Source organism: Mycobacterium alsense (assembly GCF_002086635.1).
GTDB classification, from domain to species: Bacteria; Actinomycetota; Actinomycetes; order Mycobacteriales; family Mycobacteriaceae; genus Mycobacterium; species Mycobacterium alsense.
Window position 1 is genome coordinate 1 of record NZ_MVHD01000043.1, and the last position, 51,471, is coordinate 51,471.

Here is a 51,471-nt window from a genome sequence, read left to right on the forward strand (position 1 = left end):
TGTGGGAGTCACACGGCGCCGAGGGAGATCTCCACTATCCTCGGCGTCGGGAGCGTCAGGTGTGGATAAGAGACGGGGCAGGGGCGGCGCGGCGGCGACGGGTGCCGGCACCGGGACGGCGGGGGGTGGGGACAGGGCGGCCAGGCCGGCCAGGCCCCCGAGGCCGCCGAGCGCACCCAAAGGGGCGACGGCGGGGAGCGCAAGGGCCAGCGCGGCCGGCTGCGTGACCCCGAATGAGGCGATTTCCGCGATGTGAAGCGGCCAGTCGAACAGCTCAAGGCTGATCAGGTACTGAACGGCCAGCACCGGATTCTGCGTCAGATACACGCCGAACTGTTCAAAGTCTTCGAGGACTTCCAGGGATCGGACTACATAAAAGATCGCTTGGCTCGGGTCCGCGTAGTCGTCGTATTCGAGTCCGTTGACGGTGCCCTCGGCAGGATTCCACGTCACCCCGAAGTTCTGCAGGATCTGCGCGATGAGTTGATTCAGCGGGTTGTCGACCAGCGGGTCGTGGGCGAGTTGGATGTTTCCGATACCCAAGTCGTTTTGCAGAAAATCCACGAACCACTGTGGAAGATTGAACGGGTTGTCGGACTGCGATATCGCTTGGAGGTCCTGCGAGATCTGCTGGGGAAGCCCCAGCAGATTTTGCACCCACTGCTCGATCTGCTGCAGCACCCCCTGCAACGGGTTGGCGGCCGCCGACTGGGCCGGGGCTTGCGCGTCGGATTTGAGGATTTGTGGCGCGGGGGTGGTCGGCGGCGTCGACGCCACCGCCGTGGTGGACACAGCTTGGTAGACACCCATCGTGGTGGCGGCCTGAATCCACATCCGCACGTAGTCGGCCTCGTTGAGCGCGATCGGAATGGTGTTGATCCCAAAGAAATTGGTCGCCACCAAGGCTCCGTGGATGACGTGGTTGGCGGCCAGTTCGGGGAGCGTCGGCATGGCGGTCAGCGCCGCGGTGTAAGCGGTGGCCGCGGTCTCATGCTGGGCGGCCGCCGCCGCACTGTTCGCCTCGGCCTGCAGCAACCACGCCAGGTACGGGGCATGCGCGGCAACATACGACTCGGCGCTCGGCCCCTCCCAGGCGCCGCCCTGCACGGATGCCAGTACCGTGGTGAGTTCGTCTGCGGCCGAAGCGTATTCGGCACTCAGCGCATCCCACGCGCCCGCCGCCGCCAGCAGCGATCCCGGTCCGGGGCCGCTGCTCAGCAGCGCGGAGTGGACCTCCGGTGGGGAGGCCATCCAAATCGGCGCGGTCATCGCGGCACTCCTCGGGCTGGAAGGGTTACCAGACCGGGAGTCTAATGAAAATGATTGTCGTTATCAACCCGGCGCGCACCGGGCCGCCGCGCCGAGCTACACGAGGGGACGTCCCGTCCTGATCCGCCGGTCGACGTCCCACAGCAGGACGTTGAACGGGAACTGCCGAACAACCCGCGGCAGAACCCGGTTGACCGTGCGCAACACGGCCATCAGCCGGTCGAAGCGCCGTTGTCGGGCGGCGTCCCACGGCAGCCGCATCTCGTCGCGGAACCGCTGCGGCAAAAAGCCGGTGGTGATCAGCAACGAGAAGTTGTCCGACGCGCGCTGCAGCCGGCGCGGCAGCGTCACGCCCCGAATGCGGCCCGCGGCAATGGGATACAGGTAGTCCCGGACGGCATCGTCGATGTGCACCTTGGCCAGCGACTCCTGCCAGTACCGGTCGAAGGCCGCGCGGTCGGGCGGCCACATCTCCTCCGGGACCTGCAACGTGGTGGCCAGTGCCATGCCCTCGCGGTAGTGCCGGTCGGCGTCCTCGCCGTCCAGCTCGCCGATGAAGGTCCGGTAGATGTCCACCCCGCCCTTGTAGAGGCAGGCCCCCACCCAGAGCTGCAAGTCGACGTCGAACGCGTTGTAGGACACCGGGCTGTCGGGCGTGGAGTACACCTGCGCGTGCGCCCGGTTCACCGCCCGGCGAAAGGCCTCCTTCTGGGCGTCGCTCCCGGCGGTCGCCACCGCGAGGTAGGTGAAGGTGGTGCGGGCCCTTTTGATCGGATGCAGGTCCACCCGCCCGCTTTCGACGCGGCTCTCCAGCACCCCGTAGCCGACGCCCGGCCGCGCCAATTGCATGATCACGTTCGCGGGGCCGGCGAGGAGCGCCACGCCCATCAGGCCCTCGTCGATGCCCAGGGCGCGCCTGGCGCGGACGTTCCGCCGCCGCGGCGGGTCCGCGACCGGGCGCTCGACCTGGCGAATCGGCTCGTGAATGGCCATATCGAGTCCCTCCCGCGGCACCGGCCCGCAAAATGTGCGAACGCTTGTTTCCTGATGTTGTCTGTCACCGGCGCCGATGTCAAGATGGTGGCTATGGCCGAGGGTTCCACCGCGCGCCCCTACCGCGGCGTCGATGCCGCCGAGCGGCTCGCCGGCCGCCGGCGCCGGCTGCTGACCGCGGGCCTGGACCTGCTCGGCGCGGAACAACAGGACATCTCCGAGCTGACCGTTCGTGGCATCTGCGGCCAGGCCGGACTGGCGGCGCGCTACTTCTACGAAAGCTTCACCGATAAGGACCAGTTCGTCGGGCGGGTGTTCGACTGGGTGGTCGCCGAGCTGGCGGCCACCACCCAGGCCGCGGTGGCGGCGGTCCCGTCGCACGAGAAGACCCGCGCCGGGATGGCCAACATCGTGCGGACCATCGCCGGTGACCCCCGGATCGGGCGGCTGCTGTTCAGCACCCAGCTGGCCAACCCGGTCATCGTGCGCAAGCGCGCCGAATCCAGCGCCCTGTTCGCCATGCTGTCCGGCCAGCACGCCGTCGAGGCGCTGCGGGCACCGGCGAACGAGCGCGTCAAGGCGGCGGCGCACTTCGCGGTCGGGGGGGTCGGACAGACCATCAGCGCCTGGCTGGCTGGCGACGTCCAACTCGGGCCGGACCAGCTCGTCGATCACCTGGCGGCGCTGCTCGAGGAACTCACCAACCCCGACCTGTATCGCGTCACGGAAACAGCGGCAGGTGCCACAGCCGCATCCCAGGATTGATCAACCACAACCGCATCAGCGTGAGTCGCAGCAGCCGCTGCGCGCTGAAGATCATGAAGACCGCCACCGGCACCTCGATCAGCAACGCGGTGGTGACCGACAGCCAGACGTCCTTGGGCCCGGCGGTCATCAGGTCGAACCACGCGTCGCAGATCAGCAACACCCCGGTGGTGAATGCGGCCGGGACCAGCAGCTGACGGCGCAAATAGCCGAGCAGCGCGGTGGCCATCATGAACCCGACCAGCAGGACGTCGAAACCGATCCAGGTCAGGGTCCAATTGTGGGCGACGTAGTTCTGCGGCAGCGTCATCGACAGATACCCGAGCCAGGGGACCATCGCGATCGATCCCCCCGTCATCAGGCTCAACCGGATGCGCCGGACCCGGGCCAGAAACTGCGGATCGATCACGTCGCTCAGCGGTTGCTCCAGCCGGCTGATCAGGTCGCGGCGCTGCTCGGGCGTCAGCGCCGCGATCTGGGCGTCGGACAGAATGCCGTGGGTCATCTCCGCTTCAGCGTACGGCCCCCACCGGGGGCCGCCGGTCGGCCGCGGTCTTGGGCACGGCCTGGGTGTCGCTGTGGCCGAATTCCCTGACCCAGCAAGCGAATTCCAGCGTGATGCCGTCGGGGTCCTGAAAGTAGAACGAGCGCACGTAAACGCCGGGATGAACAGTCGCGGAGACCTGGCGCTCGCTCTCGTCGTGGTTGAGCACCGGGCCGACCCGCACGCCCTTGTCCTTGAGCCGCTGCCGGTAGTCGTCGAACTTCTCCGCCGGCACGTGGAACGCGAGGTGGTTCATGGTGCTCACCGCGCTGGTGATGTCCCCGATGCCGGGGATCGCGCCCGGCGACGACAGGCCGGGCACGCGGTCGGGGGCGTCGGCGAACCAGAAGAACGCGACGCAATCGCCGTTGCCGGCGTCGAAGAAGAAGTGCTGCCCCGCGCCGTCGGGCAAATCGAGCGATTTGATCAACGGCATCCCGAGGACTCCCGAGTAGAAGTCCACCGTCCGCGCCATGTCCGAGCACACCAGCGCGACATGGTTGATCCCGCCGAGCTCGAATTCCGTGTTGGCGTTGTGCGGCTTGATCATCATGTGGCTCCCGTCCGCGGAGTCATGGCCAAGATGCGAATCTGAATCTAACATCAGGTTCAGTTTTGCTCTAGGGAGGTGCGCCCGGGTGTCGACCGCAGCGAAACCTCATGAGCGAGCCGGCGCCCTCCGGGCGTTTCCGACCCAGCGGGGCAGGCGGACGCAAGCGGCGATCGACGTGGCGGCACGGACCGTCATCGCGCGCAAGGGCATTCTGGCGACAACGATCGCCGACATCACCGCGGAGGCGGGCCGTTCCTCAGCCTCGTTCTACAACTACTACGACTCCAAAGAGGCGATGGTCCGCGAATGGGCCCTGCGGTTCCGGGAGGAGATCACCCAGCGGGCGCGCGCGGTGACCGAACACGGCCTGTCCAATCGCGAGCGCGCGTACGAGGCCGCCGCCGCGCAGTGGCACACCTACCGCAACCGGCTCGCCGAGGTCGTCAGCATTTATCAGCTGGCGATGGTCAGTGATGACTTCGCGCAGTACTGGGCCGAGATCTGTTCCACGCCAATCGCATTCATCAGCGATTCGGTTCGGCGCGCCCAGGCCGACGGCCACTGCCCCGACGACGATCCACGACTCATCGCCGAGGCGATTCTGGCCATGTTCTACCAGTTCTGTTACGTGCAGCTCGCCCGTCCCGGCGAGCCCGATGACGCCGCGTGCATCCGCACGCTGGCCAACATCTACTACCGGGCCATTTACGCCGAGGGAGGTGAGCCGAATTGACGCGTCGCAACGCCGCCGCCGGGGTGCTCCGCGAGTTCGTCGGGCTACCGTCGCCCACCGCCGGGCGCGCCGGCGCGGGCGGGCATCCCTGCCAGGGGCTTTACCACCGTGCGGTGGGACGCAAGCCGAAGGTGGCGGTGATCGCCGCGCACTACCAGATCGACTTCTCCGAGCACTACCTCGCGGACTACCTGGCCACCCGCGGCGTCGGCTTTCTGGGCTGGAACACCAGATTCCGCGGCTTTGAAAGCAGCTTCCTCCTCGACCACGCGCTGGTCGACATTGGTGTCGGGGTGCGTTGGCTGCGGGAGGCGCAGGGCATCGATGCCGTTGTGCTGCTGGGTAATTCGGGTGGCGGATCGCTGATGGCCGCCTATCAGTCACAGGCGGTCGACCCCAACGTGACTCCGCTCGAGGGCATGCGCCCCGCGGCCGGACTGACCGAGTTGATCCCGGCCGACGGCTACGTCTCCACCGCGGCCCACCCGGGGCGCCCCGACGTCCTGACGGCCTGGATGGACGCCGCCGTCGTCGACGAGAACGACCCGGTCGCCACCGCCGCCGACCTCGACCTGTTCAACGAGGATAACGGCCCTCCGTACTCGGCGGAGTTCATCGCCCGCTACCGGGAGGCACAGACCGCGCGCAACCACGCCATCACCGACTGGGCCGAGACGGAATTGAAACGTGTTCGCGCCGCGGGTTTTTCGGACCGACCCTTCACGGTGATGCGCACCTGGGCCGATCCCCGCATGGTCGATCCCAGCATCGAGCCGACCAAGCGCCAGCCGAACCTGTGCTACGCGGGCCTCCCGGTCAAGGCGAACCGGTCGGCACACGGCATCGCCGCGGCATGCACCCTGCGCAACTGGTTGGGCATGTGGAGTCTGCGGGTGGCGCAGACCCGGGCGGAGCCGCACCTGGGCCGCATCGACTGCCCGGCGCTGGTGGTGAACGCCGAGGCCGACACCGGCGTGTTCCCGTCCGACGCCGAGCGCATCTACGGCGCGCTCGCCAGCACGGACAAGGCGCGGGTTTCGATCGACACCGACCACTATTTCACCACCCCGGGTGCACGCAGCGAGCTGGCCGATACCATCGCCAGGTGGATCACCAAGCGGTGGCGCTGAGGGTTCTGGCCCATTTCGTTCCCGGCGACAAGGTGCTCGACTTCGTTGCGCCAGAATCGGATTGGCTCGACATCCGATGGTGCGCCGAGGACGACGACGCGGGCTTCTATCGCGAGCTGCCGCGGGCGGACGTAATCTGGCATGTGCTTCGGCCGCTCTCGGGCGCCGACCTGCGGCGCGGGGACCGGCTGCGGCTGGTGCACAAGCTGGGGGCCGGGGTGAACACGATCGATGTGCGGACCGCCACCGACCGCGGTATCGCCGTCGCCAACATGCCGGGTGCCAACGCCCCGTCGGTGGCCGAGGGCACTGTGCTGCTGATGCTGGCCGCGCTGCGCCGGCTACCGGGCCTGGACCGCGCGATCCGCCAAGGGCGGGGCTGGCCGTCGGACCCTGGGCTGGGCGAGACAGTGCGCGACATCGGTGGCTGCACCGTCGGCCTGGTGGGCTACGGCAACATCGCCAAGCGGGTGAGCGAGATCGTCGCGGCGATGGGGGCCACGGTGCTGCACACCAGCACCCGCGACGACGGCCGGCCCGGCTGGCGGCCGCTGGCCGAATTGCTGGCCGCCAGCGACATCGTGTCGCTGCACCTGCCCCTGACGGCGCACACGCGTCATCTACTCGGCCGCGACGCGCTGGCCCGGCTGAAACCGAATGCGGTGCTGGTCAACACGTCCCGCGGCGCCGTCGTCGACGAGGCGGCCCTGGTCGACGCGCTGAGCGCGGGTGGGCTCGCCGCGGCCGGGCTGGATGTCTTCGAGGTCGAGCCGGTGGCGCCGGACAATCCGCTGCTCGGCCTGGACAACGTGGTGCTGACGCCGCACGTCACCTGGTACACCGCGGACACCATGCGCCGGTATCTGACCGAGGCGGTGGCCAACTGCCGCCGGCTGCGCGACGGCCAGCCGCTGGCCCATGTAGTCAACCAACCGACTGGTTGTTAGCTTGGAGGCTGCTGGGCCGAAACGCGAGCCATGGGAAGGCGACCAATGCCGATCGCAATAACTCCTGAGCATCAAGACCTGGCCGACTCGGTGCGGTCCCTGGTGGCGCGCGTTGCGCCGTCCGAGGTGCTGCACCAGGCCATGGAGACACCGATCGAAAACCCCCCGCCGTACTGGCGGGCCGCGGCCGAACAGGGCCTGCAGGGCGTGCATTTGGCGGAATCGGTCGGCGGACAGGGCTTCGGCATCCTCGAATTGGCCATCGTGCTGGCCGAGTTCGGCTACGGGGCGATGCCCGGCCCGTTCGTGCCCTCGGCCATCGCGAGCGCGCTGATCTCGGCGCACGACCCGAACGCGAAGGCCCTCTCCGAGCTGGCGTCCGGCGCGGCGATCGGCGCCTACGCGCTCGATTGCAGCGGGCTGACCGCCACCCGTCAGGGTGACGCGCTGGTGATCCGCGGCGAGGTCCGCGCGGTCCCGGCCGCCGCGCAGGCGTCGCTGCTGGTGCTTCCGGTCGCGATCGACAGCGGCGAGGAATGGGTGGTGCTGCGCGCCGAACAGCTCGAGATCGTGCCGGTGAAAAGCCTTGACCCGCTGCGGCCCATCGCGCATGTGCGGGCCAACGCCGTCGAGGTCGGCGACGACGCTGTGTTGGGAAACCTGAACATGGCGACCGCGCACGCGCTGATGACCACGCTGCTGTCGGCCGAGGCCATCGGTGTGGCGCGCTGGGCGACCGACACGGCGTCGCAATACGCGAAGATCCGCGAGCAGTTCGGTAGGCCGATCGGGCAGTTCCAGGCCATCAAGCACAAGTGCGCGGAGATGATCGCCGACACCGAGCGGGCCACCGCGGCCGTCTGGGATGCGGCCCGCGCGATCGACGAGGCCGGCCAAAACGATTGGGACATCGTCGCTCCCGGGGTCGAGTTCGCCGCCGCGGTGGCGGCGACGCTGGCGCCGGCGGCCGCCCAGCGCTGCGCGCAGGACTGCATTCAGGTGCACGGCGGCATCGGGTTCACCTGGGAGCACGACACGAACGTCTACTACCGCCGGGCGGTGATGCTGGCCGCCTCCTTCGGCCGCGCATCGGAGTACCCGCAGAAGGTGGTGGACACCGCGACCACCACCGGGATGCGCGCGGTCAACATCGACCTCGATCCGGACACCGAGAAGCTGCGGGGGGAGATCCGTGCGGAGGTGGAGGCGCTCAAGGCGATGGAGCGCGACGCCCGCAGGGTCGCGATCGCCGAGGGCGGCTGGGTCCTGCCGTACCTGCCCAAGCCGTGGGGCCGGGCCTCCAGTCCGGTGGAGCAGATCCTCATCGCCCAGGAGTTCAGCACCGGGCGGGTCAAGCGGCCGCAGGTCGGGATCGCGGCATGGATCATCCCGTCGATCGTCGCGTTCGGCACCGAGGAGCAAAAGCAGCGGTTCCTGCCGCCCACCTTCCGCGGCGAGATGATCTGGTGCCAGCTGTTCTCCGAGCCGGGCGCCGGGTCCGACCTGGCCGGGCTGAGCACCAAGGCGACCAAGACGGAGGGCGGCTGGCGCATCACCGGGCAGAAGATCTGGACCACCGCCGCGCAGTTCTCGCAGTGGGGCGCGCTGCTGGCGCGTACCGACCCGAGCGCTCCGAAACACAACGGCATCACGTACTTCCTGCTGGACATGAAAAGCGAGGGCGTCACCGTCAAGCCGCTGCGTGAGCTGACGGGCCAGGAGTTTTTCAACACCGTCTACATCGACGACGTGTTCGTGCCCGACGAGTGCGTGCTCGGCGAGGTCAACCGGGGCTGGGAGGTCAGCCGCAACACGCTGACGGCCGAGCGGGTTTCGATCGGCGGCAGCGACGCGAATTTCCTCGCGACGCTTCCCGAGTTCGTCGAGTTCGTCCGCGACGGGCAGTTCGATCAGGTGGCGCAGCACCGGGCCGGGCAGCTGATCGCCGAGGGCCACGCGGCCAAGGTGCTCAACCTGCGCTCGACGCTGTTGACGCTGGCCGGGGGCGACGCCATGCCGTCGGCGGCGATCTCGAAGCTGCTGTCGATGCGAACCGGCCAGGGCTACGCGGAATTCGCGGTGTCGTCCTTCGGCACCGACGCCGCGATCGGCGACACCGCCGAGCTGCCCGGCAAGTGGGGCGAGTACCTGCTGGCCAGCCGGGCCACCACCATCTACGGGGGCACCTCGGAGGTGCAGCTCAACATCATCGCCGAACGGCTGCTTGGCCTGCCCCGCGACCCGTAACCGCCCCAAAAAAAGGACATGCCGACCCGTCGCACGTCCGTCAGGTCGGCATGGCCCGGTCTTTGGCCGCTAGGCGGGCGGCGCGAGCTCACCACCACCAGTTCCACCAGGGCCGGTAGCCCAGTCCGGGGGGACCCCAGCCACCATTGCCCCAGCCGGGGTGGCCCCAGCCGGGGTGGCCGGCCCAGCCGCGGTGGCCCCAACCTGCGCCGTGGCCGCCCCAGCCGCCGCCGGGTCCGCCCCAGTGACCACCGGGGCCGCCACCACCATGGCCGCCGCCGTGGCCGCCACCACCACCGGGCCGCAGCGGGATGCCCGGGGCCCCGTGCGGGCCGGCCATGTCGAAGCTGTTGCCGGGTGATGCCGGTGGCGGAGCGGCATGCGCCGCCGGGCTGCCCGCGAACAGCAGCGCTCCCAGCAGCAAGCCGGCCGCGGCCGCGCCGACCGCGGCCCTGCGGAGCGAATGCAATGAGATCAACATTTTGCGACTCCTTCGACGGATCGGAAGGTTCAGCGCCAACGATCGCTAGTGCGTCACAGGGACCATACCCATTTTTCCGAAAATTACACCAACTCAGCAACGCGCTAAGAATGGCGAAATATTCCGCTCTCTTCGCATATAAGAATCGCGTCGCGAGACGGTCAACTTGCGATCCTACTGGTTTCAGTGTTGGCCGACCGGGCAGATACCCAGCTCAGATAGGTTGTACTGAAATACGTACCCACGCACTTCCGTGAATAAGAAATGGAGCAAATAATCATCGCCCCGCTCCGAATGATTGATCCAGTCATTGCGTTCGGCAAATAGCGATATCGCGCTTAACCGGGCGTCCCCTGCCCCGCGGCTTCCGTTCATCGCCCCCCGCGCCGGGCCGCCCGCGCGCCGCGGGCGCTCGTCGACGCGCATACTGAAGAGCGGATCTACTGACGTGCACCCTCCCAGAGAAAGTCGCGCGATGACGATCAACTCAGGCCCCAACCGGTTCGCCCGGTACACCGCCAAGCCGCCCCTGCCCGGGCAGACTGGGCCGACGCAGCGCCTCAGCGCGCTTGGCGAGGCAGCCGCCCGGCCGTCCCGCGATCGCCGCACGCGCCGGACCGTCGACCTGCCGCTGGCCACCCACCGCGCACTCGACGTCTGGCAGCGCGACGCCGCCGACCGCATCGGCGTCGCCCGGGTAACCGGGCAAGAGGTTCTCAGCGCGCTCATCGATCAGTTGCTGATCGATCCCAAGCTCTCCGCACAGATCACCCGCGCCATTCAAGCGCGCCGGTGACCCCGGACCCCGCCGACCGGCGTAGGTCAGTCGATCTCCATCTCGCGTAGCTCGCGCTTCAGGACCTTGCCGGTGGGGTTGCGCGGCAACTCGTCGAGGAAAATCACTTCCCGCGGCACCTTGTAGCGCGCCAGGTGGTCGCGCACGTAGTGCTTGATGGTGTCCTCGTCGACGCTGGCGTCGTCCTTCTTGACGACGAACGCGCGCAACCGGTGGCCCCACTCCTTGTCCTCGACGCCGATGGCGGTGGCCTCCACGACATCCGGATGGCCGTTGATGAGGTCCTCGACCTCGGCCGGGAAGACGTTCTCGCCGCCGGAAACGATCATCTCGTCGTCGCGCCCGCTGATGTAGAGCAGGCCGTTCTCGTCGAAGTAGCCGACGTCGCCCGAGGACAACATCCCGTCGATGATCTGCTTCTTGCCCCCGCCGGTATATCCCTCGAACGGGAACGCGTTGCCGACGAAGATCCGCCCGACCTCACCCTGCGGCAACTCCTTGCCGTTGTCGTCGAAGATCTTGACCTTGACGCCCTTGACGACCGGGCCGACGGTCGAGGAATTGAATTCCAGGTGCTTGGGCTCGGCGATCGTGGCGAAGGCGATTTCCGTCGAGCCGTACATGTTGTAGACCACGGGGCCGAGGTCCTTGAGCGCGCGTTCGGCCAGGTCGGCGCCGAGCGCCGAGCCGGACACGAAGACGATCTTCAGCGAGGACAGGTCCGGCTTCTTGTCCATCTTCTCGATCGCATCGAGGATGCGCGACAGCATCACCGGAACGACGACCATCGCGGTCACCTTGTACTTTTCGATGTCCTCGAGCACCAGCGGCGGCTTGAACTTGCGCCGCAGCACCAGCGTCGAGCCAAGGAACATCGCGATGGTGCCGTGCAGGAATCCCAGCGCGTGGAACATCGGGGCGGGTAGCGAGGTCACCTCGCCGGCCTTGAACGGCACGTGCGACAGGATGCCCCCGATCGGCGCCAGCGTCGGCGGGGTGCTGCGGTTCGCGCCCTTGGGCGTGCCGGTGGTGCCGCTGGTCAGGATGATGATCGACGAGTGCTTGCTCGCTTTGGGGGCGGGCTTGTGGTCGCTGCGCTCGATCAGGTCGGCCAGCGTTTCGTCGGTGCTTCCCGACGGCTCGTCGCTGTCCGGGTTGGTGCCCAGCGCGCGCAGCTTGCCCAGCTCCGGCTCGGCCTTGCTGACGGCCTTGGTGTACTCGTCGTCGTAGATGATCAGCTTGGCGCCCTCGCGCTCGGACACCTCCTTGACCTGCGGGCCGGAGAACTCGCTGTTGAGCAGGATGATGCGGGCGCCCACCCGGGCGGCGCCGTAGTTGGCGATCAAGAACCAGCGGTGGTTGCGGGCCAGGATGGCCACGCCGTCGCCGCCCTTGACACCCATTTCGATCAGCCCGTTGGCCACCGCATGGGCGGCCTTGTCGAGCTCGGCGTAGCTGAACTCGCCGTCCTCGTCGATGCACGCCGCGCGGTCGGGATGGCGCCGGGCGTTGAGCGAGGGCAGCATGCCGAACTCGCCCCACTTGTAGATGTCGGCGGCCATCGCGGCGTAGTTCTGCGGCGGCTCGATCCGGAATGCACCCGCCTCGAAGATCTTGCGCACATAGTGCAGTTCGGCCGAGCCGCGTTCGAGGTACTGCTGAACTTTGGAGATAGCCTGGCCGGGCAGGTCGATTGGGTTAGGCATGACTTCACCCTATGTGACTCAGGTCGCAATGCGGTCCGAAAGTTTTACCCGAATTACCATCCATACCATGGCCGGACCGGTGTCACTGGAAGTATCCGGACACGAGGTCACGATCACCCATCCCGACAAGGTCGTGTTCGCCGCGCACGGCGGCGCGGGCCCGCGCACCAAACTCGACCTGGTCCGTTACTACCTGTCCGTCGCCGAGGGGGCGCTGCGCGGCGCGGCGGGCCGGCCGATGATCCTCAAGCGCTTCGTGAAGGGCATCGGCCAGGAGGCCGTGTTCCAGAAGCGGGCGCCCGCCAACCGGCCCGACTACGTCGACATCGCCGAATTGCACTATGCGCGGGGCACTTCCGCCGCAGAAGCCGTCATCCACGACGCGGCCGGGCTGGCGTGGGTGATCAACCTGGGCTGCGTGGACCTCAACCCGCACCCGGTGCTCGCCGGCGACCTCGACCACCCCGACGAACTGCGCGTCGACCTCGATCCGATGCCCGGGGTCACCTGGCGGCGGATCGTCGACGTCGCCCTGGTGGCCCGCGAGGTGCTGGAGGACTACGGCCTGGTGGCGTGGCCGAAGACGTCGGGGTCGCGGGGGTTTCACGTCTACGCCCGCATCGCCCCCCGCTGGGGCTTCCGCCAGGTGCGCCTGGCCGCCCAGACGGTCGCCCGCGAGGTCGAGCGGAGGGTGCCCGACGCGGCGACCAGCCGCTGGTGGAAGGAGGAACGCGAGGGGGTGTTCGTCGACTTCAACCAGAACGCCAAGGACCGCACCGTCGCGTCGGCCTACTCCGTGCGGGCGACCCCGGACGCCCGGGTGTCGACGCCGCTGCACTGGGACGAGGTCGCCGGCTGCACACCCGAGGCGTTCACCATCGACACGGTGCCCGCGCGCCTGGCCGAGATGGGCGATCCCTGGGCGGCGATGGATGACGCGGTCGGCGACCTCGACCGGTTGCTGATCCTGGCCGAGGAGATGGGGCCGCCCGAGCGCGCGCCGAAGGGCGCGACGAGGGGCGCGAAAACGGCGACGGGCAGGCGGGTCTCGTCCAAGCCGCTCATCGAGATCGCCCGCACCAAGACCAAGGACGAGGCGATGGCCGCGCTGGACACCTGGCGGGAGCGCCACCCCGCCGCGGCCGCCCTGCTGGCACCCGCCGACGTCCTCGTCGACGGGATGCGCGGGCCGAGCTCGATCTGGTACCGGATCCGGATCAACCTGCAGCACGTGCCGGCCGCCGAGCGCCCGCGGCAGGAGGAGCTGATCGCCGACTACAGCCCGTGGGACACGCGCCAGGGCCGCTAGACGGACAGCCCGCCCAACCGGGTTCCCCGGCGCACGTAGCACCACCACGTGACGCCCAGCAGCGCGACGAAGAACGCGATGTAGAACCGCAGCGCGGGCTCGATGCCGCCGAAGTGCGACGTCGACCACGCGTAGGCCAGCGGCACCACGAACCCCCCGAAGGCGCCTATCGACGAGATGACGCCCAGCGCGCCCGCGGCCTGGCGGCGCATGTGCGCCATCGTGTCCGGGTCGCCGCCGGCGAGCTCGCCCTTGACCGTGAAGATCCGCGAGATCATCCGGTACGTCGAGCCGTTGCCGATGCCGGTGGCGACGAACAGGAACATGAAGCTGGCGAAGAACGCCGGCAGGCTCTTGGCGTTGACCGACCAGAGCGCCGCCGCCGCGCCGGCCGCGAGCATGACGAACGCGGCCCCGGTGATGCGGGCCCCGCCGATGCGGTCGGCGAGCCTGCCGCCCAGCGGGCGGATGACCGATCCGATCGCCGCGCCCGAAAAGGCCCACGCCAACGCGATGTCGCCGCGCCCGAACGCGGTCTTGAGCAGACTCGGAAACGCCGCCGAGTAGCCGATGAACGACCCGAACGTGCCGACGTAGAGCAACGACATGATCCAGGTGTCGCGGTGCCGCAGCGACTGCCAGACGGGCCCCACGTCGGCCTTTCCCCTTTCGGAGGCCTCGGTGAGGTTGTCCATGAACAGCAGCGCGCCCACCGCGGCCGCCACGGCCAGCGGCACGTAGCACAGCCCGGCACGGGCCAGGGCCACCCCGCCGCCGGCGATCACGATCGGCGGGATGATCTTCTGCACCACGGCCACGCCGAGGTTGCCGCCCGCGGCGTTGAGGCCCAGCGCCCAGCCCTTGTCCCGCTCCGGGTAGAAAAACGAGATGTTGGCCATCGACGAGGCGAAGTTGCCGCCGCCGAGGCCCGCGGTCGCGGCGATCGCGACCAGCGCCGCGAACGGGATGTGCGGGTGCGCCACCGCCCAGGCCAGCAGCAGGCACGGGATCAACAGCAGGGCCGCCGAGACGATCGTCCAGTTGCGCCCGCCGAAGATCGGGACCGCAAACGTGTACGGCAGCCGCAGGACGGCGCCGACGCCGCTGGGGACGGCCACCAGGCACAGGGCCTGGCCGGCGGTCAGCGCCCAGCCGGACGCCGCGGGCTGGCCGGGATGCCCGGGCGTGCCGCCCGCTGTCATGTGCACGACGACGATGCTCCACAGCATCCACACGCTGAACCCGACGTGCTCGGCGAAGACGGAGAAGATCAGGTTGCGCCGGGCGATCGCCCTGCCCCGCGCCGCCCAGAACGCCGGATCCTCGGGCCGCCAGTCGTCGATCCAGCGCCGTCCGCGGTGCCGCTCGCGCGCCGCGGGCGCGGGGGTGCTCCGCGGGGTCGCCGCGGGGGTCGTCGCGGGGGTCGTCGCGGGGGTCGTCGTCGTCACGGTCCCGACGCTAGGGACGGACTGTTACCGGTCGTGGCGTGCGCAGTAACGCCGGAGCTACGTCGAGATCGCAACGGCCGCGGGTCGTTTGTCAGAACTTTCGCGCGGCGCGGCGGGACGGGGCGAAGAACGCGATAATCTCACGCGATGAGCCGATGGAATCGCCGGGGATTCTTGCAGCTCGCAGGCGCGACCGCGGTGGCGGCGGCGTGCTCGTCGCGCAAACCGGCGCCGGGCGGCGCCGCCGCGGGGTCGGTGACGATCACCCACCTGTTCGGCCAGACGGTCGTCAAGGAGCCGCCCAAGCGTGTCGTCAGCGCCGGCTACACCGAGCAGGACGACCTGCTGGCGGTGGGCGTGGTGCCCATCGCGGTGACCAATTGGTTCGGTGACCAACCGTTCGCGGTGTGGCCGTGGGCGCAGCCCAAGCTCGGCGCGGCCCAGCCGGTGGTCCTGAACCTGGACAACGGGATTCAGGTCGACCAGATCGCCGGGCTCAAGCCCGATCTCATCGTGGCCGTCAACGCCGGCCTGGACGCCGACACCTACCAGAAGCTGTCGGCCGTCGCGCCGACCGTCGCGCAATCGGACGGCGACGCGTTCTTCGAGCCGTGGAAGGACCAGGCCTCCGCCGTCGGCCAGGCCGTATTCCAGTCCGACCGGATGAACTCGCTCATCGACGGCGTCGACAAACAATTCGCGGCCCTCGCGCAGCGGAACCCGCAGTGGCAGGCCAAGAGGGCATTGCTGATGCAGGGCACGTTGTTTCGCGGAACCGTGGTGGCGACCCTGGCGGGCTGGCGGACCGACTTCCTCAACCGGATGGGCCTCGTCATCGCCGACAGCATCAAACCCTTTGGCAGCGATCATCGCGCCGTCATCCCCCGCGATCAGATCAAGGCGGTGCTCGATTCCGCGGACGTCGTGATCTGGACGACCGAGAATCCCGACGACCAGAAGGCGCTGCTGGCCGACCCCGAGGTGGCGGGTTCGCTGGCGACCGCGCAGAACCGCCACGTCTTCACGACCAAGGACCTGGCCGGCGCGATCGCGTTCGCGTCGCCGCTGAGCTACCCCGTGGTCGCCGACCAGCTGCCGCCGCTGATCGGCAAGGTCCTGGGCTAGCCCAGCCTGTTTTGAGCAATCGCTAAGGCGGTTCTGGCAGTGCTCGAAAATCCCGCGACAACCCCTCGACCTGCGCCTATCGCGAGGTTACCGTCGAGTAATGAGCGTGACTGATCTCGGCAGCGACGTGCCGGCCGACCTGGCCGGCAATACGGTTGTGGACTACGGCGACCGGGCGCTGATGCTCCAATGCGGCGGCACCGCAGAGGTATTGGCGTGGGCCGACGTGTTGCGGGCCGCGGCGCTGCCCGGCGTGGTGGACATCGTCCCGGCGGCCCGCACCGTGCTGGTGAAGCTCGCGGGCCCGCGCCACCAGGGGGTGATCCGCCGGCGGCTGCGCAACATGCGGGTCGGGGCCGGCGACACCGCGCCCGCCGGGCGGCGGGCCGACGTGGTGATCGACGTCGTCTACGACGGCCCCGACCTCGCCGAGGTCGCCGAGCTCACCGGGCTGAGCACCGCACAGGTGATCAACGCCCACACCGCCACGCCGTGGCGGGTCGGATTCAGCGGTTTCGCACCGGGTTTCGCGTACCTGGTCGACGGCGACCCGCGGCTTCGGGTGCCGCGCCGCCCGGAACCGCGCACCGCCGTGCCGACCGGGTCGGTCGGACTCGCCGACGAATTCAGCGCGATCTACCCGCGCCGGTCGCCCGGCGGCTGGCGGCTCATCGGCCACACCGACGCCGCGCTGTGGGATCTCGCCCGGCCCAACCCCGCGTTGCTGACGCGGTGCATGTGGGTCCAGTTCCGGGCCGCCTGAACGCGAGGAGCTAGGGGGAAAGCCATGACTACGACTCTGGAGGTCCTGCGCACCGGGCCGTTCGCCGTCGTCCAGGATCTGGGCCGGCCGGGTCTGGCCCACCTGGGCGTCAGCCGCTCCGGGGCCGCCGACCGCCGCGCCCACAAGCTGGCCAACCGGCTCGTCGCCAACCCCGACGACCGCGCCACCGTCGAGGTGACGTTCGGCGGGTTGTGCGCCCGGGTCCGCGGCGGCGACGTCGACATCGCGGTGACCGGCGCCGACACCGACCCCACCGTCGACGGAATCCCGTTCGGCACCAACAGCATTCACCGCGCCCGTGACGGCCAGGTGATCTCCCTGGGCACCCCGCGCGCGGGGCTGCGGAGCTACCTGGCGGTGCGGGGCGGCATCGACGTGGAGCCGGTGCTGGGCTCCCGCAGCTACGACGTGATGGCGGCGATCGGGCCGCCGCCCCTGCGGGTCGGGGACCGGCTGCCGGTCGGCGAGCGCACCGACGCGTACCCCGAACTCGACCAGGCGCCGGTGGCCGCGATCGCCGCGCACCTGGTGGAGCTGCAGGTGGTGCCGGGCCCGCGCGACGACTGGCTGGTCGATCCCGACGCGCTCGTGCACACGATCTGGATGGCCTCCGACCGCAGCGACCGCGTCGGCATGCGGCTGGAGGGCCGCCCGCTGCGGCACCGCTTCCCGGAGCAGCAACTACCCAGCGAGGGAACCGCGCGCGGCGCGATCCAGGTGCCGCCCAACGGCTTACCGGTGATCCTGGGTCCCGATCACCCGGTCACCGGCGGGTACCCGGTGGTCGGCGTCGTCACCGACGAGGACGTCGACAAGATCGCCCAGGTGCGCCCCGGCCAGTACGTGCGGCTGCACTGGGCACGGCCGCGGTCCGCGCCGGGCGCCCGGCCGGTGTCGAGCGCCGTGGGCCCGCCGTTCGCGTAGCGCGAGTCCGGTTCGGGCCCTGGACAGGGCTGGTAGACAGGGAGTGTGCAAACCCCGGTCCCCGTGCAAGCCCAGGTCCACACCGCCCGGCTGATCCACACCGCCGATCTCGACGGCGAGGCCCGCCAGCGGGTCCGCGAGATGGTCACCACCGCGTTCGCCGGGGACTTCAACGACGACGACTGGGAGCACACCCTCGGGGGAATGCACGCCCTGATCTGGGATCACGGCGCGCTCATCGGGCACGCCGCGGTGGTCCAGCGCCGATTGCTCTACCGGGGTAGCGCGCTGCGCTGCGGCTACGTCGAAGGGGTCGCGGTGCGCGAGGACCTCCGCGGCCAGGGCCTGGCGCGCGCGCTGCTGGACGGCGTCGAGCAGGTGATCCGCGGCGCCTACCAGGTGGGTGCCGTCAGGTCCTCGGACATCGCCCGCCGCGCGTTCGTCGCGCGCGGATGGCTGCCCTGGCGCGGCCCGACGTCCGTGCTCGCCCCCACCGGCCCGACCCGCACGCCCGTCGACGACGGCAGCATCTTCGTCCTCCCGGTCGGGATCACCCTGGACCCCTCGGCGGACCTGACGTGCGACTGGCGGGCGGGGGACGTCTGGTAGGACAGCGGGTTGTGTTGCATCACAACCAACTTCGCTTTCCATAGGTATCCCCAGCTCACACTGGGTCTCGTGGCCGCACGAAATCACTTGACACCGGCGGTGATAAAAGCTCGCCGGCTTACCCCTCAGCCATTTACCAGACAACCGGAATTCAACTTACAGGCGATATCGACCGAATCGAGTTGACGGACTTCCCTTCTGAATGTGAGCATCGCAGTCAAAGGGCAGAGCAGCCCTCTTCGCGCGCCACCGGGTGATGTGTGCGTTTGCCAGACGGTCTGACGAAAGGGTTCGCCATGCGCCCTGCCTTGCGGCATCCCAACGCGTTCAAGCGATTCGCCGGCGTGCGCGGCCGCGAACGGGCGAATCCGTCGAAGAAAGGTGCAGATCGCATGGGCCGTCACCCCGCCATCACGGACTGGAATCCGGAAGACGCGGCGGCCTGGGAGGCCGGTAACAAGAAGATCGCCCGCCGCAATTTGCTCTGCACGGTAGCGGCCGACCACGTCGCCTTTTCGATCTGGACCCTGTGGCCCGTGATGGCGCTGTTCATGCCGGCGTCGATCTACGGGTTTTCGGCCGGCGACAAGCTGCTGCTGGGCGCCGTGGCCACCCTGGTCGGCGGCTGCGCGCGCATCCCGTACACGTTGGGAATCTCCGCGTTCGGCGGCCGCAACTGGACGGCGTTTTCGGCTTTCGTGCTGCTGATCCCGACCGTCGGCACCGTGGTGTTGCTGGCCCACCCGGGACTTCCGCTGTGGCCCTACATCGTTTGCGCGGCACTGACCGGGATGGGCGGCGGCAACTACGCGGCATCGCTGGCCAACGTGAATGCCTTCTACCCGCAGCGCCTCAAGGGCATGGCACTGGCGGTCAACGCCGGCGTGGGGAACCTCGGGGTCGCGGTCGTCCAACTGGCCGGGCTGCTCGTGCTGGCCACCGCGGGCCACGAAGCGCCGTACTGGGTGTGCGCGGTCTACCTGCTACTGCTGGCAGTCGCCGGCGTGGCGGCGGCGCTCTTCATGGACAACCTGCACCACGGCACCGAGGTGGGCACCATGCGCTCGATCCTGTTCGAGCGCGACACCCATGTGATCTGCCTGCTCTACATCTGCACGTTCGGCTCCTGGATCGGCTTCGCCTTCGCGTTCGGCCAGGTGATGCAGGTCAACTTCCTGGAAGACGGGGAGAGCGCCAAGCAGGCGGCGCTGCACGCCGCGCAGATCGCCTTCCTGGGACCGCTTTTGGGATCGCTGTCGCGGATTTACGGCGGCAGGCTGGCCGACCGGTTCGGCGGCAGCCGCGTCACCCTGGGCGTCCTCGCCGGCATGATCCTCGGCGCCGGGCTGCTGGTCGCCGTCAGCACGCTCGACGGTCACCGCGCCGCGGCCCATTCGGTGAGCATGACCGGCTACGTCAGCGGCTTCATGCTTTTGTTCGTTCTGTCCGGCATGGGCAACGGGTCGGTGTTCAAGATGATCCCGTCGGTCTACGAGGCGCGCAGTCGGGGCCTGGATCTCGGGGAGGGGCAGCGCCGCAATTGGGCACGCGCGAAATCGGGCGCATTGATCGGCATCTGCTCGGCGGTCGGCGCGCTCGGCGGCGTCGGAATCAACATGGCACTGCGCCAGTCCTACCTCAGCAGCGGCACCGAAACGGCGGCGTATTGGTGCTTTTTGGCCTGCTACCTCGTCGCGGCCGGCATGACCTGGATGGTGTACGTGCGCCCGCCGGCGTCGCCCGCGAGCGCGCCGGAACCGGTTTTTCGGGGCGAGCCCGCGGGGTGTGATGACGGTCGCAACAGGGGCAATGCGTCAGCAATTGCGCGGTAACGCAGTGGAAACGTCCCAGGCATACACAGGTCATATGGCTCAGCCGCGGTCCGCGCCACTGACCGGCTACCGGGTCGCCGTCACATCGGCCCGGCGCGCCGAGGAATTGTGCGCCCTGCTGAGCCGGCAGGGCGCCGAGGTCTGCTGCGCACCCGCGATCAACATGATCGCGCTGCCCGATGACGACGAATTGCACTGCAACACAGAGGCGTTGATCGCCAATCCGCCCGACATCCTGGTAGTGCACACCGGCATCGGCATGCGAGGCTGGCTGGCCGCCGCCGAGGGATGGGGGCTGGCCAACCAGCTCGTCGCGGCGTTGTCGTCGGCGCGGATCGTGTCGCGCGGACCCAAGGCCACGGGGGCGCTGCGCGCGGCCGGGCTGCACGAGGAGTGGTCTCCTGAGTCCGAATCCTCACAGGAGGTGCTGGAGTACCTGCTCGACTCGGGTGTCTCCGGCCAGCGCGTCGCCGTCCAATTGCACGGCGCCGCCGACGCGTGGGACCCGTTCCCGGAATTCCTCGGGGGGCTACGCTTCGCGGGCGCTCATGTGGTGCCCATCCGGGTGTACCGGTGGAAGCCGGCACCGCCGGGGGGCGATTTCGACCAGCTGATCACCGGGATCGCCCGCCGCCAGTTCGACGCCATCACGTTCACGTCGGCGCCCGCGGCCGCGGCGGTGCTGGAGCGCAGTCGCGAGCTCAGCGTCGAGGACCAGGTGCTGGCCGCGCTGCGCACCGACGTGCACGCGATGTGCGTCGGCCCGGTGACGTCCAAACCGCTGATCCGCAAGGGCGTTCCGACGTCGGCGCCCGAACGAATGCGCTTGGGGGCCTTGGCCCGGCACATCGCCGAGGAGCTCCCGCTGCTGGGATCGTCCACCGTCCAGGTTGCGGGGCATGTCCTCGAGATCCGGGGAACCTGCGCGCTGGTGGACGGTGCGATCAAACCGCTGTCGCCGTCGGGCATGTCGGTGCTGCGGGCGCTGGCGCAACGGCCCGGCGGTGTCGTCGCGCGCACCGACCTGCTGCGGGTGCTGCCCGGCAACAGCAACGACCCGCACGCGGTCGATACCGCCGTGTTGCGGCTGCGAACGGCGTTGGGCGACAAGAACATCGTGGCGACGGTGGTCAAGCGAGGTTACCGGCTGGCCATCGATGACGGGCCGAGGGCCGCATGGAGCTGATCCTGGCCGCGCACGGCACCCGCAGGCCCGGCGGGGTCGCGATGATCGGGGACCTCGCGGCCCGGGTGGGCGCGCTCCTCGAGCGCCGGGTGCAGGTCGCGTTCGTCGACGTGTTGGGCCCCACGCCCGGCGAGGTGCTGTCGCGGGCCGCGAAAAGCGGCGGCCCCGCCGTCGTGGTGCCGGCGTTCCTGTCGCGCGGATATCACGTGCGCACCGACCTGCCCGCCCACGTCCGCGCCAGCGGGCACCCGAACGTCACCGTCACACCCGCCCTCGGGCCCAGCGCGGACATCGCGCGGATCGTCGCCGACCAGCTGGCGAAATCCGGCTGGCGTCCGGCCGATTCCGTGGTACTGGCGGCCGCGGGCACCACCGATCCCCGGGCGCGCGCGGACCTGCACGTCGCCGCGACGACGGTGTCCGCGCTGGTCGGCTCGCGGGTGCGGCTCGGATACGCCGCCACCGGCGAGCCGTCCGTGGACGACGCGGTCGCCGCGGCCCGGCGCGCCGGCGCCCGCCGCGTCGTGGTCGCCTCCTACCTGCTGGCCGACGGGCTGTTTCAGCAGCGGCTGCACTCCGGCGGCGCCGACCTCGTCAGCAGGCCGCTGGGCGCCCACCCCGGGCTGACCCGCCTGGTCGCGAACCGATTCCAAAGGGCCGCACCCGGACTCGCGTTGCGGCGGCCGCGCGGATCCCACCGGCGCAGGCACGCCGGCGCCCACGGCGCTTGATCTTTGCTCGCCCACCGGCGATCCTGGCTCCATGCCTCGTCGCGAAGAGCCCTCGCGTGGGCTGCTCGACCCGGTGGCGAAGATGCTGCGGTTTCCATTCGGCACACCGGAGTTCATCGACCGGATCGTCACCGGGGGGGTCAACCAGGTGGGCCGGCGGACGTTGCACCTGCTGATCACCACCTGGGACGCGGCCGGCGGTGGGCCCTTCGCGGCCAGCGCCGTCGCGTCCACCGGGATGGCCAAGACGGCGGAGATCGTCGAGAGCATGTTCATCGGCCCGATTTTCGGCCCGATCCTCAAGATGCTGGGCGCCGACAAGGTGGCCGTGCGCGCTTCGCTGTGCGCTTCCCAGCTGGTGGGCCTGGGCATCATGCGCTACGGGGTCCGGTCCGAGCCGCTGCACTCGATGTCCGTGGACACCCTCGTCGACGCGATCGGCCCGACGATGCAGCGCTACCTCGTGGGCGACATCACCCGCGGCTAGCCGCGGGCGGTCAGGCGGCGATCCGCCCGACCTGGATGTGGCCCTCGGGCGTCACCCGCACCCGGTACACCGGGACCGAAACCCTGGGGTCGTCCAGGCAGGAGCCGTCCTCCAGCGCGAAAGCCTGCTTCAGCAACGGGGATTGGACCGTGACGCGGCCGCCGCGGTCTCCGACGATGCCCCGCGAGAGCACCGCGGCGCCCGAGAACGGGTCGACGTTGCCGACCGCGTGCACCGACCCGTCGTCCAGGCGGAACAGCGCCGCCTGGCTGCCGTCGTCGAGCAGCACACCGACCCCCCGGCCCGGGATCAGTCGGTCGTACTCGCACGCCGTCGTCCAGGCCTGAATGTGTTGAACGCTTTCCAGAAGTGTCATGATTCCTCCCTGAATCTCGGCATGCCAATGGGCACAGGGACTTTGCGCCCGGCGCGCTCGGTGAAGGTCACCGTCGAGTCGACGGCGTCCGGGGCATTGACGAAGGAGACGAACCGGGACAGCTTGTCCGGATCCTCCAGCACGCCCTTCCACTCGCACTTGTAGTTGGCCACGTGCCGCTCCATTGCGGTCTCGAATTCTTCGGCCAGGCCCAGCGAGTCGTCGCACACGACCTCACGCACGTGATCCAGCCCGCCGTCCAGCGATTCGACCCACGGCGCGGTGCGTTGCAGCCGATCGGCCGTGCGGATGTAGTACATCAGGAACCGGTCGACGTAGCGGACCAGCGTCGCCGTGTCCAGGTCGCCGGCCAGCAGCTGGGCGTGCTTGGGGGTCATACCGCCGTTGCCGCCCACGTAGAGGTTCCAGCCCTTTTCGGTGGCGATGACACCCACGTCCTTGCTGCGCGCCTCGGCGCACTCCCGCGCGCAGCCCGAGACGCCGAGCTTGATCTTGTGCGGGGCGCGCAGGCCGCGGTACCGCAGTTCCAGGTCGATGGCCAGCTGCACCGAATCCTGCTGGCCGTAACGGCACCAGTCGCTGCCGACGCAGCTCTTCACGGTGCGCAACGCCTTGCCGTAGGCGTGGCCGGATTCCATGCCCCCGTCGACCAGCCGCTTCCAGATCCGGGGCAGCTGGTCCACCCGGGCGCCGAACAGGTCGATCCGCTGGCCGCCGGTGATCTTGGTGTAAAGCCCGAAGTCCTGGGCGATCTGGCCGATCAGGATCAGGTGTTCCGGCTTGATGTCACCGCCGGGTACCCGCGGGACCACCGAGTAGCTGCCGTTGCGTTGGATGTTGGCCAGGAAGTGATCGTTGGAGTCCTGCAGCGAGGCCTGCTCGCCGTCGAGGATGTGCTCGGAGCCGGTGGACGCCAGGATCGACGCGACCACGGGTTTGCAGATGTCGCAACCCTTTCCGTTGCCAAAGCGCTCCAGCAGGCCCGAGAACGTCCGGATCTCGGTCGCGGAGATGATCTCGAAAAGCTCGGCCCGCGACTGGGCGAAGTGCTCACACAGCGCCTTGGACTGTTGCACGCCCTCGGCTTCCAGCAGCTGCTTGAGCAACGGCACGCACGACCCGCACGAGGTGCCGGCCGCCGTGCACGACTTGAGCGCGGGCACGTCGGCGCAGCCGCCGGCGATCGCGTCCTTCAGGTCGCCCTTGGTGACGTTGTTGCACGAGCAGACCTGCGCCGAGTCCGGCAGCGCCCCGATGCCCAGGGCCGGCGCGCCGTCGCCCCGGGCGGGGGCGATCAGGGCGAGCGGGTCGCCCGGCAGTTGGCTGCCGACCATGGGCCGCAGCACCCCGTACGCCGACGCGTCGCCCACCAGCACCCCGCCGAGCAGGGTCTTGGCGTCGTCCGACAGCACCAGCTTGGCGTAGGTCCGGTTCACCGCGTCGTTGACGGCGATCTCGAGACAGTTCTCGGTCGCGCCCATCGCGTCGCCGAAGCTGGCCACGTCGACCCCCAGCAATTTCAGCTTCGTGGACAGGTCCGCCTCGGGGAACTCGGCGCGGCCGCCCAGCAGCCGGTCGACGACCACCTCGGCCGAGGTGTAGCCGGGCGCGACCAGCCCGTAGCACCGGCCGTCGATCGCCGCGACCTCGCCGATCGCGTAGATGTCGGGATCGCTTGTGCGGCAGGACAGGTCGGTGAGCACGCCACCCCGCGGGGCGAGCTCGAGTCCGGCGGCCCCGGCGAGCTCGTCGCGCGGCCGGATGCCGGCCGCGAAGATTACCACGCCGGCGTCGATGAGCTCGCCGTCGCCGAGCAGCACCCGCACCCCAGCCAGGCCGTCGGGCAGCGCAACGGATTCGATCGATTCGGTGCCCGTGCCGACGTGCACCGTGATGCCGAGGTCGGTGATCATCCGGGCCAGCATGCCGCCCCCGGCCTCGTCGATCTGCTGGGCCATCAACCGCGGCATCATCTCGACGACGTGCGTTTGCAAACCGAACTGCCGCAGCGCATTAGCGGCTTCGAGCCCCAGCAGGCCGCCGCCGATGACCACCCCGGCCGCGGCGTGTCCGCCGTCACGGGCGCTCTCGGCGTCGGCCCGGATGGCGTCGAGGTCGTCGAGCGTGCGGTAGACGTGGCACTGGGGCAGGTCGTGGCCGGGCACCGGCGGCACGAACGGGTAGGACCCGGTGGCCAGCACCAGCGCGTCGTAGCCGTGCCGCCGGCCGTCCGCGGTGACCACCGCCTTTGCGGCCCGGTCGATTTCGGTGGCGCGGGTGTCGAGCAGCAGCCGGACCCGCTCGTCGCCGGCGTAGTCGTTGCCGGGCAGCGCGAGCCGTCGGCGCTCCCAGCCTTCGGTGTAGGAGGTCAGCCCCACGCGGTCGTAGGCCGCGTCGGCCTCCTCCCCCAAAACCGTGACGCGCCATAGCCCTTCGGTGTCGCGGGCGCGCAGCGCCTCGACCAGGCGGTGGCCCACCATGCCGTGCCCGACCACGACGACGTGACGCGCGGCACAGTCGGCGCGGCGGGTTTCGGGCGGGGGCATGCCACGAGGGTAGGGGCGCCAAATTAAGGGGAAATCGCGCCATGTGACGTCCGCATGACGGCACCCTCACACCTCACACCCGACCGTGTGAAGCTGTGGCGAGGCCGTTCGCTGTGGGCGAACAGCCAGGTGGAACTTTAGTGGGGTCGACTCATGTTTGTAGGAGTAGCGAACCGGTAAGCCGCCGGTCACAGCTAACTCACAACGAAGCAACACGGAAGCAGGAGGAAAGGACCCATGAGCAACCTCGCATTGTGGTCACGACCGGCTTGGGACACCGAGCGGTGGGTGCGCGACTTTTTCGGTCCCGCCGCGACGGCGGACTGGTTCAAGCCGCTGCCGAGCGGTTTTCGGCCGGCTGCGGAGATCGTCAAGGACGGCGACGACGCGGTGGTCCGCGTAGAGCTGCCGGGCGTTGACGTGGAGAAGGACGTCAACGTCGAGGTCGAGGACGGCCGCCTGGTCATCCACGGCGAGCACCGCGACGAGCACTCGGAGGAGGAGGACGGCCGGACCCTGCGCGAGATCCGCTACGGGTCGTTCCGGCGGACGTTCCAGCTGCCCGCGCACGTCACCGGCGAGGCGATCTCGGCGTCGTATGACGCCGGCGTGCTGACGGTCCGGGTCACCGGCGCCTACGCCGGGTCCAAGGCGCGGCGCATCGAGATCACCAAGTAACTCCGCGATCAAACCGGCGGGGCCGTCGACTCCGGACGGCCCCGCCGGATTTGCGTGTGAACCCCGGCGTCACACTCGGCGCCCTGGCCCTAACTCCAGCGGGCCAGCAGCTCCCTCGCCCGGCCCGCCAGCGCGGCCTGCAGGAAGGGCCCGAAGCTGATGCGCGCGACCCCCAGCGGGCCGAACGACGCCGGGTCGTCCTGGTCGGGCAGTGCGATCGCGTTGACCGGCAGCGGCAGCTCGGCGGTCAAGCGCCGCAACGTTTCCGGGTCGTGGCGACCCACCGGGTACAGCACGTCGGCGCCCGCGGCGGCGGCCTCGGTCAGCCGCGCGACGGCCCGTTCGACGGGATCCGCGCCCCCTGCTTCGTCCGCGGCGTCGTTGCGCAGGAACACATCGGTGCGGGCGTTGATCACGACGTGCACCCCGGCGGCGTCGGCGGCCGAGCGCAGCGCGCCGACCAGTTCGGCGTGCTCGCCGGAGGACCGCAGCCGCTTGCCCTCCGAGTGCACGGTGTCCTCGATGTTGAGCCCGACGGCGCCGGCGCCCAGCAGGCCTTCGATCAGCCGCGCGGCCGGTTGTCCGTACCCGGACTCGATGTCCACCGACACCGGGACGTCGACGGCGGCGGTGATCTGGGCGACGCGGGCCAGCGCGTCGTCGAACGACATGCCCTCGCCGTCCGGTTTGCCCACCGAGTCGGCCATCGGATGGCTGCCCACGGTCAACGCCGCGAACCCGGCCTCGACCGCGAGCCGGGCCGACCACGCGTCCCACACGGTGGGCAGGACGACCGGGTTGCCCGGCTGGTGCAGCCCGAGCAGCGCGTCGGCACGCTGGGCCGTGTTTTGACTCGTCATGGCGTGTTTGCTCCCTGGGTCGCCCGAAGTGGCCTGTCTGACATTAGGCCGGGCCGTGGATACTATCGGGGGCGTACTGTGATCCGTAACACCGTCCAGCGCGCCGAGCGATCGAGGAGATCCGAGGAATCCATGTCGAGCCCCGCCAGCACCGCCGAACTCTCCGAACTGCACGACCTCATCGGCGGCCTGCGGCGGTGCGTGAGCTCGCTGAAGGCGCGCTACGGGGACAGCCCGGCGATGCGCCGCATCGTCATCGACGCCAACCGCATCCTGTCCGACGTCGAATTGCTGGATACCGATGTCTCCGAACTGGATCTGGCGCGCGCCACCGTGCAGCAGTCCGGCGAGAAGATCGTCATCCCCGACACCGAATACGACAGCGATTTCTGGCGCGATGTCGACGACGAGGGTGTCGGGGGTCACAACCGCTGCTGACGACCGCCTGACAACACAAGCCCCCCAAAAGAGGGGGTGCTTTGTCTGTGTACCCTTCGACCTACAGCCCGTTCGAAGAGGAACACACATAGATGAGCGCACCCACGGCGAACCGTCCTGCGTCCGGCGTCTTTTCACCCACCCGGGCCCGCATCCCGCAGCGAACCCTGCGCACCGACCGGTGGTGGATGTCGCCGCTGCGGATCGACCTCGGCTTCGCCGCGTTCCTTGTCTACGGGTTCGCCCGGGCGCTGCAGCAGGATTACTTCTTCGTCGGCAAGTACCACTACCTGACGCCGTTCTACTCGCCGTGCATGAGCAAGGCATGCGGTGAGGCCGGCGATATCTGGCCGCAGTTCCTGCCCGACGTGTGGTGGCTGCCGTACGCGGCGCTGTCGCTGCCGTTCCTGCTGCTGTTCCGGTTGACCTGCTACTACTACCGCGGCGCCTACTACCGCACCGTGTGGCAGTCGCCCACCGCCTGCGCGGTGGCCGAGCCCCGCGTCCACTACACCGGCGAAACGCGGTTGCCGCTCATCATCCAGAACTCGCACCGGTACTTCTTCTACATCGCGTGCATCATCTCGGTGATCAACAGCTACGACGCGATCGTCGCGTTCCACTCCGACAGCGGACCGGGCGGATTCGGCTTCGGCCTGGGCAACCTGATCCTGGTCGGCAACGTCGTCATGCTGTGGACCTACACGCTGTCCTGCCACTCGTGCCGACACGTGACCGGCGGGCGGCTCAAGCACTTCTCCAAACACCCCGTGCGGTACTGGATCTGGAGCCAGGTCAGCAAGATCAACACCCGGCACAAGCAGTACGCCTGGATCACGCTGGGCACCCTGATGGTGACCGATTTCTACGTCGCACTGGTGGCCAGCGGGACCATTCCAGACTTGAGATTCGTCGGCTGACAAGCCATTTCGAGAATATCCCGGATAAGCTTAGCGAGGATTTCATGGTTGAGGTCGAACGGCACTCCTACGACGTGGTCGTGATCGGTGCCGGCGGCGCGGGGCTGCGCGCGGTGATCGAGGCGCGCGAGCGCGGCCTCAAGGTCGCGGTGGTGTGCAAATCCCTGTTCGGCAAGGCCCACACGGTGATGGCCGAGGGCGGATGCGCGGCGTCCATGGGCAACACCAACCCGAAGGACAACTGGAAGACCCACTTCGGCGACACGATGCGGGGCGGGAAGTTCCTCAACAACTGGCGCATGGCCGAACTGCACGCCAAGGAGGCGCCGGACCGCGTCTGGGAGCTGGAAACCTATGGCGCGCTGTTCGATCGCCTCAAGGACGGCAAGATCAGCCAGCGCAACTTCGGCGGGCACACCTACCCGAGGCTGGCGCACGTCGGCGACCGCACCGGCCTCGAGCTGATCCGCACCATGCAGCAGAAGATCGTGTCGCTGCAGCAGGAGGACTACGCCGAGCTCGGCGACTACGAGGCGCGGATCCGGGTGTTCGCCGAGTGCACGATCACCGAGCTGCTCAAGGACGGCCCCGAACACGGTGGGCGAATCGCCGGGGCGTTCGGCTACTGGCGCGAGAGCGGCCAGTTCGTGCTGTTCGAGGCGCCCGCGGTGGTGCTGGCCACCGGCGGCATCGGCAAGTCGTTCAAGGTGACCTCCAACTCCTGGGAGTACACCGGCGACGGCCACGCGCTGGCGCTGCGCGCGGGCGCGTCGCTGATCAACATGGAGTTCGTCCAGTTCCACCCGACCGGCATGGTGTGGCCGCCGAGCGTCAAGGGGATCCTGGTCACCGAGGGCGTGCGCGGCGACGGCGGGGTGCTGAAGAACTCCGACGGCAAGCGGTTCATGTTCGACTACATCCCGTCGGTGTTCAAGGGCCAGTACGCGGAGACCGAACAAGAGGCCGACCAGTGGCTCAAGGACAACGACTCGGCCCGCCGCACGCCCGACCTGCTGCCGCGCGACGAGGTGGCGCGCGCGATCAACTCGGAGGTCAAGGCCGGGCGGGGCAGCCCGCACGGCGGCGTCTTCCTCGACATCGCCTCGCGGCTGACGCCGGCGGAGATCAATCGGCGCCTGCCGTCGATGTATCACCAGTTCAAGGAGCTGGCGGGGGTCGACATCACCAAGGAGCCGATGGAGGTCGGGCCCACCTGCCACTACGTGATGGGCGGCGTCGAGGTCGACGCCGACACGGGCGCGGCCACGGTGCCCGGGCTCTTCGCCGCCGGGGAGTGCTCGGGCGGCATGCACGGCTCCAACCGGCTGGGCGGCAACTCGCTGTCGGACCTGCTGGTGTTCGGCCGGCGCGCCGGGCTGGGCGCCTCCGACTACGTGCGCGCGCTGGGCAGCCGCCCGGCGATCAGCGAGGGCGCCGTCGACGCGGCGGCGAAGCGGGCGCTGGCCCCCTTCGACCCGCCGGCGAACGGCGGCCCCGGGGAGAACCCCTACACCCTGCAGCTGGAACTGCAGCAGTCGATGAACGACCTCGTCGGCATCATCCGCAACGCCGACGAGATCGGCGAGGCGCTGGCGCGCCTGGGCAAGCTGCGTGAGCGGTTCAAGAACCTCCACGTCGAGGGGCATCGCCGGTACAACCCGGCGTGGAACCTCGCCATCGACCTGCGCAACATGCTTTTGGTCAGCGAGTGCGTCGCCAAGGCCGCGCTGGAGCGCACCGAGAGCCGCGGCGGGCACACCCGCGACGACCATCCGTCGATGGACGCGTCGTGGCGGAAGGTGTTGCTGGTGTGCGAGGCGGCCGGCGGCGACGAGGTGGTCCCCGACATCGCCATCACCAAGAAGGATCAGACGCCGATGCGGCCCGACCTGCTGGAACTGTTCGAGATCTCCGAGCTGGAGAAGTACTACACCGACGAAGAGCTCGGCGGACACCCGGGTCGGGCCACCAGGACGGAGAAGTAAATGACCTACAACGCGAAGATGCGGGTGTGGCGCGGCGACGACGCCGACGGCGCGTTGCAGGACTTCACCGTCGAGGTCAACGAGGGTGAGGTCGTCCTCGACATCATCCATCGCCTGCAGCAGACCCAGACCCCCGACCTGGCGGTGCGATGGAACTGCAAGGCGGGCAAGTGCGGCTCGTGTTCGGCGGAGATCAACGGCTACCCCCGGCTGCTCTGCATGACCCGGATGTCGACGTTCGCCGAGGACGAGGTCGTCACCGTCACGCCGCTGCGGACGTTCCCGGTGATCCGCGACCTGGTCACCGACGTCTCCTACAACTACGAAAAGGCCCGCGAGATCCCGTCTTTCGCGCCGCCCAAGGACCTGCAGCCCGGGGAGTACCGGATGGCGCAGGAAGACGTCCAGCGCTCCCAGGAATTCCGCAAGTGCATCGAGTGCTTCCTGTGCCAGAACGTCTGCCACGTGATCCGCGACCACGAGGAGAACAAGAAGGCGTTCGCCGGTCCGCGCTTTTTGATGCGCATCGCCGAGCTGGAAATGCACCCGCTGGACACCCGCGACCGCCGCAACGACGCCCAGGACGAGCACGGACTGGGCTACTGCAACATCACCAAGTGCTGCACCGAGGTCTGCCCGGAGAACATCAAGATCACCGACAACGCGCTGATCCCGATGAAAGAGCGCGTCGCGGACCGCAAATACGACCCCGTGGTGTGGCTGGGCAACAAGCTGTTCCGCCGTTAACGCCGGACCGCACCGGGTACCCGAGACCCATGCGAGGAACCACCAGCATCAACGAGATCCGCACCGCGATCCACGAGCTGTCGGTGCGTGCCGAGCTCGCGCACAAGGAGGGCCGGCACGAGGACGCCGCCGAGATCGAGCGGCGCGTCGACGGCTACCGGGAGGAGCTGGGCCACCGCGCCTAGCCGCTCAGACGCCGAGTCGGCGGAAAGTGCTGCGGTGAAACACGATGGGCGCCACCTCGGCGTCCACCGTCACTTCGCTCACCCGCAACACCACGATCGTGTGGTCACCGGCCGGGATCAGTTGCTCGATCGCGCTCTCCAGCCACAGGCCGGTCCCCTTGATGAAGACCGCCCCGCTGCCGCGCGACACCGTCTCCAGGCCCGCGAACCGGTCGCCCGTCTTGGCGGCCAGCGCGCGCGCCGCCTCGTCGTGGACCTCGCCGAGCACGCTGATGCCCAGCATGGGGGCGCCCTTGAGCTTGGGCCACGTCGTCGAGGTGTTCTGCACACAGAACGACACCAGCGGCGGTTCGAGCGAAACCGGTACGAAGGTGCTGGCCGCCAAGCCTTCTCGCACCCCTTCGACCTCGGCGGCGATCGCCACGACCCCGGACGGAAAGTGCCCGAACGCGTCGCGCAGGGACGACGGTGTCAGTTTGTTCGATGAGTTCACCGGACCTGATTCGCCCCTCGACGTCGAGACGGTTTTCTCCTGCAGCGACCCTACCCAACGGGTGCCGAGCCGTCGCCACAACCCACCGAGTAGCCATGCGCGGCGGCCACATCCGGATGCGCCCGCAACCGGCTCTTCCAGGCGTTGCGGCCGTACACCGAGAAGATCGGGTCCGACGGGTCATCCACCCGCGGGGCGCGCCCGCGCAGCGCGGCGGGCAGCGACAGCACCGGGATCCGCGCGTCCAGGCGCGGGTTGAAGAAGTACGGCACCGAGATCCGCTCGGCGCCGTTGAGGTTCACCCGGTGCTCGGTGGCCCTCAGGTAGCCGCCGGTCGCCACCTCGAGCAGCTCGCCGATGTTGACGACGAACGCCCCCGGCAGCGGCGGCACGTCGATCCAGCCGCCATCAAAGTGTTTGCCGCCCCGCACCTGCAGGCCGCCGCTGCCCGGTTCGGCCAACAACAGGGTGAGCACCCCGGCGTCGCGATGCGCACCCACGCCCTGCGCGCCCGCCGCGCGGGCGGGATACCGGATGATCTTGATCAGCGTGGCCGGCGCGTCGGCGAAGGCGGCGTCGAACACGTCGGGCGGGCTGCCCAGGGAGGCCGCCCAGTGCCCCAGCAGCGTGCGCGCCACCGCCGACAGCGCCGCGTCCCACTCGGCGACGATCCCGGGCAGCTCGGGCAGGGCCGCCGGCCACTGATTGGGACCCTGCAGCCACAGGTAGTCGGGCCGGCCGGGCCCGCCGATGGGCGGGCGTTCGGGCCCGATGTCGATCTGCTCGCGCCAGTCCACCCGGCCGCGGGTCAGCTCGCCGCCCAGCCTGGTGTAGCCGCGAAAGTGCGGGCTGCGCACCATCGCGACGGCGTCCTTGTCGGCGTCGGGCAGCGCGAACAGCCGGCGCGCCGCGGCGAGCACCCGGCCGGCGAGCTCGTCGGCCACCCCGTGGCCTACGAGATAGCAGAACCCGACCCCGTGCGCGGCCTCGCGCAGGCCCTCGCGCAGCGGCCCGGTCGCGGCCCGCAGGTCCACCACCGGCAATGCTGTGACGCTGCCCACGCCCGTCATAGGTCCATCATCTTCACAGGTGAACGAGGTTTTGGCGCGCCGAGCCGCGACTTCCCAACCGGTTGGTTAATTAGACGATGAAATCTAGCTCACACTCGCTTGCCTAGGTCTCGACAACCGTTATATTTTAGACGGGTTACTGGTGGGTAACTTAGCCCTAGTACCCAACCACGAGTGGCACTCTCAACGAGGAGGAACGTAGTGAGCCACTATAAAAGCAACGTCCGAGACCAGGTATTCAACCTGTTCGAGGTCTTCGGCGTTGACAAGGCTTTAGGTCAAGGCGACTACGCCGACCTGGATGTCGACACCGCCCAGGAAATGCTCACCGAGATCAGCCGGCTGGCCGAGGGGCCGGTCGCGGAGTCGTTTGTCGAGGGTGACCGCAACCCGCCGGTTTTCGACCCGGAGACCCACTCGGTCACGCTTCCCGAGGCGTTCAAGGACTCGGTGCGCGCGGTGCAGGAGGCCGGCTGGGACCGGGCCGGCATCGACGAGGCGCTGGGCGGCATGCCGATGCCCAAGCCGCTGGTATGGGCGCTGCACGAGCACATCCTCGGCGCCAACCCCGCGGTCTGGATGTACGCCGGCGGCGCCGGATTCGCCAACATCATCTACCACCTCGGCACCGAGGAGCAGAAGAAGTGGGCGATGCTGTGCGCCGAGCGCGGCTGGGGCGCCACCATGGTGCTCACCGAACCGGACGCCGGTTCGGACGTGGGCGCCGGCCGCACCAAGGCCGTCCAGCAGGAGGACGGCTCCTGGCACATCGACGGGGTCAAGCGGTTCATCACCTCCGCCGACTCCGGCGACCTGTTCGAGAACATCGTCCACCTGGTGTTGGCCCGCCCCGAGGGCGCGGGCCCCGGCACCAAGGGTCTTTCGCTGTTCATCGTGCCCAAGTTCTTGTTCGACCCCGAGACCGGCGAGCCCGGCGAGCGCAACGGCGTCTTCGTCACCAACGTCGAGCACAAGATGGGCCTGAAGGTCTCGGCCACCTGTGAGCTGTCCTTCGGCCAGCACGGCGTGCCCGCCAAGGGTTGGCTGGTCGGCGAGGTGCACAACGGCATCGCGCAGATGTTCGAGGTCATCGAGATGGCCCGCATGATGGTCGGCACCAAGGCGATCGCCACGCTGTCGACGGGCTACCTCAACGCGCTGGAATACGCCAAGGAGCGGGTGCAGGGCGCCGACATGACGCAGATGACCGACAAGACCGCGCCGCGGGTGACGATCACGCACCACCCCGACGTCCGCCGGTCGCTGATGACGCAGAAGGCCTACGCCGAGGGCCTGCGCGCGCTGTACCTCTACACCGCGACCTATCAGGACGCGGCCGTGGCCGAGGCCCTGCACGGGGTGGACGCCGACCTGGCGGTCAAGGTCAACGACCTGATGCTGCCGGTGGTCAAGGGGGTGGGTTCCGAGCAGGCCTACGCCAAGCTGACCGAGAGCCTCCAGACGCTCGGTGGGTCCGGCTTCCTGCAGGACTACCCGATCGAGCAGTACATCCGAGACTCGAAGATCGACTCGCTCTACGAGGGCACCACGGCCATCCAGGCGCAGGACTTCTTCTTCCGCAAGATCGTCCGCGACAAGGGTGTGGCGCTGGCCCACGTGTCCGGCGAGATCCAGCAGTTCGTCGACAGCGAGTCCGGCAACGGCCGGCTGAAGACCGAGCGTGAGCTGCTGGGCAAGGCGCTGGCCGACGTCCAGGCGATGGCGGCCACCCTGACCGGCTACCTGATGGCCGCCCAGGAGGACGTCACCAGCCTCTACAAGGTGGGCCTGGGCTCGGTGCGGTTCCTGATGAGCGTCGGCGACCTGGTCATCGGCTGGCTGCTGCAGCGTCAGGCCGCGGTGGCCATGCAGGCGCTCGACGACGGCGCCAGCGGCGCCGAGCGGTCCTTTTACGAGGGCAAGATCGCGGTGGCATCGTTCTTCGCGAAGAACTTCCTGCCGCTGCTGACCGCAACCCGCGAGATCGTCGAGACCCTGGACAACGACATCATGGAGCTCGACGAGGCCGCTTTCTGACGCGCCCGCTACGGGATTGAGCAAAAACCCCGCTTCCGGCAGGAAGCGGGGTTTTTGTCTGCGTCGGGCGTCCCAAAAAGACCGCCGCTGGATCCCCTCACTCCAGCGGCGGCCCTTTTCGTACGCCCGGCGCTTCGTGGCCGCCGACGGGCGGTCAACTTCAGGGATGCCCCGTATTGAGTCGGGGTCGGGGGGTCAGACCACAACACGGGGCCATCCGCACGCTCGAATACCCCGTGGGTCGCGGTCGTAACCGCGTGTGACGGAATTCATCTGCGTCCCCGGGCACGCTTTGCGGTCAGGCCTCCAGGATCGCCGCGACGCCCTGCCCGCCGGCGGCGCAGATCGAGATCAGCGCCCGCACGGTGCCGTCCTTGTTTTCCTGCTTCTTTTCGAAAAGCTGCTTGGCCGCCTGGGCGAGGATCCGCCCGCCGGTGGCGGCGAAGGGGTGACCGGCCGCGAGCGACGAACCGTTGACGTTGAGCTTGGACCGGTCGATGGACCCCAGCGCCGCGTCGAGGCCGAGCCGCTCCTTGCAGTACTCCTCGGACTCCCACGCCTGCAGGTGGCACAGCACCACCGACGCGAACGCCTCGTGGATCTCGTAGAAGTCGAAATCTTGCAGGCTCAGCCCGTTTCGGGCCAGCAGCCGCGGCACCGCGTAGGTGGGCGCCATCAGCAGGCCGTCGCGCCCGTTGACGTAGTCGACCGCGGCGGTCTCGGCGTCCACCAGGAAGGCCAGCGGGGGCAACGAGTGCGCTGCCGCCCACTCCTCGCTGGCCAGCAGCGCGACCGAGGCGCCGTCGGTCAGCGGGGTGGAGTTACCGGCCGTCATCGTCGCGTCGCCGGCCTTGACGCCGAACACCGGGCGCAGCGTCGCCAGCTTCTCGGTGCTGGCGTTGGGCCGCAGGTTGTCGTCGCGGTAGAGCCCCAGAAACGGCGTGACGAGGTCGTCGAAGAAGCCGCGGTCGTAGGCCGCGACCATGTTGCGGTGGCTGGCCACGGCCAGCTCGTCCTGGTCGACACGCTTGATCCCCATCTGCTTGGTGGTGATGGCGGCGTGCTCACCCATGGACAACCCGGTGCGCGGCTCGCTGTTGGCCGGGATCTCGATCCCGAGCGTGGCGGGCAGCGTGCCCACCAGCTTGAGTCGCTGCAGGGTGGACTTGGACCGGCGCAGCTTCAGCAGCTGGCGGCGCAGGTTGTCGCCCAGTCCGATCGGCGGGTCCGAGGTGGTGTCCACCCCGCCGGCGGCGGCGACCTCGTAGCGGCCGGAGGCCACACCGTCGGCCGCGGCGATCGCCGCCTGCAGCCCGGTGCCGCAGGCCTGCTGGATGTCGAAAGCCGGCGTGTACGACGACAGCGCCGAACCCAGCACGCACTCGCGCGTCAGGTTGAAGTCGCGGCTGTGCTTGAGCACGGCGCCGCCGACGACCACGCCCAGGCGCTCGCCGGTCAGCCCGAACCTGTCCACCAACCCGTCGAGGGCCGCGGTGAGCATGTCCTGGTTGGACGCGTCGGCGTAGGCGCCGTCGGACCTCGCGAACGGGATGCGATTGCCACCCAGCACGGCGACTCGCCGCCGGGTCTGTGAACTTGCAGGGGCCACTGTTTTTCTCCGCTACATCAGTTTGGAACCGGCCGTTGAAGGCCATACTACTCACTGTTCTTACTCCGAAGTAAGTTTGTGCCCGATACGGTTGCCCTGTACGGCACGTCTCAAACCTAGAACGACATGGAAGGCAGCTCAGTGGCCCCCAAGCGCTCGTCCGACCTGTTCTCACAGGTCGTCAACTCCGGCCCCGGCTCGTTTTTGGCGAAGCAGCTCGGCATCCCGCAACCCGAGCCGCTGCGCCGCTACCGGCCCGGCGATCCCCCGCTGACCGGTTCGCTGTTGATCGGGGGTGAGGGCCGGGTCGCCGAACCGCTGCGCGCGGCGCTGGACACGGACTACGAAGTGGTGGGCGCCAACCTCGGCGGTCGGTGGGCCGACCGGTTCGGCGGCCTGGTCTTCGACGCCACCGGCATCACCACGCCGGCCCGGCTCAAGGCCCTACACGAGTTCTTCACGCCCGTGCTGCGGAACCTGGCCCACAACGCGCGCGTCGTGGTCGTCGGCACCACCCCCGACGCCGCGGCCGACAGCGACGAGCGCATCGCGCAGCGTGCCCTGGAGGGCTTCACCCGCTCGCTGGGCAAGGAGCTGCGCAACGGGTCGACGGTGCAGCTGGTGTACCTCTCGCCGGACGCCAAACCCGCCGCGACCGGCCTGGAATCCACCCTGCGGTTCATCCTGTCGGCGAAGTCGGCGTACGTCGACGGCCAGGTGTTCTACGTCGGGGAGGCCGACTCCACGCCGCCGGCCGACTGGGACCGGCCGCTGGACGGCAAGGTGGCCATCGTGACCGGCGCCGCGCGCGGCATCGGCGCGACGATCGCCGAGGTGTTCGCCCGCGACGGCGCCCGCGTCGTCGCGATCGACGTGGAGTCCGCCGCCGAGGCGCTCGCCGAAACCGCCAGCCGGGTCGGGGGGACCGCGTTGTGGCTGGACGTCACCGCCGACGACGCCATCGACAAGATCACCGAGCACCTCGGCGACCACTACGCCGGGCACGCCGACATACTGGTCAACAACGCCGGCATCACCCGCGACAAGCTGCTGGCCAACATGGACGACGACCGCTGGGACGCCGTGCTGGCGGTCAATTTGCTTGCCCCACAACGGCTTACCGAGGGACTGATCGGCAACGGCAGCATCGGCGAAGGGGGCCGGGTGATCGGCCTGTCGTCGATGGCCGGCATCGCGGGCAACCGCGGGCAGACCAACTACGCCACCACCAAGGCCGGGATGATCGGCCTCACCCAGGCCCTGGCGCCGAAGCTCTACGGGAAGGGCATCACGATCAACGCCGTCGCGCCGGGGTTCATCGAAACCCAGATGACCGCCGCCATCCCGCTGGCCACCCGCGAGGTCGGCCGCCGGATGAACTCGCTGCTGCAGGGCGGGCAGCCGGTCGACGTCGCCGAGACCATCGCCTACTTCGCCAGCCCGGCGTCGAACGCGGTGACCGGCAACGTCATTCGCGTCTGCGGCCAGGCGATGCTGGGAGCCTGACCGTCATGAACCAGCCAAGCGGCCTGAAGAACATGCTGCGCGCGGCGGCCGGGGCGCTGCCGCTCGTGCCCCGCCCGGACCGGCTGCCCAGCCGCACCGTGACCGTCGAGGAACTGCCCATCGACCAAACGAACGTAGCCGAGTACGCGAGGGTCACCGGCCTGCGCTACGACAACCATGTGCCGCTGACGTATCCGTTCACGTTGAGCTTTCCGGCGGTGATGTCCCTGGCGACCGGCTTCGACTTTCCTTTCGCCGCAATGGGATCGGTGCACACCGAGAACCGCATCACCCAGTACCGCCCGATCGCGGTGACCGACACCGTCGGGGTCCGCGTGCACGCCGAGAACCTTCGCGAACACCGCAAGGGGCTGCTGGTGGATCTCGTGACGGACATCAGTGTCGGCGGTGATGCCGAGGACCCGTCCTGGCACCAGGTGACCACCTTCCTGCACCAGCAGCGCACCAGCCTGTCCGACGAGCCCAAGCCGCCGCCGCAGAAGCAGCCGAAGCTGCCGCCGCCCAGCACCGTGCTGCGGATCAGCCCCGGGCAGATCCGCCGCTACGCCGTCGTCGGCGGCGATCACAACCCGATCCACACCAACCCGATCGCGGCCAAGCTGTTCGGCTTCCCGACGGTCATCGCGCACGGGATGTTCAGCGCGGCCGCGGTTTTGGCCAACATCGAGGCCCGGCTGCCCGACCAGGTGCAGTACTCGGTGCGGTTCGGCAAGCCGCTCGTGCTGCCCGCCACCGCCGGGCTCTACATCGACGACGGCCACGATGGTTCCGACGGGGGCTGGGACCTCTCGCTGCGCCACATCACGAAGGGTTACCCGCACCTGACCGGCAGCGTGCGCGCGCTCTAGCCCTCATGGGTGGGGCCGGGTGGTCGCCGGCCCAGCGCCAGCACCTTCAATCCGTATGCGCCGCAGGCGGTTAGCAGGAAGAAAACGAACAGCCAGGGCGGCGGGTGGGCGAGCTCCCAGACGAAGATCGCGGCCCAGACCGGTGAGCCCTGGGTGACCGCGAGGACCCCGGCCGCCCCGGCCAGCGACACCGCGGGGGGGTGCAGGTGCGTGCCGGCCGCCCAGTTGATCGCCAGCACCAGCACCGAACCCGCCGCCGCGCCGGTGGCCAGCGACGGGGTGAGCATCCCGCCCGCCCCGCCCGCACGCAGGAACAGCGCCGTCAACAGCGGCTTGAGCACCAGGATCGCCGCGGCCGCGGTCAGCGTCATGCCGCTGGCCAGGCTGACGGTCAGGATGCTGCGCCCATTGCCGGGCAGCTCCGGCCACCAGTGCGAGCAGACGCCCATCACCACACCCGCGGCGGCCAGGGCCGGGACCAGCACCCAGGTCCGCATGGTGCGGGCCGGGCGCGCGGCCGCCATGAGCCGGTTGAACGCCAATCCGACCGCGACGGCCACCGGCGCCAGCATCAACCCGTGCGCGGTCAGCAGGTACGTCGACTCGGCGCTGGGCCAAGGCAGGTTGGGCTGATCGTGGGTCACCGTCGAGCCGACCGCGACGGCCAGGCTCGAGGTGAGCAGCGCCGCGCCCACCGCCCGCGGCTGCCACGTGTTCAGCAGGATCCGCGCCGCGAACAGCGCGCCGGCCAGCGGGACGGCATAGACCGCACCGAGCCCGGCGCCCGCCGCGCACGCCAGCAGGATCCGGCGGTCGGAGCCGGACAGCCGTGTCAACCACACGGTGGCGAAATCGCCTAGGGCCGCGGCGAATTGGCGTGGCGCGCCCTCCCGGCCCAGGGAGGCCCCCGAGCCGACCAGCAGCACCTGCAACACGGCGTCGACGCTCCAGGCAAGTCGCGGAATGCGATCGCGACGGTCGATGGTCCCCGCGAGCGGCGGCACGTCGGCCCGGCGCCGCAGGATCCACCAACCCAGCCCCGCCAGCGCCCCGCCGACCACCGGCCCCACGACGCGGCGGACCGGGCCGGCGTCGGTGATCCCGGCCAGCAGCGTGCCGAAATCGTAGCGGTACGTGGCGTGTTCGACGAAGCGCAGGACCGCCGTCGTCGCCAACCCGGCGAACCCGGCCAGCAACCCGACAATGACTACGGCACAGAAGAACTCGACGTCGCGGCGGGGCGGCCGGCCGGGGCTAGCCGGCGACCGCGCTGGGTCCACCGGCATCGGGCAGCGACGCGGCGGCCTCCCGCTCCTCCGGCGTGCCCTTGAGGCCGTGCCAGAACAGGTCGATCATCAGCCCGGCGGCCTCGTCGACGTCGATGTCGCCGCTGGTGAGCCGGGTGGCCATCGCCTCGCCCGCGCCCACCAGCGCGACGGCCATCATCTCGTACTCGGCGTCGCTCCGCGGGGTGCGGCTGCCGGTCCGCATCAGCCCCGCGACCAGATCGATGATCTGCTCGCGCCCCTCGCGCACCGTGTGCGCGAACGTCTGCGAGCTGGTGGCCTGGGTGTACATCACGATCCACGAGGCGCGGTTGGCGTCGATGTAGCGCATGAACGACCCGATGGCGTTGCGCAGCAGGTCTTTGGCGCCCTGATCGAAGTCGATGTCGGCGCGCACCACGTCGATGAACCGGGTCATCTCGCGGTTCAGGCAGGCGCCGAACAGGTCCTCCTTGGAGCCGTAGTACAGATACAGCATCGGCTTGGAGATCTGCGCCTCGGCGGCGATGGCGTCCATCGAGGTCTCGTGGTAGCCGTTGACCGAGAACATCTGCACGGCGGCATCCAGCATCTGCTGTTCGCGCACAGCACGCGGCAGCCGCTTGGTACCACCCGCCATCGCTTCGCCTTTCTAGCCCGTCTATCTGACTACAGGGTAACGACGATGCGGCCCCTTAGTGGCCACAGGCGCGATTGCGGCCCTTCATCGTCGCCACCCGCACCACCGACGCGTCGACGGCCGCCATCGCCAGTTCCCCGCCGCCGACCGCCTTCTCCAGGCGGTCCAGGACGGCGGGCACCTCGTCGGTGGTCACCCACAGCGCGACGTCCGTGCCGGCCTGCAGGGTGCGCAGCACCGCCTCCGGCACGCCGTAGCGGTCGGAGATCGCCGCCATGCTGGACACGTCGTCGCTGAACACCGGGCCGTCGAACGGCGGGGCGTGGTAGCCGGTCCCGGTGCGCAGCAGCTGGACCGCGGCGCGGCTGAGGCTGGCCGGCTGGTCGCCGGTCAGGCCGGGGACCTGCAGGTGGCCGACCATCACGGCGACCGGCGCCGCGGTCACCAGCGTCCGGTAGGGCACCAGGTCGACGGCCTGCAGGTCGGCGAGCGGCGGGGTGACCACGCCGCCGGTGTGCGAGTCGCCGGAGCCGTGCCCGTGGCCGGGGAAGTGCTTGAGCACCGGCAGCAGGCCCCCGGCGCGCAGGCCCTGCGCGTACGCCCCGGCGTAGGTGGTGACGGCCTGCGGGTCCGCGCCGAACGACCGGTCCCCGATCACGTCGTCGTCGGGGGCGTCGGTGACGTCCACGACCGGGGCGAAGTCGATGGTGATGCCGAGGTCGCGCATCTTCTTGGCGCGGTCGGCGGCGAGGTCGTGGACCTGCTGGGGTGTTTGCGTCTGCGCCAGCTCCCGAGCCGACGGGGCCGTCCTGATCAGCGACTTCAACCGCGATACCCGGCCGCCCTCCTCGTCGACGCTGACCGCGAGCGGCAGCGGGCCCGCCGTGCGCTCGAGGTCGCCCAGCGCGCCCTTGAAGATCGACAGGTCCGTCCAGCCACCGATGAAGATGCCGCCGACGTGCTGGTTGCTGACCACGGCGCGGGCGTCGTCGGCGTCCTTCACCCCGACCATCAGCAGCTGGGCCAGCTTGTCGCGGACGGACAGCTTGGCCGGGACGCTTGCCGGGTCGGCGCACACCGGTGGCGCGGCCGCCGGCCTGCCGGCCGGGGCCGGTGAGGCGCCGGGGCGGGCGTGGTGGCCGCAGCCGGCGACGAGCGCCGATACGGCGGCGAGCACGGCCAGGGTGCGTGGGAAAGCCATCGGGACATGTTGTCACGGCGGGCGTTTCGTCCCCGGCCCCAGGGGGCATCAGCGGTAGGTTGCCCAGCAAGCCCATTTGCCTGGCAGGGAGGAGCCGGCGATGGCCGGGATCTCGTTGGCCGCTGCGGCCGGCATCGCGGTGGGATTGTCGATCGGCGCCGCCGCGACCGTCGGCGCGACGCTGGCGGTGGAGGGCCAGCGCGCGGGGCCGGCGCAGAGCCCGCCGGCCCCGCGCAACCTGCCGGCGCCGTACCTGGTCAACTACGGCGACCGGTGTTTTCACGGGCACTGCCTGCATTGGTGACGCACGGTGGGGACGACTCGCCGTCCGGGGGTCGACCCGCCCTTCTGCTAGGTTGGCGCTTATGAACCGGATCATTGCGCCCGCCGCCGCGAGCGTGGTGGTCGGTCTGCTGCTGGGCGCGGCCGCGATCTTCGGAGTCACCTTGATGGTGCAGCAGGACACGAAGCCGCCACTCCCCGGGGGCGATCCGCAGTCGTCAGTGCTCAACCGGGTCGAGTACGGCAACCGTAGCTAGCGGCGACCGCAAGCGCGGCGAAGCCGGGCGCGACGGGTCGCCGCCATCGGGTTCGGGCGGCGATCGCAAGCGCGGCGCCGGGCGCTGGGGGCACCGCCCGCTTGCGGGGGACGGGTCGCCGCCATCGGGTTCCGGTGCGTCGGCCTGCTCGCCGGTCGCCGCGCTGTCACGGCGGTGGTTGCTGTTGGTCGGCGCCGTCGCGCTGGCGCTGACGTTCGCCCAGTCCCCCGGCCAGGTCTCCCCGGACACCAAGCTCGACCTCACCGCCAACCCGCTGCGCTTCCTGGCCCGCGCGACGAACCTGTGGAACAGCGAGCTGCCGTTCGGGCAGACGCAGAATCAGGCCTACGGCTACCTGTTCCCGCACGGCACCTTCTTCCTGGCCGGCCACGCGCTGGGGGTGCCGGGCTGGATCACCCAGCGGCTGTGGTGGGCGCTGCTGCTCACCGTCGGGTTCTGGGGGCTGCTGCGGGTCGCCGAGGCGCTGGGGATCGGCAGCCCGGCGTCCCGGGTGATCGGCGCGGCGGCGTTCGCGCCGTCGCCGCCGGTGCTGACCACCCTCGGATCGATCTCGTCGGAGACGTTGCCGATGATGCTGGCGCCGTGGGTGTTGCTACCGACGATCCTGGCGCTGCGCGCTTCGACGGGCGCGGCGGGCACGACAACGCGAGCGCTGGCCGCGCGGGCCGGGCTGGCGGTGGCCCTGATGGGCGCCGTCAACGCGATCGCGACGCTGGCCGGCTGCCTGCCCGCGGTGATCTGGTGGGCGTGCCACCGGCCGAATCGCCGGTGGTGGCGCTACACCGCGTGGTGGCTGGCGGCCCTGGTGCTGGCCACGCTGTGGTGGGTAGTGGCGCTGGTCTGCCTGCGCCACGTCAGCCCGCCGTTTTTGGACTTCATCGAATCCTCCGGCGTGACGACGCAGTGGTCGTCGCTGACCGAGATCCTGCGCGGCACCGACGCCTGGACCCCGTACGTGGCGCCGACCGCGACCGCCGGCGCGCCGCTGGTGACCGGGTCGGCCGCCGTCCTGGGCACCTGCCTGGTCGCGGCGGCCGGGCTGGCCGGGCTGGCCGGCTCGGGTTCTCGGGGGGCGCCGGCGCGCGGACGGCTGGTGGCGATGCTGCTGGTCGGCGTGGTGCTGATGGCCGTGGGCTACGGCGGCGGCCTGGGCTCGCCGCTGGCGCACCAGGTCCAGACGTTCCTGGACGCCGCCGGCGCGCCGCTGCGCAACGTGCACAAGCTGGCCTCGGTGGTCCGGATCCCGCTGGCGCTGGGCATCGCGCAGCTGCTGGGCCGGGTGCCCCTTCCCGGCAGCGCGCCGGTGACCGCGTGGCTGCGCGCGTTCGCCCACCCCGAGCGGGACCGTCGGGTCGCGGTGACGGTCGTGATCCTGGCGGCGCTGGCGGTCAGCACGTCGTTGGCGTGGACCGGTCGGCTCGCCCCGCCGGGCGCATTTAGCGCGATCCCCAAGTACTGGCACGACACCGCCGACTGGCTCACCGAACACAACGTCGCCGCGGCCGGCGGAGGTCACCCGGGGCGGGTGCTGGTGGTCCCCGGGGCGCCGTTCGCCACCCAGGTGTGGGGCACCAGCCACGACGAGCCGCTGCAGGTGCTGGGCGCCAGCCCGTGGGGGGTGCGCGACTCCATCCCGTTGACGCCGCCGCAGACCATCCGGGCGCTCGATTCGGTGCAACGCCTTTTCGCCGCCGGCCAGCCGTCGGTGGGCCTGGCCGATACCCTTGCCCGCCAAGGCATCTCGTATCTCGTGTTGCGCAACGACCTGGACCCGGAGACGTCGCGCTCGGCGCGCCCGATCCTGGTGCACCGAGCGATCGAGGGGTCGCCCCGCCTGCAGAAGGTGGCGCAGTTCGGCGCGCCGGTGGGGCCCGGCACGCTGGCGGGTTTCGTCGCCGACGGCGGGCTGCGGCCGCGGTATCCCGCGGTTGAGATCTACCGCGTGACCGCCGCCGGCGACGCCGGCGCGCCGTATTTCGTCGACGCCGACCGGCTGGCGCGCGTCGCGGGCGGTCCCGAGGCGCTGCTGCGGCTCGACGAGCGCCGGCGGCTTCTGGGTCAGCCGCCGCTCGGCCCGGTGCTGATGACCTCGGATCTGGCGGACGCCCGCGGCGCCGGGCTGCCGGTCCCGCTCGTCACGCTCACCGACACCCCGGTGGCCCGCGAGACCGACTACGGCCGCGTCGACCAGCATTCGTCGGCGATCCGCGCCGCCGGCGACGCGCGGCACACCTTCAACCGGGTGCCCGACTATCCGGTCCCGGGCGCCGACCCGGTGTTCGGCGCCTGGAGCGGCGGCCGGATCACGGTGTCGAGCTCCTCGTCGGACTCCACCGCGATGCCCGACGTCGCACCCGCGACCTCGCCCGCCGCCGCGATCGACGGCGACTCGGGCACCGCGTGGGTGTCCAACGCGCTGCAGTCCGCCGTCGGGCAGTGGCTGCGGGTCGATTTCGACCACCCGGTGAGCAACGGCGCCATCACGATCACGCCCAGCGCGACCGCCGTCGGCGCCCAGGTGCGCCGCATCCTGATCGAGACCGCCACGGGCAGCACCACCCTGCGGTTCGACGAGCCCGGCAAGCCGCTCGCGGTGGCGCTGCCCTATGGCGAAACCCCGTGGGTGCGCGTCACCGCCGCCGGCACCGACGACGGGTCGCCCGGCGTGCAGTTCGGCATCACCGACCTGTCGATCACCCAGTACGACGCCTCCGGGTTCGCCCATCCCGTCACCCTGCGGCACACCGTGCAGGTACCCGGGCCGCCGCCCGGCGCGACGGTGGCGGCCTGGGACCTGGGGTCGGAACTGCTCGGCAGGCCGGGCTGCGCCCAGGGGCCCGACGGCGTGCGCTGCGCGGCGTCGATGGCGCTGGCGCCGGAGGAACCGGTCAACTTCAGCCGCACCCTGACCGTGCCGACCCCGGTGCCGGTGACGCCGACGGTGTGGGTGCGGCCCCGCCAGGGACCCAAGCTGGCCGATCTGGTTGCGGAGCCGAATACCGCTCGGGCCCAAGGGGCTTCCGACGTGGTGGACATCCTGGGCTCGGCGTACGCGGCCACCGACGGCGACCCGGCCACCGCGTGGACGGCGCCGCAGCGCGTCGTGCAACACAAGTCGCCGCCGACGCTGACGCTCAGGCTGCCGCGGGCCACCGAGGTCGCGGGCGTGCGCCTGGCGCCCAGCCGGTCGGCGTTGCCCGCGCACCCGACGGTGGTGGCCGTCAACCTGGGCGACGGCCCGCAGGTCCGGGAATTGAAGAAGGGTGACGCGGCTACCACGCTGGCGCTGCGGCCGCGGGTGACCGACACCGTCAGCATCAGCCTGCTCGACTGGGAAGACATCATCGACCGCAACGCCCTGGGTTTCGATCAGCTCAAGCCGCCGGGGCTGGCCGAGGTCGCGGCGCTCGGCGCCGACGGCGGGCCGATCGCGCAGGCCGACGCCGACCGCGACCGGTCGCGCGAGGTCGTCGTCGGCTGCGACGGCGACGTGCGCGGGCCGGTCATCGCGGTCGCGGGCCGCTTCGTGCGCACCTCCATCCACACCACCGTGGGGGCGCTGCTGGACGGCGGGCCCGTGGCCGCGGTGCCGTGCGAAGCCGAGCCGATCATGCTGCCGGCGGGCCGGCAGGAGCTCTTGATCAGCCCGGGGGCGCAGTTCATCGTGGACGGGGCCCGGCTGTCGACGCCGGCCGCCGCCCGGATCCCCGAGGCCATTCCCGTTGTCGCCCATACCGGTACGTGGGGTCCGAGCCGCCGCGAGGTGCGGGCCCCCGCGTCCCCGGGCCCCCGGCTGCTGGTCATCCCGGAGAGCATCAGCCCAGGCTGGGTCGCGCGCACGGGCAGCGGGGCCCGGTTGACGCCCGTTGCGGTCAACGGCTGGCAACAGGGCTGGGTCGTGCCGCCGGGGGACCCCGGGACCATCACGCTGACCTTCGCCGACAATTCGCTGTACCGCGCGGGCCTGGCGGTCGGGCTGGCGTTGCTGCCCCTGTTGGTCCTGCTCGCCTTCTGGCGCACGCGGCGCGGGGGCGGCGACGACGCACCCGCGCGACCGTGGCCGTCGGGACGCTGGGCGGCGGTTGCCGTGCTGGCCGCCGGGGCGGTCGTCGCGGGCGCGGTCGGCGCCGTCGTCGTCGGCGCCGCCCTGGGCCTGCGGTACGCGCTGCGCGACCGGGGGTGGCGCGACGGCGCGACCGTCGCGCTCGGCGCGGGCGGGCTGATCCTCGCCGGGGCCGTGCTGTCCCGGCATCCCTGGCGGTCGGTCGACGGCTACGCCGGGCATTCGGCGACCGTGCAGCTGCTGGCGCTGATTTCGCTTGCGGTGCTTGCCTCTTCGGTCGTGGCGGTGGCGCACCCGCGCGACGAATGACGGCCGGGGTGTTGGCGAGCGGTTTTACTGCTGGTTGACTGGTTACACGGCTCGGTGTGATCGCCACACGTCCGAGGAGTTGCGGCCATGGGATGGTTTTCGGCACCCGAATACTGGCTGGGCCGGCTGGTCCTGGAGCGCGGCGTCGCGGGCATCTATGTGTTTGCGTTCGTCGCGGCCGCGCTGCAGTTCCGGGCCCTCATCGGCGAACGCGGGATCCTGCCGATACCGCGCTACCTGGCCAGGCAGTCGTTCTGGCGGGCGCCCAGCCTTTTTCACCTGCGCTATTCGGATCGGCTGTTCGCGGGCCTGTCGTGGCTGGGCGCGGCGCTGTCGGCCGCCATCGTGGCCGGGGCGGCCGACGCGGTTCCGCTGTGGGCGGCGATGCTGATGTGGCTGGCGCTGTGGGTGCTCTACCTGTCGATCGTCAACGTCGGGCAGACCTGGTACGGGTTCGGCTGGGAGTCGCTGCTCCTGGAGGCGGGCTTCCTGATGGTCTTTCTCGGCAACGACGACGTGGCGCCGCCGGTGCTGACGCTGTGGATGGCGCGGCTGCTGCTGTTCCGGGTCGAATTCGGTGCCGGGCTGATCAAGATGCGCGGCGACCCGTGCTGGCGCGACCTGACGTGCCTGTACTACCACCACGAGACACAGCCCATGCCGGGGCCGTTGAGCTGGTTCTTCCACCACCTGCCCAAGCCGCTGCACCGCATCGAGGTGGCGGGCAACCACTTCGCCCAGCTGATCGTGCCGTTCGGGTTGTTCGCGCCGCAGCCGGTGGCCAGCGCGGCGGCGGGAATCGTGGTGATCACCCAGCTGTGGCTGGTGGCCTCGGGCAATTTCGCCTGGCTCAACTGGGTGACGATCGTGTTGGCTTTCAGCGCCATCGATGATTCCGCGCTGGCAACGCTTTTCGCCGTACCCGCGCATCCGGCTTGGGCGCCGCCGCCGACGTGGTTCGCCGGTCTGGTGATTTCGTTCGCCGCCGCGGTGCTGGTCCTGACGTACTGGCCGGTGCGCAACATGCTGTCGCCGCGGCAGCGAATGAACATGTCGTTCAACCCATTTCATCTGGTGAACACCTACGGCGCGTTCGGCAGCATCGGCCGGGTGCGCCGGGAGGTGGTGATCGAGGGCACCGACGAACCGCACATCACCCGCGAAACCGTCTGGAAGGAATACGAGTTCAAGGGCAAGCCCGGTGGTGTGCGTCGCCTGCCCCGGCAGTGGGCGCCTTATCATCTGCGGCTGGACTGGCTGATGTGGTTCGCGGCCATCTCGCCCGGCTACGCGCAGCCGTGGTTGAGGCCGTTCATGCAGCGGCTGCTGCGCAACGATCGGGCGACCCTGCGCCTGTTGCGGCACAACCCCTTCCCGGATTCGCCGCCGCGGTACGTGCGCGCACAGCTCTACCAGTACCGGTTCACCACCGCCGCGGAGCTGCGGCGCGACCGCGCGTGGTGGCATCGCACGCTGATCGGCGGGTACGTGTTTCCCATGACGCTGGGCAAGGTGTCGTCGCCGGGTGCCGCCTGAGTGAGGGCAGTGTCGACGTCCGCTACCGGGGCTGTGCGAGGGGTCGGCCCGAGATGGCTTCGTCCCGTGGGTCGAGGCCGAAGACCCGCACCGCCGCTGATTTTCCCTTCAGCGCATGAAACCCCCGGTCGGTGAGCGCCGCCGGTCGCGAAGCCAGTGCGTCAACGGTCCGGCCGGTGAGAACAATCGCGTCACCGATGTTTTTGCTGAGTTGCCGAAAAGGGCGCGCTGTTCCGGGCGAGTGCCGCCTGTTCGTGGCCGCCCCGGCTTAAATCGATTGCCCGGCAATCAGAATGGGGGTGGATCTTCGTCGTCGGTGGGTGGGGGTAGGGCGAAGTAGTCGCCGGTGTGCGGTTGTCGGGTCGGGTGGGCTTGGCGGGCGGCGCGGTTGTGGTGGCGTTCGGTGGCCACCCGGTAGGCGCGCTCTTGGGCGCGGGTGCGCCGGCGGCGCGGCATCATGGCGGTGCGCTCGGCGCTGGGCGGCGGTGGGGCCGGGTCGGCTTCCACGCAGCCCATGCCGCCCACCGCGTGGCACAGGCTGGGAAACAGCAGCGCGCTGGCGGGGGTGGTGACGTAGGTCTGCCCGGACGGGGAGGTGAAGATCAGCGTGCCGTCGGGCAGCTGCTTTTCGGTCCAGCCCCAAAACGTTTTCACCAAATGATGGGTGGTGCACAAACATTTGAGGTTGCCCGCGTGGGTGGGCCCGCCAGCGGCGTGGGGGATGGTGTGGTCGATTTCGCAGCGGGCGGCGGGCTGATCACAGCCGGGCCAGCGGCAGGTCAAATCCCGGCAGCGCACAAAATCGGCCAGCGCTTTCGAGGGCACATAACCCGGCTCGGGGGCCGCGTCGGCGGGATGCACCAACGCCACCCGTTTGGCGGTGGTGGAAAGCTCGGCGATCAGCTCCGGCGGGATCAACCCATCGGCGCCCCACAGCGAGCCCCCGGCGCCGCCGCGCCCGTCGAGGCTGGCCTGCTCGGCGATCACATGCACCACCACCGCCGACGCGCCCGCCCGGCCCCCCGCGGGACACTCCGACCGCGCGCAGCGACAGCCCAGCCGATCCGCCCCACCGGCCAGCGCCCCCAACGCATCGGCGCGCCGCTGGGCAACCGTGCGCGGATCGTGGGCACACACCGTGGCCGCCAGCGCGCTCAACCGCTGATCGAGCGCGCGCGCGTCGACACCAAACAGGCTGGCCTCCACCGCGGCCATGCCCTCCCCGACATCACCGATCCACACCTGGCGATCCTGCTGGCGCGCGTGGCGGCGGCGCAGCCCATCACGATCCACCCTGGCCACGACCCTGTCCACCTGGGCGGCCAGCCGGGCCCGCGTCAGCGACGGCCAGCGCCCCACATGGGCGGCCAGTGTGGCATCCACCGCGGCCAGCACGTCGGGATCCTCGATCAAATCGGTGCGATACACCACCAGCTGAAACACCCGAAAATCGATATCGCCGGCGGCAAACACCTCACCGACCTTCGGCAGGCGCTCGCGCATCGCCCGCGCATACCGCAACCGGCTGGCCGCCAAACCCTGGCTGATCCGCAACGCCGCACCCACCTCGGCGGCCACCGCCTCCATCGTGTCGATCGCCCAGCCCTCGGTCTCCGAGCAGCGCGAGAGCCGATAGGCGAACAACTCCCCGATCAACGCCAACTGCGCCGCGGCCGCCCGGTTCTCCGCGCGCGCCGCCGCGGCGATGCGCTCCAGCAGCGCCGCCGAGGCCGCCGTCGCCGACGGATAACACCGCTCGAACTCCTCATCGAAGTGGGCGATCACCTCCGCCCGATTCATCGGATCGAACATACGTTCGAGTATGCCACACGCCTACGACAACAGCCCGGGGCCTAGGTGCATGGGTCGGAGCGCCCCGATTCACCGGCAAGCCCGTCCCAGGCCACCGCCGCGGCAGCCATCGGCCCGGGGCCCGCGCCCGCATGCATCCGAAGGCGGCCACCACGGCCGCCTGGGGGATCACTGCTCGTCTGTCCAGGTGCCCGGCACCATCGGCAGCTCGGGCCCCCCGCCGAACGCGTCACCGGCCATCGTGGTCAGACCCGCCGGCTCCGCGCCCGTTCTCAGCAGGGTTCCGGCGAACCCCATCGCCCCCGCACCGTGTCCGGACTGCGCACGGCGCTCCAAACCGGCTGTCCCGCCGGCGATCACCGTTTCATCGTCGGCCTCGAGGTACTCGTAGCGGTACCCGCGGTCGATGACCGTCTCCAGGCGTCGGGCGGCCCGTGCCTGATCGCGGCGCGCCGCCGAAGCCGCGGCGGCCGCCGCAGCGGCGGAATCCGGGGCGGGTTCCCCGGCGCGGATGCGGGCGCCCAGCGTCGGCCCGAAGCCGGGCCCGGGGCCGCCCACCAGGTACCCGAAGCCCTCGACACCCGCCACCTGCGCCGCGGGTGCGGCGGCCGGGACGGTAGCCGGGCCGGCGGGTGCGGGCGTGGCCGCCGGGATCGGCGCGGGGCCGGGCGCCAGGGCGGGCGCGGCCATGAACGCCACCGGCGGCAGCTGCGGCGAGACCGCGGGGGCGGCCGCGACGGGGACGGGCGCGACCGGTTGGCCCAGCGCGGCCAGGCCCGAGAGGCCGGCCAGCCCGCCCAGGTTGGTGGCGGCAAGGTTGAGCACGGCCGGCAGCAGCAGCGGGGCGGTCTGGACGATGAAACGCAGTGTGCGCAGCGTCCAGTTGACGGCGCGAAAGGTCTGCCAGGCAACGAAATACGAGAGCAGGGCGGGAAGCTGCGCGGGGTTGGTCAGGACCTGGGGGAGGTTCGTTTGCAGGTAGCCGAGGGCCTGCTCGTTGCCGCTGATGAAATTGGGCAGGTTCTGCAGGTATTCCGCGGGGCTCCAATTCGGTTGGCCCTGGCCGGGAAAACGCTCGCCGTCGGGGCCGAAGATCATCGCCCAGATTTCGGCGGGCGTGGGCAGCTGGAACCCACCGGAGCCCCC

General features: G+C 70.1%; 46 protein-coding genes and 1 pseudogene. 28 read left to right on the forward strand and 19 right to left on the reverse strand.

Annotation, left to right across the window (positions count from 1 at the left end; all coding sequences use genetic code 11):
• A partial coding sequence (locus BST11_RS28640; protein ID WP_244897725.1) for a PPE family protein occupies positions 1-1,269 on the reverse strand: 1,269 nt, incomplete at its 3' end.
• Positions 1,270-1,365: 96 nt separating this feature from the next.
• Positions 1,366-2,262, reverse strand: a complete 897-nt coding sequence (locus tag BST11_RS20100) for an oxygenase MpaB family protein (RefSeq protein WP_083139698.1) — start codon at positions 2,260-2,262, stop codon at positions 1,366-1,368.
• Between the two features lie 93 nt (positions 2,263-2,355).
• Here BST11_RS20100 and BST11_RS20105 point away from each other — a divergent pair, with 93 nt between their 5' ends.
• Positions 2,356-3,027: a TetR/AcrR family transcriptional regulator gene (locus BST11_RS20105; RefSeq protein ID WP_372509610.1), complete on the forward strand. Its 672-nt coding sequence runs from the start codon at positions 2,356-2,358 to the stop codon at positions 3,025-3,027.
• Here BST11_RS20105 and BST11_RS20110 read toward each other — a convergent pair.
• Both BST11_RS20110 and BST11_RS20115 read right to left on the reverse strand, forming a co-directional pair.
• Positions 2,984-3,532: a hypothetical protein gene (locus BST11_RS20110; protein ID WP_083139700.1), complete on the reverse strand. Its 549-nt coding sequence runs from the start codon at positions 3,530-3,532 to the stop codon at positions 2,984-2,986. The two genes, BST11_RS20105 and BST11_RS20110, sit on opposite strands and share 44 nt — an antisense overlap.
• Before the next feature lie 7 nt (positions 3,533-3,539).
• Positions 3,540-4,121 carry a VOC family protein gene (locus BST11_RS20115; RefSeq protein WP_083139751.1) on the reverse strand — a complete coding sequence of 194 codons (582 nt, stop codon included), beginning with the start codon at positions 4,119-4,121 and terminating at the stop codon, positions 3,540-3,542.
• An 88-nt stretch (positions 4,122-4,209) separates the two neighbouring features.
• On the opposite strand from BST11_RS20115, the gene BST11_RS20120 reads away from it, so the two are divergent.
• The 4 genes from BST11_RS20120 to BST11_RS20135 are packed head-to-tail and all read left to right on the forward strand — an operon-like array spanning position 4,210 to position 9,181.
• Positions 4,210-4,857, forward strand: a complete 648-nt coding sequence (locus tag BST11_RS20120) for a TetR/AcrR family transcriptional regulator (RefSeq protein ID WP_083139701.1) — start codon at positions 4,210-4,212, stop codon at positions 4,855-4,857.
• Positions 4,854-5,987 (forward strand): alpha/beta hydrolase, encoded by a 1,134-nt coding sequence (locus BST11_RS20125; RefSeq protein ID WP_083139703.1) that lies wholly within the window; start codon positions 4,854-4,856, stop codon positions 5,985-5,987. The genes BST11_RS20120 and BST11_RS20125 overlap by 4 nt, the downstream gene beginning before the upstream one ends.
• Complete coding sequence (locus BST11_RS20130; RefSeq protein WP_244897726.1) at positions 5,963-6,934, forward strand: NAD(P)-dependent oxidoreductase; 972 nt, start codon at positions 5,963-5,965, stop codon at positions 6,932-6,934. The genes BST11_RS20125 and BST11_RS20130 overlap by 25 nt, the downstream gene beginning before the upstream one ends.
• Positions 6,935-6,979: 45 nt before the next feature.
• On the forward strand, positions 6,980-9,181 hold the full coding sequence (locus tag BST11_RS20135; protein ID WP_083139704.1) for an acyl-CoA dehydrogenase family protein: 2,202 nt from the start codon (positions 6,980-6,982) through the stop codon (positions 9,179-9,181).
• Between the two features lie 88 nt (positions 9,182-9,269).
• Here the strand turns inward: BST11_RS20135 and BST11_RS28195 are convergent, their stop codons facing one another.
• Positions 9,270-9,662, reverse strand: a complete 393-nt coding sequence (locus BST11_RS28195) for a hypothetical protein (RefSeq protein WP_142276460.1) — start codon at positions 9,660-9,662, stop codon at positions 9,270-9,272.
• A 475-nt stretch (positions 9,663-10,137) separates the two neighbouring features.
• On the opposite strand from BST11_RS28195, the gene BST11_RS20145 reads away from it, so the two are divergent.
• Complete coding sequence (locus BST11_RS20145; protein WP_083139706.1) at positions 10,138-10,458, forward strand: hypothetical protein; 321 nt, start codon at positions 10,138-10,140, stop codon at positions 10,456-10,458.
• A 26-nt stretch (positions 10,459-10,484) separates the two neighbouring features.
• Here the strand turns inward: BST11_RS20145 and fadD2 are convergent, their stop codons facing one another.
• Positions 10,485-12,164 (reverse strand): long-chain-fatty-acid--CoA ligase FadD2, encoded by a 1,680-nt coding sequence (gene fadD2, locus BST11_RS20150; protein ID WP_083139707.1) that lies wholly within the window; start codon positions 12,162-12,164, stop codon positions 10,485-10,487.
• 58 nt (positions 12,165-12,222) lie between these two features.
• On the opposite strand from fadD2, the gene BST11_RS20155 reads away from it, so the two are divergent.
• Complete coding sequence (locus BST11_RS20155) at positions 12,223-13,473, forward strand: DNA polymerase domain-containing protein (RefSeq protein ID WP_083139755.1); 1,251 nt, start codon at positions 12,223-12,225, stop codon at positions 13,471-13,473.
• On the opposite strand, the gene BST11_RS20160 is transcribed toward BST11_RS20155, so the two are convergent.
• A complete protein-coding gene (locus BST11_RS20160) occupies positions 13,470-14,921 on the reverse strand; it encodes a NarK family nitrate/nitrite MFS transporter (RefSeq protein WP_083139708.1) in 1,452 nt (483 codons plus the stop codon). The two genes, BST11_RS20155 and BST11_RS20160, sit on opposite strands and share 4 nt — an antisense overlap.
• Before the next feature lie 147 nt (positions 14,922-15,068).
• On the opposite strand from BST11_RS20160, the gene BST11_RS20165 reads away from it, so the two are divergent.
• The 8 genes from BST11_RS20165 (at position 15,069) to BST11_RS20200 (ending at position 22,599) form a co-directional block, all read left to right on the forward strand.
• Positions 15,069-16,046, forward strand: coding sequence for an ABC transporter substrate-binding protein (locus tag BST11_RS20165; protein WP_083139710.1), 978 nt, complete (start codon positions 15,069-15,071; stop codon positions 16,044-16,046).
• 100 nt (positions 16,047-16,146) lie between these two features.
• Complete coding sequence (locus BST11_RS20170; RefSeq protein ID WP_083139711.1) at positions 16,147-16,809, forward strand: 5-oxoprolinase subunit B family protein; 663 nt, start codon at positions 16,147-16,149, stop codon at positions 16,807-16,809.
• A 24-nt stretch (positions 16,810-16,833) separates the two neighbouring features.
• Complete coding sequence (locus tag BST11_RS20175; protein ID WP_083139713.1) at positions 16,834-17,754, forward strand: 5-oxoprolinase/urea amidolyase family protein; 921 nt, start codon at positions 16,834-16,836, stop codon at positions 17,752-17,754.
• Positions 17,755-17,817: 63 nt separating this feature from the next.
• Positions 17,818-18,363 (forward strand): GNAT family N-acetyltransferase, encoded by a 546-nt coding sequence (locus BST11_RS20180; protein WP_142276462.1) that lies wholly within the window; start codon positions 17,818-17,820, stop codon positions 18,361-18,363.
• 392 nt (positions 18,364-18,755) lie between these two features.
• Complete coding sequence (locus BST11_RS20185) at positions 18,756-20,195, forward strand: MFS transporter (RefSeq protein ID WP_083139762.1); 1,440 nt, start codon at positions 18,756-18,758, stop codon at positions 20,193-20,195.
• A 34-nt stretch (positions 20,196-20,229) separates the two neighbouring features.
• Entirely contained in the window at positions 20,230-21,381 is a 1,152-nt protein-coding gene (locus BST11_RS20190) for a uroporphyrinogen-III synthase (protein ID WP_083139714.1), read from the forward strand.
• Entirely contained in the window at positions 21,372-22,112 is a 741-nt protein-coding gene (locus BST11_RS20195; RefSeq protein WP_083139716.1) for a sirohydrochlorin chelatase, read from the forward strand. Before BST11_RS20190 ends, BST11_RS20195 begins: the two co-directional genes overlap by 10 nt.
• A gap of 31 nt (positions 22,113-22,143) precedes the next feature.
• Positions 22,144-22,599: a TetR/AcrR family transcriptional regulator gene (locus BST11_RS20200; RefSeq protein WP_067323796.1), complete on the forward strand. Its 456-nt coding sequence runs from the start codon at positions 22,144-22,146 to the stop codon at positions 22,597-22,599.
• A gap of 10 nt (positions 22,600-22,609) precedes the next feature.
• On the opposite strand, the gene nirD is transcribed toward BST11_RS20200, so the two are convergent.
• Together nirD and nirB are read right to left on the reverse strand one after the other, a co-directional pair.
• On the reverse strand, positions 22,610-22,975 hold the full coding sequence (gene nirD, locus BST11_RS20205; protein WP_067323794.1) for a nitrite reductase small subunit NirD: 366 nt from the start codon (positions 22,973-22,975) through the stop codon (positions 22,610-22,612).
• Complete coding sequence (gene nirB / locus BST11_RS20210; protein ID WP_083139717.1) at positions 22,972-25,542, reverse strand: nitrite reductase large subunit NirB; 2,571 nt, start codon at positions 25,540-25,542, stop codon at positions 22,972-22,974. The genes nirD and nirB overlap by 4 nt, the downstream gene beginning before the upstream one ends.
• Positions 25,543-25,779: 237 nt before the next feature.
• On the opposite strand from nirB, the gene BST11_RS20215 reads away from it, so the two are divergent.
• A complete protein-coding gene (locus tag BST11_RS20215; RefSeq protein WP_083139719.1) occupies positions 25,780-26,220 on the forward strand; it encodes an Hsp20/alpha crystallin family protein in 441 nt (146 codons plus the stop codon).
• A gap of 89 nt (positions 26,221-26,309) precedes the next feature.
• On the opposite strand, the gene BST11_RS20220 is transcribed toward BST11_RS20215, so the two are convergent.
• Positions 26,310-27,080 carry an isocitrate lyase/PEP mutase family protein gene (locus BST11_RS20220; protein WP_083139720.1) on the reverse strand — a complete coding sequence of 257 codons (771 nt, stop codon included), beginning with the start codon at positions 27,078-27,080 and terminating at the stop codon, positions 26,310-26,312.
• A gap of 132 nt (positions 27,081-27,212) precedes the next feature.
• On the opposite strand from BST11_RS20220, the gene BST11_RS20225 reads away from it, so the two are divergent.
• The 5 genes from BST11_RS20225 to BST11_RS28005 all read left to right on the forward strand — a co-directional run bounded on the left by BST11_RS20225 (position 27,213) and on the right by BST11_RS28005 (position 31,355).
• The gene (locus tag BST11_RS20225; protein WP_067323791.1) at positions 27,213-27,518 is read left to right on the forward strand and encodes a hypothetical protein; all 306 of its coding nucleotides are present in this window, start codon (positions 27,213-27,215) and stop codon (positions 27,516-27,518) included.
• Positions 27,519-27,610: 92 nt separating this feature from the next.
• Complete coding sequence (locus tag BST11_RS20230) at positions 27,611-28,438, forward strand: hypothetical protein (RefSeq protein WP_083139722.1); 828 nt, start codon at positions 27,611-27,613, stop codon at positions 28,436-28,438.
• Between the two features lie 44 nt (positions 28,439-28,482).
• Complete coding sequence (locus BST11_RS20235; protein ID WP_083139723.1) at positions 28,483-30,423, forward strand: fumarate reductase/succinate dehydrogenase flavoprotein subunit; 1,941 nt, start codon at positions 28,483-28,485, stop codon at positions 30,421-30,423.
• The gene (locus tag BST11_RS20240) at positions 30,424-31,170 is read left to right on the forward strand and encodes a succinate dehydrogenase/fumarate reductase iron-sulfur subunit (protein WP_083139725.1); all 747 of its coding nucleotides are present in this window, start codon (positions 30,424-30,426) and stop codon (positions 31,168-31,170) included.
• 29 nt (positions 31,171-31,199) lie between these two features.
• Positions 31,200-31,355 carry a hypothetical protein gene (locus BST11_RS28005; RefSeq protein ID WP_169834937.1) on the forward strand — a complete coding sequence of 52 codons (156 nt, stop codon included), beginning with the start codon at positions 31,200-31,202 and terminating at the stop codon, positions 31,353-31,355.
• Positions 31,356-31,359: 4 nt separating this feature from the next.
• Here the strand turns inward: BST11_RS28005 and BST11_RS20245 are convergent, their stop codons facing one another.
• Together BST11_RS20245 and BST11_RS20250 are read right to left on the reverse strand one after the other, a co-directional pair.
• Complete coding sequence (locus tag BST11_RS20245; protein ID WP_083139726.1) at positions 31,360-31,848, reverse strand: flavin reductase family protein; 489 nt, start codon at positions 31,846-31,848, stop codon at positions 31,360-31,362.
• A 50-nt stretch (positions 31,849-31,898) separates the two neighbouring features.
• A complete protein-coding gene (locus tag BST11_RS20250) occupies positions 31,899-32,918 on the reverse strand; it encodes an isopenicillin N synthase family dioxygenase (protein WP_083139728.1) in 1,020 nt (339 codons plus the stop codon).
• A gap of 201 nt (positions 32,919-33,119) precedes the next feature.
• On the opposite strand from BST11_RS20250, the gene BST11_RS20255 reads away from it, so the two are divergent.
• On the forward strand, positions 33,120-34,955 hold the full coding sequence (locus BST11_RS20255; RefSeq protein WP_083139729.1) for an acyl-CoA dehydrogenase: 1,836 nt from the start codon (positions 33,120-33,122) through the stop codon (positions 34,953-34,955).
• A 298-nt stretch (positions 34,956-35,253) separates the two neighbouring features.
• Here the strand turns inward: BST11_RS20255 and BST11_RS20260 are convergent, their stop codons facing one another.
• Positions 35,254-36,564 (reverse strand): acetyl-CoA C-acetyltransferase, encoded by a 1,311-nt coding sequence (locus BST11_RS20260; protein ID WP_083139731.1) that lies wholly within the window; start codon positions 36,562-36,564, stop codon positions 35,254-35,256.
• A 141-nt stretch (positions 36,565-36,705) separates the two neighbouring features.
• On the opposite strand from BST11_RS20260, the gene BST11_RS20265 reads away from it, so the two are divergent.
• Together BST11_RS20265 and BST11_RS20270 are read left to right on the forward strand one after the other, a co-directional pair.
• The gene (locus BST11_RS20265; protein ID WP_083139732.1) at positions 36,706-38,070 is read left to right on the forward strand and encodes a 3-oxoacyl-ACP reductase; all 1,365 of its coding nucleotides are present in this window, start codon (positions 36,706-36,708) and stop codon (positions 38,068-38,070) included.
• 5 nt (positions 38,071-38,075) lie between these two features.
• The gene (locus BST11_RS20270) at positions 38,076-38,939 is read left to right on the forward strand and encodes a MaoC/PaaZ C-terminal domain-containing protein (RefSeq protein WP_083139733.1); all 864 of its coding nucleotides are present in this window, start codon (positions 38,076-38,078) and stop codon (positions 38,937-38,939) included.
• Here BST11_RS20270 and BST11_RS20275 read toward each other — a convergent pair.
• From BST11_RS20275 to BST11_RS20285, 3 genes are read right to left on the reverse strand one after another with little or no spacing between them, the layout of a single operon-like run.
• Positions 38,936-40,219 (reverse strand): chloride channel protein, encoded by a 1,284-nt coding sequence (locus tag BST11_RS20275; RefSeq protein WP_244897727.1) that lies wholly within the window; start codon positions 40,217-40,219, stop codon positions 38,936-38,938. The genes BST11_RS20270 and BST11_RS20275 overlap by 4 nt on opposite strands.
• A complete protein-coding gene (locus BST11_RS20280; protein WP_083139736.1) occupies positions 40,194-40,844 on the reverse strand; it encodes a TetR/AcrR family transcriptional regulator in 651 nt (216 codons plus the stop codon). Before BST11_RS20280 ends, BST11_RS20275 begins: the two co-directional genes overlap by 26 nt.
• Before the next feature lie 55 nt (positions 40,845-40,899).
• A complete protein-coding gene (locus tag BST11_RS20285; protein ID WP_083139738.1) occupies positions 40,900-42,045 on the reverse strand; it encodes a glycoside hydrolase family 3 N-terminal domain-containing protein in 1,146 nt (381 codons plus the stop codon).
• A gap of 100 nt (positions 42,046-42,145) precedes the next feature.
• Between BST11_RS20285 and BST11_RS20290 the strand changes: the two genes are divergently transcribed.
• From BST11_RS20290 to BST11_RS20305, 4 genes are all read left to right on the forward strand, one after another.
• Positions 42,146-42,349 (forward strand): hypothetical protein, encoded by a 204-nt coding sequence (locus tag BST11_RS20290; protein WP_083139739.1) that lies wholly within the window; start codon positions 42,146-42,148, stop codon positions 42,347-42,349.
• A 61-nt stretch (positions 42,350-42,410) separates the two neighbouring features.
• Positions 42,411-42,584, forward strand: a complete 174-nt coding sequence (locus BST11_RS20295) for a DUF2613 domain-containing protein (RefSeq protein WP_066947240.1) — start codon at positions 42,411-42,413, stop codon at positions 42,582-42,584.
• 163 nt (positions 42,585-42,747) lie between these two features.
• On the forward strand, positions 42,748-46,977 hold the full coding sequence (locus tag BST11_RS20300; protein ID WP_083139741.1) for an alpha-(1->3)-arabinofuranosyltransferase: 4,230 nt from the start codon (positions 42,748-42,750) through the stop codon (positions 46,975-46,977).
• Between the two features lie 87 nt (positions 46,978-47,064).
• On the forward strand, positions 47,065-48,513 hold the full coding sequence (locus tag BST11_RS20305; protein ID WP_083139742.1) for a lipase maturation factor family protein: 1,449 nt from the start codon (positions 47,065-47,067) through the stop codon (positions 48,511-48,513).
• A 22-nt stretch (positions 48,514-48,535) separates the two neighbouring features.
• Here BST11_RS20305 and BST11_RS28650 read toward each other — a convergent pair.
• From BST11_RS28650 to BST11_RS27665, 3 genes and pseudogenes are all read right to left on the reverse strand, one after another.
• Positions 48,536-48,727: pseudogene (locus BST11_RS28650) on the reverse strand (adenylate/guanylate cyclase domain-containing protein); the annotation flags it as partial.
• Positions 48,728-48,801: 74 nt separating this feature from the next.
• The gene (locus BST11_RS20315) at positions 48,802-50,325 is read right to left on the reverse strand and encodes an HNH endonuclease signature motif containing protein (protein ID WP_083139744.1); all 1,524 of its coding nucleotides are present in this window, start codon (positions 50,323-50,325) and stop codon (positions 48,802-48,804) included.
• A 168-nt stretch (positions 50,326-50,493) separates the two neighbouring features.
• Positions 50,494-51,471 (reverse strand): PPW family C-terminal domain-containing PPE protein (locus BST11_RS27665; protein WP_483406806.1); only part of this gene is annotated, 978 nt, incomplete at its 5' end.

Bases quoted from the DNA above. Each gene is read 5' to 3' on its own strand.
- BST11_RS20305 (WP_083139742.1), top strand. From the start codon at position 47,065: ATGGGATGGTTTTCGGCACCCGAATACTGGCTGGGCCGGCTGGTCCTG.
- BST11_RS20165 (WP_083139710.1), top strand. From the start codon at position 15,069: ATGAGCCGATGGAATCGCCGGGGATTCTTGCAGCTCGCAGGCGCGACC.
- nirB (WP_083139717.1), bottom strand. From the start codon at position 25,542: ATGCCCCCGCCCGAAACCCGCCGCGCCGACTGTGCCGCGCGTCACGTC.
- nirD (WP_067323794.1), bottom strand. From the start codon at position 22,975: ATGACACTTCTGGAAAGCGTTCAACACATTCAGGCCTGGACGACGGCG.
- BST11_RS20235 (WP_083139723.1), top strand. From the start codon at position 28,483: ATGGTTGAGGTCGAACGGCACTCCTACGACGTGGTCGTGATCGGTGCC.
- BST11_RS20250 (WP_083139728.1), bottom strand. From the start codon at position 32,918: ATGACGGGCGTGGGCAGCGTCACAGCATTGCCGGTGGTGGACCTGCGG.
- BST11_RS20100 (WP_083139698.1), bottom strand. From the start codon at position 2,262: ATGGCCATTCACGAGCCGATTCGCCAGGTCGAGCGCCCGGTCGCGGAC.
- BST11_RS20185 (WP_083139762.1), top strand. From the start codon at position 18,756: ATGGGCCGTCACCCCGCCATCACGGACTGGAATCCGGAAGACGCGGCG.
- BST11_RS20220 (WP_083139720.1), bottom strand. From the start codon at position 27,080: ATGACGAGTCAAAACACGGCCCAGCGTGCCGACGCGCTGCTCGGGCTG.
- BST11_RS20270 (WP_083139733.1), top strand. From the start codon at position 38,076: ATGAACCAGCCAAGCGGCCTGAAGAACATGCTGCGCGCGGCGGCCGGG.
- BST11_RS20195 (WP_083139716.1), top strand. From the start codon at position 21,372: ATGGAGCTGATCCTGGCCGCGCACGGCACCCGCAGGCCCGGCGGGGTC.
- BST11_RS20230 (WP_083139722.1), top strand. From the start codon at position 27,611: ATGAGCGCACCCACGGCGAACCGTCCTGCGTCCGGCGTCTTTTCACCC.
- BST11_RS20280 (WP_083139736.1), bottom strand. From the start codon at position 40,844: ATGGCGGGTGGTACCAAGCGGCTGCCGCGTGCTGTGCGCGAACAGCAG.
- BST11_RS20190 (WP_083139714.1), top strand. From the start codon at position 20,230: ATGGCTCAGCCGCGGTCCGCGCCACTGACCGGCTACCGGGTCGCCGTC.
- BST11_RS20285 (WP_083139738.1), bottom strand. From the start codon at position 42,045: ATGGCTTTCCCACGCACCCTGGCCGTGCTCGCCGCCGTATCGGCGCTC.
- BST11_RS20315 (WP_083139744.1), bottom strand. From the start codon at position 50,325: ATGTTCGATCCGATGAATCGGGCGGAGGTGATCGCCCACTTCGATGAG.
- BST11_RS20115 (WP_083139751.1), bottom strand. From the start codon at position 4,121: ATGATCAAGCCGCACAACGCCAACACGGAATTCGAGCTCGGCGGGATC.
- BST11_RS20295 (WP_066947240.1), top strand. From the start codon at position 42,411: ATGAACCGGATCATTGCGCCCGCCGCCGCGAGCGTGGTGGTCGGTCTG.
- fadD2 (WP_083139707.1), bottom strand. From the start codon at position 12,164: ATGCCTAACCCAATCGACCTGCCCGGCCAGGCTATCTCCAAAGTTCAG.
- BST11_RS20135 (WP_083139704.1), top strand. From the start codon at position 6,980: ATGCCGATCGCAATAACTCCTGAGCATCAAGACCTGGCCGACTCGGTG.
- BST11_RS20170 (WP_083139711.1), top strand. From the start codon at position 16,147: ATGAGCGTGACTGATCTCGGCAGCGACGTGCCGGCCGACCTGGCCGGC.
- BST11_RS20215 (WP_083139719.1), top strand. From the start codon at position 25,780: ATGAGCAACCTCGCATTGTGGTCACGACCGGCTTGGGACACCGAGCGG.
- BST11_RS20175 (WP_083139713.1), top strand. From the start codon at position 16,834: ATGACTACGACTCTGGAGGTCCTGCGCACCGGGCCGTTCGCCGTCGTC.
- BST11_RS20200 (WP_067323796.1), top strand. From the start codon at position 22,144: ATGCCTCGTCGCGAAGAGCCCTCGCGTGGGCTGCTCGACCCGGTGGCG.
- BST11_RS28005 (WP_169834937.1), top strand. From the start codon at position 31,200: ATGCGAGGAACCACCAGCATCAACGAGATCCGCACCGCGATCCACGAG.
- BST11_RS28195 (WP_142276460.1), bottom strand. From the start codon at position 9,662: ATGTTGATCTCATTGCATTCGCTCCGCAGGGCCGCGGTCGGCGCGGCC.
- BST11_RS20240 (WP_083139725.1), top strand. From the start codon at position 30,424: ATGACCTACAACGCGAAGATGCGGGTGTGGCGCGGCGACGACGCCGAC.
- BST11_RS20290 (WP_083139739.1), top strand. From the start codon at position 42,146: ATGGCCGGGATCTCGTTGGCCGCTGCGGCCGGCATCGCGGTGGGATTG.
- BST11_RS20145 (WP_083139706.1), top strand. From the start codon at position 10,138: ATGACGATCAACTCAGGCCCCAACCGGTTCGCCCGGTACACCGCCAAG.
- BST11_RS20110 (WP_083139700.1), bottom strand. From the start codon at position 3,532: ATGACCCACGGCATTCTGTCCGACGCCCAGATCGCGGCGCTGACGCCC.
- BST11_RS20105 (WP_372509610.1), top strand. From the start codon at position 2,356: ATGGCCGAGGGTTCCACCGCGCGCCCCTACCGCGGCGTCGATGCCGCC.
- BST11_RS20225 (WP_067323791.1), top strand. From the start codon at position 27,213: ATGTCGAGCCCCGCCAGCACCGCCGAACTCTCCGAACTGCACGACCTC.